Here is a 57,671-nt window from a genome sequence, read left to right on the forward strand (position 1 = left end):
TCAAGGTGGATGTTGAATCACCGGAGAAGCTCGTCGTCACATCACAATCGATTCATCGATCACGGGACGTGCTCTAGTGCGCGCGCCATCAGGCATCGCTGCTCGCACACCCGACGGCGCTTCCTGAACGCTGCCACGTTAGCTTATGGGAATTCCAGTTGGTTCATATCGCCCACAGGGCAGCATGGCGTAGCGCGTCTGTCGCGCGTCAGCCATTGCGGAAGGCGTAACCGTACCCGTTGATCGCAGGCGCGCCGCCGAGATGCGCGTAGAGGATATTAGACCCCTCTGGAAAGAAGCCTCTCTTCACGAGGTCGATCATTCCATGCATTGATTTGCCCTCATAGACGGGATCGGTAATCATGCCCTCGAGCCGCGCGCACAGCCGGATTGCCTCCTTCGTTTCCTCGGATGGAATGCCATAGCGCGGGTACGCGTAGTCCTCGATTAATATGACGTCAGCCTCGATGAGTTCCGTTCCGAGCTCGACGAGCAGCGCTGTACGTTGTGCTATGCCAAGCACCTGCGCCTTTGTCTTGGCGGGAGTCGCAGAGGCATCGACACCGATCACCTTGCGCTGTCGACCGTCCGCGGCGAACCCGACGATCATGCCGGCATGCGTTGAACCGGTGACCGTGCAAACGACAATGTAGTCGAAGGCAAACCCAAGCTGTTTCTCTTGCGCACGCACCTCCTCGGCGAACCCCACATAACCAAGGCCGCCGTATTTGTGGACAGAGGCACCGGCAGGTATCCCATAGGGCCTGCCGCCCCTTGCCTTGACCTCATCAAGGGCTTTTTCCCAACTTTGGCGGATGCCGATGTCAAAGCCCTCGTCGACCAGGTGCACCTCTGCGCCCAAGATGCGGCTCAAGAGAATATTGCCGACCCGGTCGTAGACGGCATCGTCATGTGGAACCCAGCTCCCCTGAACCAGGAGGCATTTCATGCCGACCTTGGCGGCGACCGCTGCCACCATCCGGGTGTGGTTGGACTGCACGCCGCCGACGGTGACGAGCGTGTCCGCATCTGACGCGATCGCATCGGGGATGATGTATTCAAGCTTGCGCAGCTTGTTTCCGCCGAATGCGAGACCAGAGTTGCAGTCCTCGCGCTTGGCGTAGATTTCCACCTTGCCGCCCAGATGCTTGCCGAGCCGGTCGAGCTTCTCGACGGGGGTGGGTCCGAAGGTGAGCGGGTAGCGTGCGAACCGTTTCAGCATATTTTCTCCAGTGGTACGTGATTGCCCGGAAACTAGCGGTGCACGAGCGCTTCTAAGAGATGCGTTTGACTGTGAGCCGGCACGTTCGGATGTTTTCAAAAGAGGCCGCTGTTAATGCTATCCGGCGCCTCGTTCGCGGTCGAGACGAAGCACCCGGGCGCTGTTGTGGTCCGAACGATAGCTATGGAGCGAAACCTGCTTCGATGCCGGTCATCACCAGAACGCGGCCGCATCCGATTGTCGCACGCGATGATCACCTCGATAATGGTTGCCCCGAAGTTATAGGAACCTGTGCTTTATCTTGTCACGGCGCCTCAAGGAAGGAGCATTGCCATGCCGAGCATTAGATTGCGCTGGCGCACATCTGAAGATTCATTCCTCACCTCATCACTGTCTGATGACCGGAATTGAACTTTCTGGGAGCTAACGAAAAGCTCAGCCCTTTGCTCGCCGCGAACGCCGCTGGACCGCCAGATTAGAAATAGAAGGTTTGCAAAATAGGCCACCTGGAGAACCAGCCAAAAGACTAGCGTCGTGAAGACGGCCAGACGGATGGAATCCGACGCTAAGTAAACCGTCACAGCGTTGCCGCATAGGACCATCCCCAGGAGCCGACAAAAGATGATTAAGCGCAATGCCGTTCTCCTGATTTCTCTCGTCAATCATGCAGCTCAGGCCGAGATCTGGTCGGCCGCGACATGAGTCTGGCAGTTCTTTGGGCAGACACGGCCGCAGGCTCCGCAGCCAATGCATCGGCCAGCATGGTCCACCACCATAATCATGCGATTGAGCTCACCATCGAAGTCGTCGTCACCGCCGTCGCAGGCGCCGAGGATTTCACCCGCGTCATCTACGGCGTAAAGGTGCATGACCTCCCGCGAGCAGACCTTGAAACAGCGCCCGCAGCCGATGCAGATCTTGCCATCTATAGTCATCAGATATTCCGGCACCCATCTGGAGCCGTCGCGGGTGATGAATTCGCCCTTCATCGTAAAGTCTTCATTTTCGCGAGCTCTCTCCTGGCACCATGCAACTCCGCATAAACGGCGTGCGCTTTCTCGGCCACTTCCTCTATCTCAGTCCATTTCACCGGAAGACCCTCGGCAAGGTCGCGCAAGTTCGTCTTAGCAATTGCTGCGCGCAGTTGAAGCTTTCGGACCTTTTTCACCATCTGATCCAAGTTTGACATGATCCTTCCTTGAAAATCGGTCTTTTCACGCTCGCACGACATGGCAATAGGCATAGCTGCAGTCGCGTCATCGACCAGTTTGGTTCCGGAATCCGCAGTTCCGGAAAGTCTCGAGGCCCAAGCGGCGGACGCCTCGACAGAATGAGCAACTGCCTGCCCGCGAAAAGCACGCGCCCGAAGCCCAGAAACTTTCACCTTGCGGGCACTTCATCAGGCCTGAGCAAACCCTGCTGCGGTGAAAACGTAGAGCCTCCATCACGTCCCGATCCGGATCGCACATGATTGGATCTCACGCCGCAGTTCCTTGGTGACGGTAAAGCCGCCAGCAGCTCGGTCCCCGATTTAGCATCGGATAAGCCGCAGGAGGCATTGGTCAAACAGGGGCAAGACGCTCGCCGTCCTTGTTTACGGCAGGCCAGGCGCTGCGTGAGAGATTTCGTTTCCTCAATTCCAATCCTCGTCCGCAACCGAGGATTTCTGCTTTCGGGTACGCCGGGTTCGGGCACACCTGCGCAACCGCGGGCTGGCGTGGGGGGCCCCATTCCACGCAATTGACGTCTTCGTGGCCGATCTCGAACACTTCCTGGACTGTGTTGCCTTCCAAGACATGCCAAATTCGGCTCGAACTTCTCCTCCGCGCCGTATCCGCTTGTTGGTCACTAATGTCGGAGCCTTTACTTGCAGCAAACTATCCCCCCCTCTGCTGCCTGGGCATACTTCCTGCGGGCGCGCCGCCGCAGAAAACTGGGATTGAGGGTTCAATTCCAGGTGTGGTTCCTTTGTGATCTTTGCTCATCAGGCGGCTGCGCTTTGACTTTCCGGAGCCTTATTTTGCGGAATCACGCAAAGATCCGCGGAACAGGCGTTCTCACCCGTGTAGTTGGCCAAGGCTTGGAGCAAGGGGGTAAGGTAGTACTGTTTGATGTGGTCCGGCATTGGCTCCGGAAAATCGAGCGATTTCAGCGCGACGTCGATCAGCTCGATCGCGCGAACCTTGTTGCCACACTCGTAGTGGTACTGAGCGACCGGAACGTACCAAACGAATTTAAGGGGGCCGTCGCTTTGTGGGGAACTCAGTGCCAAGATCTGTTCAGACAGCTCCTTGCCCATTGCGAAGCGCTCAGTATGGGGAAGATGGGAGTTGTTCGTCGAGGGATCGAAGAGTTGTTTCAGGGCCATTACCATCCAGGACACGGCCTCAAACTTCTTGTCGATAGCGTCCTCGACCAATTGACGCATAGCTGGCAAGCCGGTCTCGATGTCGCGCAGCTTGTGAAGCAGAAGATCCGCCTGAGTATGCCGGAACCCGTAATTGTCTGGCACCAAGGCGAGGCCTCCTTCGACGGTAGAGAGAGCCGCCTTCCAATTCCCCGCCTGCAGCGCCGGCTGGAGCTTGGCGTACGTCGGTTCGGTCAGCGCCAGCTCGCGCGCAGTGCGTTGGTTCCTATCGATCCGCCCCTTATCGGCGGCTTTCGCTTCATCGCTGCTGCGCCAGCTGCCGTCCATAACTTTGGGTAAAACGTCATCGAGTTCCGCCGGGTGTCCGATGAATGCGATGCGGCCGTCGCGATCCACCAGGAACGAGGCAGGAATTCCGAGAGAAGAACTCGCCTTCATCCAAAGCCTGTTCATTTCGCCTGTGTAATCGAACGCGATCCGATAATTTAGATTGGGGAACCTCTGAATCAGCCAAGCATCCAAGCTCGTCCGCGTCTCCTCCGCGGTCGGGCCCTCTTCGCTAGCTGCGACTCCGACGACCTCAAATCCGCTGGTTTGAAATTTTTCCTGTAGCTGCATCAGACGGGGCATCGCCGCCACACAAGGTCCGCATCCAATCCGCAACACCATGTTATTCTCCAAAGCTTTTCCCACACCCTTGTTGGCGTCTATGAGCAATCTGGCTCTACCCTCAGGAACGGAACACACCTGAGCCCATCACTCGTGTTGCTTATTCTCATGCGGGTCAGCTCACCCACCATCGCCGCACCTCAACTAGCAAAGGCCGTGCCAGCACGCCTGGCGCGCGGCAAATGCTTTATTGGCTTCAAAAGTCCAACAGGACCAACACGGCGATTGTTTCGAACCCGACATGTTTTCAGCCGGCTGTAAGCTTTTGGACACGCATCACTCATGCGTCAGTCGCTTTAGGACAGCGAAGACGTTCGCTGTATTGCCGACGGTAAGATTGGCCTCGCCTAGTGGAGCAGGAGCACTTCGGCGCCCGGCTCGAAGAGCTGGTAACCCCACGACTGGCTCGCGCGTGCGAATGCCTGCCGGCCGGCTCATGGCTGACCTCTTCTCCTAGAGCCGGGTCATGAGGGGCCAGGCCATCGAGTTCGAGCTGCCGCGGGTGCTGCGTAAGCTGTTTGCCTAGACGTCACGCCGCATGCACGTCCCATATTTTTCGTGAGCGAGCTTGGGAAGGTTTCTGGTAGGTGGTACGCAGTTCAGGCATTCGCCTCTGCTCCCGCAGGAACGGTCAGCGCCCCGAGCCGGGTTCCGGGTTTCCTTGAACTAGTCCCAATCACTTGCTTCACCCGATCCAAACACGACACGCATCGCGACGGGCGGGAGCCCTTCACTCCACCGACCCATCCATGGGCGTCAAGACCACTGCGCAATTCGGAGTGAGCAACGTAACACGGCCTTTACCGCCGTAGCGCAAATGCACCCTCGCAGAATTATGCAGTGCGCCGGTTCAGTCACGAGACTTGGGAGAAGGCTTGGCCTTCGCTGCAGCGAAGCCAGAATCATTCCTTGGATGCCACCGCCAATGATCCGCCGTCGGCCGGTCATATCCCGCTGCCCATTTCTTCTGCTCCGGTGTCGGACCAGTTCTTTACAGAGGTAGGGCTGATGAAACTGGGATGCTCGGGGTTGGCGCACGGCGCGCGCCCCAGAAGGCTGTCGAGGATGCGACGCGCTCGCCAGGCCAGCAGGCTTAGATTCGGATCAGCCAGCCCACGCTGTCCTAGGCTCGCGTTTTGTACGAAGATGCGTTTGTCACGCGGTCCTTCCCAGCACACCGAAAAATCTTCGCGAATAGCCAATTCGTTGTCGATCTTTTCCAGCCGGTTCGCCATCGGTTCCAAGAAGCCTGGCACCGCGTTCTCGTAACCGGTGGCCAGGATGACGATGTCGGCCGTGACTTCTTCGACCTCCTCCATGCCGTGCTGCAGGGTGAGTCTGTGGCCCGCGCCGGCGTTGATGCAGTGCGAGACAGTGCAGCCCGGCCGCAGTGTGATATCGCATCGGTTTGGCTCTAGAAACGCGTGGCGGTATAGCGCCTGATAGATCGCGCGCAACATGCTTTCCGAAATGCCGTCCGAAGCAAGCACGAAGCGCCGCAGGAACAGCTTGCGCTGCGGCTCGCTCATTGCCGCGAAACGATCCGAAAAGCAGGGCATGAACAACTCGTTTGTGAACGGGCTGTTGTCGATGGGCAGGTAGTTTTCGCGCTGCGAGACCCAGGTTATCGAGACAGGCCGCCGTTCTTTTGGCAGACCAACAAGGTGCAACAGCACCTCGGCTCCGGACTGTCCCCCGCCGACCACGCAGACATGCTTTTTGTGCACCTCAGGATGAATGTGCAGCAATTCAGATGAGTGGAACAGATTGCGTCCAGTCCAGCCCTGAAACTGCGGCGGAATATGCGCCTGCTTGCCAATGCCGACCACGACGTTTCTGGCGGCGAGAACCGCCTTATCGGTGCGCACCCGAAACTCGCCGTCAAAGCGGATTTCGCGCACCGTCTCGCCGCCGCGGACAAGCGGGTTCCTGTAGAAGGCCCAGTTCAGGTATTGCTCGAACTCAGCTCTGAGCACGGCTTCGAACTGTGCATTCAGGAAGTGGTACAGACGCCCGTTCTCATGCAGGTAGTTCACGAAAGTGTAGGCTGATCGCGGGTTGACCAGCGTGACCAAATCCTTGAAGTGGCTGACCTGAAGCTCCGAGGAATCGAATGCGCTGCCTGGGTGCCAGCGGAAGTCGACTTGCCGATCCAAGAACAGTGCCCCTTGCCCAATTTGCTCGTGCATCTGGCACGCAAGGCTCAAATTAGACGGCCCAGCTCCCACTCCAATGCAAGAGAGCTCCACTTGTCTTGCTCCTCTAAGGTGCTTCCCAATTAGGCGATGTTGAAGGAATATCGGCTCTGGCCATCGGCTTCAGTCTCCATGCGGGCATTCTCGACTTCGGTGCCGCTGGATTTGCTAGATTTTGTCCCCGCTTTCGTATGGTCGGGTGTGAAGCCCATGGATCCCGTCCAAGTGATGAGATCGACACTCATGTCCACGACTTGTGAGCGTGGACGGGACCGACGTATCTGCGGTCGCGCAGATGATCGCGTATCAGTCAGCGAGATGCTTTCCAATCTTATTCCGTGTTTTAATCGGGCGAAGTCGCCCGCCTCCACCATGATGCGCCGACCTTTGACCGACTTGGCTGTCAGCGAGGGCGCGATCTCGCATGCGGCGACAGCATTTTTCCCTGAGCCTGCTCATATGAGGGCATCCGCTGATGTGTTCGGAAGATCCTCTGCATCAAACGTGCCAGAAGGAAAATTTCATGAAACAAGGGTTAGCGGGTTTGTGATCCTGTCGGGTATCCGACAATGAGGGGAAACCTTGCGCCGGTGGCCGATTTGCCGCGTCGCCGTCCTCTTGCCAGGAGCCGGTAGCTAATAGGGCAGCTCCGCATCGGAATTTTCTCTTAGGACGGCCAGCAACGCAGGTTCATGTACTGTGGCGCGGAAAAAGGCTCTCGCCACTTCTCGCGGCGGGAATCTGAAAAGGCGCCTTCGGAAGCCGGGGGTCCCAGGAGGTCTCTCGCTCTTGCGGAAGATGGAGGCGAGATCCGGATTTTTGAGACGCAGAATCCAGCTAAAGACGGTCACACAGCTATGTCGAGGCCGTGTGCCCCATCCTGCAGCACCACGAGCCTGACGGTGCTCGCGACCAGTGAGACGCATTCGTCCGCAGCTTTGTCGAGGCTGCCTCCAGGCGGGTCGGGAAGGAGATATTCTGGGAAGGCGAAGGTGTTGACGAGTTGGGCCGCGAACGCAGGAATAACCAAGCGCTGATCTAAATAGACAAACGTTGTTTCGGGCCAATCGAGGTTGACTGCTGATCGGTGATGCCTCCAAGGCGGCCATCAAGCTCGATTGGAGGCCGACGACTACTTTCGATGAGCTCGCCTCGTAAATGATCGAGGCCGACTCCCGCGCGTACGGGATCACGCTCGCGTGACGCGAAAAACGCAATGATTTCGCCGGGCATTTGCAGTCCAAAGCAGCATTCGCCGGCCCGCCTCTCTCAGGCGGTCGGCCGGCACCCAGTCAGCACCCGGTCGTTTGGATCGGCAAATTCACACATCCTACAGAGCAGAAAACCATCCGCCCCGTTCATGCGATCGACGATTTCGCAAAAAACTGGGCTTTTAAAGAGATCGCCGTATTCGTCGCATAGAAGGTTGCCCAGTACGTGACGCCGCTCAAAATCCATGGAGCAGAGAGTAACCTCGCCGTTTGGAAGGAGAACATTCCGATACTGTCGTTCGTCCACGCATATCAGCGGTCCGACGACTGGCTGCCGTGGTTCTACAATCTTGGGATTTACGCTTCCACCCCTGCTGCTCACCGGTCGCGCGCGAACTAGGGCTTCGGCAGGGATAATGTCGGCGATATCGGGATGGGGCTCGCCCAAAACTACGAATCGAATTGATGGGATGTCGGCGTCGACGAGTTGACCAACCAAATCGCGATACTTGTCTCCGACAAGGCGGCTATTCATGTGGGCGCCATCATCAAAAACATGAACCACGAATACCCCCAACCGCAGCGCCTGCAAGCGTTGTAGATCCCGCCCCTTCATTCCCACAAGCGTCGTAAAAATCCTGATGCCGTGGCCTTTGGCGGAAGCGTGCTCGACCCTTTCGGTGCAATCCGGATTGAGCCATGGCTCAGAATACCCGGCAAAACTAATGTCGACGGAGGTTGGTACGCGCGCCAGACAGCGCTTGAAATCTCCAAGACTAAGATGCTTCGTATCAGATACTTTTCTTTGCCGGTCAGCGAACTTGTCCTGCGGACAATATGAACATCCCACGATGCATCCTGTGGTCGTCGTTATCTCCAAAACTCTGCCGGCTGGGATAGCAGAGCGCAGTTCCGGTAAAATCATTTGTTATGACTCCCACTCGTCTGGCCATTCATAACGTCCAGCATGGTGTCTTTGGCTCATGATACCGACGGTCAAGACGTTCCGAATGAACCCAGCCATCTCCGCCTGGGCAGCAGTCAACGGCCGGCTTCCTCAATCTGCCGAGCGAACTATGAACGAACTTTGGGCACATCGGCGCGGCAGGGCGGCGCAACCGCAATGTCGCGCGTCAGCCATTGCCAAAGGTGTAGCCGTGACCGTTGAGCGGGCGCGCCGCCGAGATGGCGTAGCAGACCATCAATCGTCTCGCGCATTCTCATGCGGTCAGCCCCCACTCAATATTGCCGCATCTCCAGCAAAGGCCGTGCCAGCGCGCTTAACCGCAGCAACTGCATGAGTAGGCTTCGAGAACCTCTCGCCCAAGGCGGCCGGTGTTTGGACCAGACATGTTTTTTTGTCGCTGTCAGCTGATGGACTGGATCACTCATCGTCAGACGCTTTAGGACAGACTTGGCTGTCTCCCCTGCGGTAATGTTGGCGTCGGCTCATCATCTAGCATCATTTCGGCGCCGGCTGTGTGCGCGGAAGATCTACACGACCTGACCGCCGCGTGCAGCGATTGCCTGCCGGCTCATAGCTGATCTTTTCTCCTGAAGCCGGCGTGAGGCCCGGCCGTCGAGTGCGTGCTGCCGGATGCTGCGTATGCTGTTTCGCTAGACGGCGGATACCGCGTCACCTCCATATTTTCGCGACAAAGGTTTGGTGGCGTCGCAGGCCTTCCTGCTACATCACCGCAGTGCTCGGGAATTCGTATCTGATCCGCGTGAGGCGAAGACCTTCTCTCTCTACTGGCTCGCCGAGGCCGTCTGTCCTGCGGGGCCTCGAACGATTTCTCATTTGGCATGGCGCATGCGCATCGATCCGCAAACCCCGTCATAAGGAGAAATCGGAGCTGGCCGCCACTCCACCTCCTCCTATCACGAGGGCAGACGGAAAGCAGCGCCTTCAAATGAGGAACAAAATCACTTTACCTCGAATCTTGCGTCTCGACCACAACCGTAGCCATGGAACCGCGTCCGACCATCGCCAATGATCGCGCCCCAATGCAATTGCCCGGCGCAAAATGGCTACGCGCGATTACGCCATGCATCCCTTACGAGGCTACGACAGCACCTCGGAGAGCCTCGCCGCCATCATGCAGACCGATCTAAGCCCACTTGATCCAGCACAAGGAATTTCAAACCATGCACCAAGATACCGTCCGTGGGAGAGCTTTCGCTATGCCCCTGACCAGCCCGGCCTACCCGGCCGGCCCATATCGCTTCCGAAATCGGGAGTATCTGATCATCACCTATCGCACCGATCCGCAGAAACTGCGCGACCTCGTGCCGGAGCCGCTTCAGGTGCGCGAAGCTCTCGTGAAATTCGAGTTCATTCGCATGCCGGACTCGACCGGCTTCGGCGACTACACGGAAAGCGGGCAAGTCATCCCGGTCACGTTCCGCGGACGCAAGGGCAGCTACACCCATTGCATGTTTCTCAACGACCATCCGCCGATTGCCGGCGGGCGCGAGCTGTGGGGCTTTCCCAAGAAGCTCGCAAGTCCGACTCTTCGGACCGAAACCGACACTCTGGTGGGCACGCTCGACTACGGCCCGGTCCGCGTCGCGACTGGTACCATGGGCTACAAGCACCGAGCCGCCGACCTCGCGAGCGTAAAGGCCTCGCTCGCCGAACCGAACTTCCTCGTCAAAATCATTCCGCATGTCGACGGCACGCCGCGCATCTGTGAGCTCGTGGAATATCACTTGGAGGACGTCGAGCTCAGAGGGGCGTGGACTGGTCCGGCAGCCCTGAACCTTTGGTCCCACGCCCTGGCCCCAGTCGCCGAGCTGCCGGTGCTGGAAGTCGTTTCGGCGGTTCACATCGTCGCCGATCTCACGCTCGCGCTCGGGAAGGTCGTCCACGACTACCTCGCGGAAGCCGAGCCTCACTATCGGAAAGGAAGAATCCATGAACTTGCAGAATGAGATCTTATCGAAGCACGCCGACGGAGCCGCGGGCCGGCTCCTCAACAAGGTCGCAGTGATCACCGGAGCCGCGAGCGGCATCGGCAAGGAGATTGCGCTCATGTTCGCTCGCGAGGGCGCAAGAGTGGTCATTGCGGATCTTGATCACAGCGCGGCGCAAAAGGCCGCGTCCGAGATCGATCCGATGGGCAAACGTGCGCTCGGGGTTGGCATGGATGACAGCAACGAGGAGCAGGTGGAAAGCGGCTGACGCAGGACGGCCAACGCCCCAGGTGGCGCTGGCCGTTACCGGGGAGGTGAGCCACGGACACCTGGAGCGGCGGACGGCACGTGTCGTGCGTGCGCCAGGACTTGGCCGCAAGCACGGCTTTGCCGGCCTCGCGGCCATCGGCGAAGTCAAGCGCACGCGTGTGATCGACCGCAAACGGCAGGAAGAGCGCTGCCTCTATGTGCTCTCGCCGATGTCCGCCAACGACCTGCTCGCCGTCGTGCGCCGTCATTGGGGCTGTCGAGAATGGCCTGCGCTGGCAGCTCGACATGATCTTCCGCGAGGACGACTACCGGACCAGAAAGGATCACGGCCCCGAAAACCTCGCTCTGCTTCGGCGCTTCTGCCTCAATACCTTTCGAGCCGACAGCAAAAAGGACACCATGCGCGGCAAAATGATGCGTGCAGGCTGGAACGATGCTTATCTCTACTCATGACTCAAGTGCGATAGCCCTGGCCGCAAGGGGGGAGATTGGCCGTCATCGCTGCTTTCGCCAATCTCCAAGGCTAGAAGTTTGGAGCCGCCAGTGAAGCTGCCATCTCCCCCCGGGGGAGATGGCCGGCAGGACAGAGGGGGCTGTCCCGCCAGCGTTAGATCACATTCAATTCCCTGAACGCCCGCCCTTCGGCGACACGGCTGTACCCGAACGCCGAGCAGTCCACCGTGTGATAACCGCCATGCACGATCAGCTCGGCCAGCGCCTTGCCGACCGCCGGCGCCTGCTGCAGGCCGTGGCCGGAAAAACCGTTGGCTAAAAGGAAATTCCTGACCTGCGGATGCGGGCCGATCACCGCGTTCTGGTCGAGCGTGTTGTAGTCGTAGTGGCCGGCCCAGGCGCGCGTCGGCTTGATCGCCTCGAAGGCGGGAATGCGGGTCGCCAGCACCGGCCAGATCACCTCTTCGAACAGCGGCCAGTCGGGCTCGAAATCGTTGGGGTCGGCGGGGCCGTCGCCGTCTTCCGGCTCGGCCCCGCCGGTGATGTAGACCGAGCCTTCCGGCCGGACATAGATGCCCGAGGGATCGACCAGCAGCGGCATATCGTCATATTTCTCGCGCGCCTCGAAGATGAAGACATTGCGCTTGCGCGGTTCCACCGGCAGCACCAGTCCGGCCATTGCCGAGACTTTTCCGGCATTCGGCCCGGCGGCGTTGACGACGATACCGGCGTCGAGCCTTTCGCCATTGTCGAGGCCGACGCCGGTGACACGGTCGCCCTGCCGCTCGATGCCGATCACATCGGCGGAGATGAAATCGATCTTTTTCTCGCGCAGCGCCTTGCGGAACAGCATCAGCATGGCATGCGCGTCGAACCAGCCCTCGCCGCTGCGGCCATAGGCGCCGGCGGTGATGCCCTCGGCCGACAGCCATGCAAACCGGCGGACGAGCGCCTCCGCATCCTCAAGCACGATGTCGGCGCCCTCGGCCAACTGCGTCTGGTGGTTGGCCTCAAGGATCGGCAACCCGTTCTCGCCGGCAAGGATGAGGTAGCCGCCTTCGCGAAAACCGATATCGGCGTCGGCCCCGAATTCTTCCGTAAGCCGCCGGAACAGTTTCAGCGTGAACTGCGACAGGCGGATGTTTTCGGGAATCGAAAACTGCAGGCGGATCGAAGCGCAGGACAGCGTCGTCGCCGCATGGGCGAACTGCGGGTCGCGCTCGACCAGCGCGATCGAGCCCGAAAACCCTTCCTCGCGCAGATAATAGGCGATCGAGGAGCCGACGATGGCTCCGCCGATGATGACGATGTCGTAGCGCACTTTCTTTTCGCCTTTCCGGTTAGAACCGCCCGTGTCGATCATGCAGCCGGCAGGATGATCTCGAAGCGCGTGCCGCGCTCGGAGTCAACCAGGCGAATCGTGCCATCATGCGCTTTCAGCAGGGCCAGAACGATGCCGAGGCCCATTCCGGTGCCGCCTGAATCGCGGCGCGTGGTGAAGAATGGCTCGAAGATGCGCGCCCGGTTGCTGGGCGAAATGCCGGCTGCCATCGTCGCTCACCAGGACAATGGCCTTGCCGTCCGCGGTCGCGACTGCGAGGAAGGCAAAAGCCTGTCCTCGTTGGGCTCAAGGTCGGCGACATCGACAGCGGGCGCCAAACCCACGCCAAGGGCGAGAAGGACGCGTGTGATGCTGTCGCGCAGCTTTTCCGGATGTTACGGCGGCTTCTAGCGGCCGCCTCCACCACAGGATTTGGCTTTTTCAAACGGGCGCGGCTCGTTCTTCGAGGGGCTAGCATGGGATGACATCTCACAAATGCGTTCGAAAACTCCCATGCATGAAGCGTGCCGGAAAAGAAGTCTGCCCAAGCAATGAGTTCTCGAATTCCAGCTCGTCCGGAACCGGACATTGTCGGATAACCGACGATGCGGGCAGATGGATGCTCGCGGCAGTAACCCTTCCACACCGCAGGCCGGGCAGGGTCAGGTCTGGCATCCACGGGCTGGCCCTTCGCGGCAGCATGGTAGGCCAGATAGTTTCACTGCGTCGAAATACAGTCGGCCACGTGTTTGGCATCATGTCAGACGCCCCAGAAGAAGCTGGACCCTCTTTGCGACTGCCAAGGTGAACCCAGGAAATTGAGCCGGGCTCGCTCGAGACGCCACGGTGGTGCCTTGGCCGGCCCTTCTCGTCGAAGGCGTCGACCTTCAGCCAGCTGTAATCGACAGCAAACCTGTCGCCCAGACGATCGCCGCTATCCCGGCCTCGGCCAGGTCGAGCTCGCGGATCGGATTGGTCACGCATTCCGGATCCTAGTCGATGCGACGGTCCGCGGGCTCTTCCGAGAGGTCGAGACGGTTGCGAGCGACATAGGCGTCGGCTTCATCCAGCAGCGACATCAAGCTTGCGTCGCCGCGGGCAATGCCGGGTCTCGGGGTCTCGGCGTCCCACTTGCTGAGGGCGCTCAGCCACCATTAGAAGTCGCGCCCGCAATAGGCCCGCGGCGGGCGATCGTGACGGGGATCTGGAAAGGTCCGGTCGCGGCGATGATGCTGTTGGCTTCGATCACGCCGTCCGGCGTCTCGACGCGGAATCCGGGCCGCCCGACATTTCTTTGCCCGAGCTTGACCTCCACGCCGCAGCGGATCGCGCATTGATTTGCTTTGCATAAGCGACAAAATAGTCGGCGACCTCCTCCTTTGGAGGCAAAGTCATCGGGACCGGTCCCCGGAAACTCCATGTCCGGGAACCGGTCATGCCAGGCCCGGCCATTGGCAACGAGGGAGGTCCCACCGCTCCAAGCGCCCAGCGTTCGGCAATCCGGCCGCGTTCAAGAATTAGATGAGGCACCCCCGCACTTGCTCAGGTGCTCGCTCATAGCCACTCCCCCTTGGCCGCCGCCAACGACAAGCGTGTCCACCTTAGAGACGTCGACACGGCCGCACAGCAGCTGGCGCACACACGACCGCGAATTGATCCTATCCCGATCCCGCCTCTCTCACCCCCGCCTCCTCTTCGGGCTAAAGCTTGAGTTTGATGACCGGCTCCATCACTGCGAAGACCGCGTCGTCAGGTAGGTGGCACTTGATATTATGGCTACCGGGCAGCTTTCGGATCGGCGGAACCTCGCGCTCACAAATTGCTCTGGGAACGAGATGCTTGCGCGGACAGCGCGTCTGGAAGGGGCAGCCGCCTCGGCGGATCCATCGCCGAGGAAATGTCGCTTTCGAGCACAATGTGTTTCTAGACGACACAGGTGTCGGCGATCGGGATGGCCGATAAAAGTGCATCGGTATGGGGGTGGTAGAGCGGCGACAATATCTGGTCTGTGGTGCCCTGCTCGACGATGTGGCCGAGATACGTGACCACCCCACGGTCGGCGGTTTGGCATCTCGAATGTTCAGATGATTGGCCACCCAGTGGGGCCGCCGCAGTGCCATGCGCACTGCTCGGCGGAAAGGCGAAATGCACGTGGGAACATTCATCGTGCAAATGAGAGCATAATGGCAATCGATTAGAGCGATGACTCGACGAGCGATATATGGAGGCGCTTCGTCGCGTGGTGGGCTGCATCTGTGAGAATTGAAATCAAAAAACTCATCGTACAGCTGAAACGGTTTCTTAGCGGTCAACCAGCTTCCGAAGCCTTCGGCAACGAGCGTCACGATGTTAGCTTAGGTTCTAGTGGCATCGACCGGATCGCCGATTGCGGAGGCGACGACCAATCTTTGACCCGGGAAAGCGATCACGGATCCTGCGGCGAGAAGGCATGGGACGAACTCTACGGTGACAATGGCCGCGACGAACCGCGCATTTTCGGGAGGGACAATGACAAGCTCTGCGGATCCGGCGCAGATGTTCTCTACGCTGGAAGCAGCAAGGATTATCTGACCGCGAGCGTTGACTCACGGCTCCAGGATCGGATGAGCGGCTTCGACCCAAGGTTCGGGTGGAAGGCGCACATCATCGTTCTCGTCGATATCGAACTAGATACCTTCATCTTTCATACGGTGGGGTTCTACAGAGACGGTTTTGGCCCGAACTCCGTCGACAACGCCGGCGTAGTGTCCGGCTATCCGGCGAGTTGGTGTTACAACGGCAAGCCACGTAGGGCCTTTGCCTCGGGCGCGCCGGATAGCGGCGCACCACTGCGCACCCCAACCATCCCGGCCGTGTCCGGAGACCAGACGCGTTTGCCCTCCGGCGAGATCATTATCTTTCCCTTTAAACGACCGTGATTCCGAAGCGTGACAATCGGTCTCGACCATTAGACGAGCTCATCAAAAGTCGTCTTTGGCTTCCAACCGTGCTTGGTGGCCGCCTTAGCAGGCCTCGCCAATCGGCAGGTCCACCTCGGCCGGGACTGAAATAGCCGCTTCTATCCGGATCAGCGCCTGGTTACGCCTGTGTTCGCGGCCTACCTCGTCAATGCCTTCCCCTTCCAGACGATCTCCCTCCCGACACGCCTGAAGGCAGCCTCGACAAAGGACGGAAAGCGTCTCGCGTTCGCGAGCACAATCGTCAGGCTCGTGTCCGCAGGATTGCGCCAGGAAAGCGAGCGATTAAATTGCGTGGTGTACCCTGGGCATCAGAATTGGGAGGACTCCGTTCCACCTTCCGCCTTGCGCATGACCGGAGAGATTTCCGGTGGGCGTCGCCTCCTGAGCAAAGCTTTTTCATGTTCGTTACTTTCCGTAAACTCGATTGTTTCGATGGAGCGCATCTACGGTATGAATCCACGCATCACCGTAGAGCTTCGAACAGCATCGGTGCGGCACCGGAACCGTCATCGAGCCAAAAACAGCGGCAATGTCGGCTTTTCAAAAATCCATTTGGTCACACCGCCAAACAGCCGCTCACGCAGCCGACGGCTGCCATAAGCGCCCATGACTATCATGTCGGCGGACGTGTCGATTGCGTGCTGCGCAAGCACCGTGGCCGCCGGTTTGCCGGCACTTGGCAACAGGTCAACCGACACCCGAGCACCGTGCCGAGTGAGATAGGCAGCGATGTCGGCTCCAGGCTCCGCGCCGTTCCCGTTATAGTTCACCTTCGGATCGACCAGGGCAACACGAACTTCCTCAGCAGCGCATAAGACACCCAGCGCTTCCCGAACCGCACGGGACGCCTCGACTCGCGAATCCCAACCGACCAGGACGCGCCGTGGCCACAAGGTCGCCTCAGTGCCCTTCGGCACAACGAGCACCGGCCTTCCCGTATCGAACAAGCAGCCGTTGACAACAGGAGGTCCGAGATTCTCGTCATTGAGGAGACACGGTCCGATGATCGTGAGGTCGGCGCAGAGCGCCCGCTGTCGTGCCACTTCGCCCAAGCTTGCCGGATCGCAATAGTCGGTGTCAACGTCATAGGCGAGCGACATAGCTCTCAGCAGTCTCTGGATATCTTTTGGAGCGTCTTTCCATTCTGGCCACGTCCTGTGTAAATCGATCGATTTGTCGAAACCGGTCATTCAATCTGGCAATTGCCTGTCCACGTCCTCCAGGCCACTCGGGGACACCATCTCCGATCGACGGATACGACATAAGGAGCATCGGAGGCGGTATAACCAGTACGGAAAGGTGCGCGCCGACTTCGGCACATAAGCCGGCGGCAGTTCTGACGTCCTGATCGGAATTGTCAGCGCCGGTCGCACAGAGTACGCTTTTAAAAGCCATTTGCCTGCTTCTCCTGAGTATTCGTTTAGGGCGTTTCAGGCCGCAGGACCGGCTCACCGCGCGCGGGAGGGGAGTGGCACCACACCCAGCACTTAATTCAGTCGTCCGGCTTCTCGAGCGAATAGCCAGCCGACCTGACGGTGCGAATGACGCTGCCGGGCGAAGCCGTTTTCAGGGCTTTTCTGATGCGACTGATATGCACATCGACGGTGCGTGCACCGACATGGATGTTGGGCGGCCAGGCCGCGCCGATAAGTTCGTCCCGGCTGAAGACCTTCCCGGGAGCTTCAATCATAAGCCGCAGCACGTTGAACTCGATGGGTCCGAGGTGGATATCGTGGCCGTTACCGCGAACCCGGTGGGCGTCGAGCTTTATCTCGAGGCCGCCACAGGAGAGCCAACCGCCACTTTCAAGACCATTTGCAGCCCGCTTGGTCAGCGCCAGCCTCGCGCGTAGACAGTCGAGCAGCTTGGCCGGGGCGATCGGCCGCACAAAGCTCTCGTCAATGCCAGCCTTCAGGAGATCGAGGTGCTGGTTCGCCGCGCCCGGCGCGATCAGGGCAATGATGGGCAGGTCGGCGGTCCGCGGCTCCCCCTTGAGCCGGGCGCAGATTGCAGACCCGGTTATGCTCGCTGGCCCGCAGTCCAGCACCACAGCTTTGAAGTCCCGCTGGTCGGCCAATGCAAATGCATCCTTCACGCAGCCTGCCGGCTCACTGGCGAAGCCGTCCGCCTCCAGAACGTGGCTATACATCAGATAGAACTCCGCATCGTCCGAACAGATCAGCACCAGCGGCTTCATCGGCACTACCCCAAGAGCCCCATCGGCCCGGACCGGGTCGGCGGCGTAAGGTGGCCATCGACGCCTGCTTCCATCACGCGCGTGCTACCTCGGGATAGGTTTCGATGGCTGCGATTGCGTCGCCGACCAGTTTCGTGCCGGCCTCGGCGAGCTTGCGGAGGGTCTCGAAGCCGAACCGATGCACGTCGCGCAGGGTCTTGGACAGAACGACCAGACGCCCGGCGGTGAAAAGCACGCGCCCGAAGCCCTCATGGCTCATTTCGATCATCGGCGATGCCATCAGGCCGGAGCGCTCTTCGATCGCAAGGGCGACGGCAGTGTAAAACTTGTCGAGCCTCCACAGCACGTCCGGATCGGGATCGCCGATTATTGGAATCGTACGGCGCTGTTCCTTGCTGACGATGAAGTCGGCCAGCAACTCGGCGTCCGCTTTGCCGTCCCATGACCCGTGGGAATCTTGAGCACGGATCAACCGCACGAGGCATTTGACGAACGGGCTGGCAAGGGCCGCCTCGTCCTCGTTGACAGCAGGGCTAACCGCGACTTCAAACATTTCGCTCTTCCTCGTTTCAGTCCTCGTCCTCGAAGGACGGTTTCTCTCCGGCGACACCAGCTTCGGCCAGCACCTTGCGCAGCCAGGGCGGAGGACATGTCCTCAGCATCGTCTGCGTGCGCAACAGCACCTCTTGGATGGGTTGTGGCTGCGGCACCTTGATTGGATGGATTTTTGCCGAGACAAGCTTGGCTGCCGAAGGTCCGCCGATCGCCAGACAAAACAGGAGGTGGCAGCCCTTCAGCGCTTCCACCTTCGGTGCGATGCGGTCATCCCCCTCGGTCCGATGTTTCCCCCTTTCGTCGGAGACGTCGTCGAAGGCAAGAGCTTCCAGGAGGTTCCATTCCTCGCGCGTCACATCGTAGATGACAAAGCGCTTGGCGGACCCGAAATGTGCATTGAGCTCCTTCAAGTCCTGGGTTGCGATTGCCACGCGCAAAGCGCCTGCTTGTCGTTCACGCATCGGACCTTGAACCTCGTCAGTGACGACTGAGAGGCGACGAACGGGGCCCACCTGGCGTTTCCCGCTTGCGGAATGGATCAAGTTCCTCAGGCGTCGGCGCATGCCGGTCGGCTTGGAACATGTTGGCAACCTCGAAAACCAGATCACGGGTCCCTTGATAGAGGATTGAGAGCTTGTGCTGGCTGCCGAGCCGGTCGAACACGGGGAAGCCGACGCGCATGAGCGGAATGCCAAGGCGCTGCGACGCCTGGCGTCCATGTGAATGGGTGACCAGAAGATCAGCGCCGCCGGCAAGCGTTTCCAAATCGCCGAGATCGCCGATCTGAATCGACTCCGCCGGTACCTTTTCCAGAATTTCCGACATATCGGTCGTCGTGACCGCCGCCGCGATTTTGGAGCCCATGCCCGTGAAGAAGGTTGCGAATTGATAGAGTTGGTCTGGTTCAGCAGCGATAGCAATTTTCTTGCCTCCGAAATGGAAATGTCCGTCGAGCAGCGCATCCTGCAATTGCGCCCGCCGGCGGCGCACACTGGCCGGCACAGACTCTCCAGAAATCGTGGACAGCAGGGAAACAAACTGATCGGCGTCCTTCAATCCGGTCAGTGACTCGAACAGCACGTAAGGGACGCCGGTCACCTTGTGCAGCACCTCGGCCGGCCGGCGCATATGCTCGCCGATGGCGATGCAGTGCTCGGCCGCGCCGAGCTCGCGGATGTCCTCGACGCTCGTACCGCCATAGGTGGTCGGGACCCAGTGGTCTGGTACAGTACCGTCAAGCGAGCCTGAGAGGTCCGGCAAAATCACCGGGTGCAGCCCAAAGCTTTCAACCATCTCGCGCAAATGCTCGATGTCAGCCACAGTGAGGTTCCAGCCGGGCAGGATTGCGATCTTCTTTGACTGGCGCGCCCGCTCGCCAGGCCGCGTAATGCCTTCGATCATCGCGGTGACAGCCTTGGCCCAGCCCTCTTCGAGGGCGCCGCTGAAATCCGGCGTGTTGGCCAGCACGATCTCAGTACCCGCGAGTTCTTCCGCCCGTTTCAGCCTGATGTCGGCGATGTCGCCTGCGGAATCTTCGCCACGGGTTTCCACCAGCGCCGTCGTGCAGACCCCGATCAGCTTTGGCTTCGTGCGAGTCTTAAGATTGAGGATCGCCTCTTCCAGATTGTCCGACCCGCCGAGGATGGTTGTCACTTCATCCATGGCGGTGGTCTGTAGGGGGATCGTTTCCTTGAAATGCCGCACGAAGAGCACGAGCGCGAAGCTGGTGCAGCCCTGGCTGCCGTGGAACAGCGGCACTGCGCCGTCGATCCCTAGAAAGGCCAAGGCGGCACCCAGCGGCTGAGATGATTCCAGTGGGTTAACCGAGGCTGACTTGGTCTGGGAAAGGATGCGGGTCATCGGATTTCCTCAACACCAGCCGAAATAGTCCGCGTCGTGCCGGCGAATTCCTGGACAGCGCGCATGGTCGCCGTGTCATTCTTGGTGCTCGGCAATTCGTCCTTCCCATGGGGCTGGCACTCCCACGGGGCCCGCTCGCGCACCTGGCACCAGATCGGGTTGTGAATGGCGAGGTCGATCTGGCGTACGAGTTCCACCATGCCGTCGTAACCGGCGTAAGGGTGTTGGCGCTCCTGGTTGATGTCGAGCCAGGGCGTCTTGGCCTTGAGCGCGACGAATTGCGTGCGCCCACCCGACAGCATGATATCGGCCTTGCCTTCTGAGAGCATGGCGTAAAGGTCGCGCGCTGCCATCTGCTCGAACATGTGGTTGTCGTCCTTTAGGATCTGTTTGATGCGCTCCTTGTCTTCGACCGTGGATTTCTTGACCGAGGTGCCCACGATCTCCATGCCGATCTCCATCAGCGCATGGACGACCGACCAGGACTTCACACCACCCGTGTTGAGCAGCACGCGCTTGCCTTGCAGCCCCCGCCGGTAGGCCTCGAGCTTCTCCCATGCAATCGCCTCCTGCTCAGCGATCAGCGTCTCTGTGCGGTCGAGGATCTCCCGATCTGCACCCTTCCGCACCAGCAGCTCAGCAATTTTGCGGAGGGCTTCCGAGGTGTCCGAGATCCCGTAGAAGGAGCCCTCGAAGAAAGGGATGTCCCAGCGCTCGTCCATCTTGCGGGCTAGATTGATGAGGGCCGTCGAGCAGACCACCATAGCCGCCCGGGCGCGATGCGCGGAAGCAATGTCGAGATAGCGCGCGTCGCCCGGAATGCAGGCGCGTACCCTGATCCCGAGCCGATCAAGGAGCGGCTTTATCAGCCAGAATTCGCCGGAAAGGTTGAATTCACCAAGGATGTTGATGTCGTACGGCCCGGCGTCGTCGGGTTCCACCGTGCCGATGACATGGTCGAGCAACGCCTCGGCGGCGAGCTTGTTGCCGAGGTTCTTGGAGCCGGCCAGTCCGGGCGCATTGATCGGGACTACGGCCAAGCCGAATTTTTCGGCGGCGCGTTTGCAGACGGCCCCGATATCGTCGCCGATGAGTGCCGTCACGCAGGTCGAATAGACAAAGACTGCGGGCGGCGCATACGCTTCCTTGATTTCGCGGATCGCCTTGAAGAGCTTCCGCTCGCCCTGCCCCATCACCACCTCGAGTTCGGTAAGGTCGGTGGTGAAGCTTGTGCGCCATAAGCTGGGCCCAGAGGAAGCTGCACCGCGGTTGTCCCAGGAATTGCCCTCGCAGGCGAGCGGCGCATGGACCAAATGCGCAACGTCAGTGATCGGCTGCAGGACGATCTTGGCCCCGTCAAAGGCGCAACCGCCCGCTGCCGCTCCTGGCGTCAGCGGGCTTGTGCAGCCCTGCTTGCGTGCCTTGGCATCCTTGCCGCGGTTCTTGTCGCAGGCGGGCTCGTCGAAAACGTCCTTGATTTTGGCACTGAGCGAGGTCATCGCGTCAGTCCCCAAAGCCAATTCGGCAACGAACCGCCTGTGCGAAAAGCCGGCCGTGTGTTCTAGCGGGTGAGGTCATATGAATAGTCCGTCACGCCCGTCTGGCTCGTCTCGCGATCGAGCTTGTCGAAGATCTTGTCGAGGATCGTCGTCAGCACGCGTAACCCGCCCTGGTAGCCCATGAGCGCAAAGCGATGGTGGTGGTGCCGGTCGAAGATCGGAAACGTCAGCCTGATCAGCGGCGTGCCGGTGTCGCGCTCCAGATACTTGCCATAGGAATTGCCGATCAGCAGGTCCACTGGCTCGGTGAAGAGCAGCGACCGCATAGCCCAAAGGTCTTTGCCCGCCCAGACCTGAGCGTCCTTGCCGAAGGGCGAGGATGCAAGCAGTTCCTTCAACTCGGCTTCCCACGCCGAGGTGCCGTTGGTGGCGAGGCAATGTGTCGGCTCGCCGCCCGTTTCCATGACGAAGCGGGCCATGGCGTACACGAAGTCCGGGTCGCCGTAGATCGCGTATTTCTTGCCGTGCAGCCAGGACTGGCTGTCCGCCATGGCATCAATCAGTCGGCCGCGCTCCAGCCGGATTGCCTCGGGGATTTCCTTCCCGGAAAGCGCCGAGATCTTCATCAGGAATTCGTCAGTCGCCTGGACGCCGAGCGGATAATGGAACGAAGCCGTGGCCTGCCCAACTTGCCCGCAGTAGTCGAGGGTTTTTCGGGTGTTGTAGTGCTGCAGTGAAACCGTCGCCTCGGCGTCGAGTGCCCCCTTCACCTCTTCGATCTTCGTGCCGCCGTCATACATCCGGTATTCCCCGTCCGATGGGGTGTCGAACTGGTCAGACGCGTCCTGGATGAAGGTGTAGGACACACCCATCACATCGAGCAGACGTTTGATTTCCCGGTTGTTGCCAACGCAGAAGCCGTCGAAGCCCGGAATGACGTTGATGGTTCCCTTGGCTTCCGTGCGCTCCTGGCCTTTCCAGAAGTGCTCCAGAATGCCCTTCAGCATGCCATCATAGCCGTCGACATGGCTACCGACGAAGGCGGGCGTGTGGGCAAAGGGCACGTCAAAGTCGCGCGGGACCGAATTTTCGTCTTTGGCGTTCTCGATGAAACTGTGCAGGTCGTCGCCAATGACCTCCGCCATACAGGTCGTCGAAACTGCGATCATCTTCGGGTCGTAAAGCTGGTAGGTGTTGGCGAGCCCGTCGACCAGGTTCTTCAGGCCGCCGAATACTGCCGCGTCCTCGGTCATCGAGGAGGAAACCGCCGAAGCAGGCTCCTTGAAATGGCGTGACAGGTGCGAGCGGTAATAGGCCACGCAGCCCTGGCTGCCGTGGACGAAGGACATGGTCCGCTCGAAGCCCGCGGCCGCGAACACCGCACCGAGCGGCTGGCAGGCCTTGGCGGGATTTATCACAAGCGCTTCCCGGGCGAGGTTCTTTTCGCGGTATTCCCAGGTCTTGGTAAATTCGCCTTGATCGGTAACGATCTGATCCGGGTGCGGACATTCGAAATTCAGCTTCTTCTCGGCGAGCATTTGCCTGTATTCCGGCTCGCGGAACAGGGGAGCGTGGTCGAGAATCTTTTCGGCCGACTGCGGCATTGGTATTCCTCTGTTTAATCTGGCCGCGCCATTCGGCAGCTCAGTACGTCAAGACGTTTCCGGTTTCCCGGGGCTCACAAGCCCGCGGGGTTCGTGTCTCTCTGGGGAGACTAGGCCAGGACAGGGCGTCTATTCGGCAGCTATCGCCCGCCCACTGGGCGGGCTTTCTTTCCAAGGGGCCTGGTAGAGATCCCAGACCGGATTGTTGATGGCAAGATCCACGTCGCGCGCGAAAATGGCAAAGCCGTCATAGCCGTGATAGGGGCCCGAATAGTCCCAGGAGTGCATCTGACGGAACGGGATGCCCATCTTCTGCACCGGGTATTTTTCCTTGATGCCAGAGCCGACGAGGTTGGGGCGAACTCCCTCGATGAACTTCTCCAACTCGTAACCGGTAACGTCGTCATAGATCAGCGTGCCGTTCTTTACGTAGTGGCCCGTGCGCTGATAGTCATCGTTGTGGGCGAACTCGTAGCCGGTGCCGACGATGACCATGCCGAGGTCCTCGTAAGCTGTGATGACGTGGCGGGGGCGCAGGCCACCGACGTAGAGCATGACGGTATTGCCTTCGAGACGCGGCCGGTACTTGGAGATGACGGCGTCAACAAGCGGTCTGTACTTGGCGATCACCCTCTCGGTTTTCTCCTCGATCTCCGGCCCGAAATGCTTGGCTATGTTGCGCAGAGAGGTCTCGATCTGGGACGGTCCGAAGAAATTGTACTCCATCCAGGCGACGCCATACTTTTCTTCCATATGCCGGCAGATGTAGTTCATCGAGCGGTAGCAGTGGATGAGATTGAGCTTGGCCTTTGGCGCGCGCTCAATCTCGGCCAGTGTTGCGTCGCCCGACCAGTTGCCGACCACGCGCAATCCTATCTCCTCAAGCAAGATGCGCGAGGCCCAGGCGTCCCCGCCAATATTATAGTCGCCGATCACGTTGACGTCGTAAGCTCCGGCCTCGAACTCGATGTCCTTCTTGTCGAAGACCCAGTCGCGGATCGAGTCATTGGCGATGTGGTGGCCGAGTGATTGCGAGACGCCGCGGAAACCCTCGCAGCGCACCGGCACGATGGTCTTTTCGTATTCCTTGGCCTTCTTACGAGAAACTGCCTCGGTGTCATCGCCAATGAGACCGATCGGGCATTCGGACTGCACCGTGATGCCGTTGTTCAGCGGAAACAGTCGCTCGATCTCGTCGATGATCTGTTCCAGTTTCTTGTCACCCCCGAAGACAATGTCTTTCTCTTGGAAATCGGAGGTGAACTGCATTGTCCCGAACGTGTCGATGCCCGTTGTGCCGACGTAGTAGTTGCGGCGCTGTGACCAGGAATATTGGCCGCAACCGACGGGGCCGTGCGAGATATGGACCATATCCTTGACTGGGCCCCAGACCACGCCCTTTGAGCCGGCATAGGCGCAGCCGCGGATTGTCATCACCCCGGGGATGGACTTGATGTTCGATTTGACGTCGCACTCGGAAAGGATGTCACTTTCCCCGCCAGCCTCATCCCCGCTCTTTGCGATGCTCAGGTGTTTTTTGCGGCGCTTCGCCGCCTTGTCGGGATATTGCGATAGCACCTCCTCGATAAGCTTCGCATGGAGAGCACCATCATTCTCGTATTCCAGGCTCATGGGACCCCTTTCAAGGTGTCTGATGACGCCTCACCGATGAGGCGCCGTTCTTTGCAAGGCGCCCCAACTCGAGAGGCGACCAATGTCGGTCGTTACTGGGCGGCCGCCTTGGCCGCTTCCTTGGCCTGAAGCTCGGCAAGCATCTGCTCGTCGGTCTTCATGATGCCGAAGTCGAGCAGCATGTCCTCGAGCTCCTCCATGGTGATCGGCGTCGGGATGGTACCCTGGCCAGAATTGGCATGGATCTTCTCGGCCAGCGCGCGGTACTCTCCGGCCTGCTTGGAATCCGGCGCATACTGGATAACTGACATCTTCCTGAGCTCGGCGTGCTGGACGATGTTGTCGCGCGGCACGAAATGGATGAGCTTGGAATTGAGCCTGGAAGCCAGGGCTTCAGCGAGGTCGAGCTCACGGTCGGTTTGACGTTCGTTGCAGATCAGGCCTCCGAGCCGCACGCCGCCCGAATGGGCATATTTCAGGATGCCCTTGGCGATGTTGTTGGCGGCATAGAGCGCCATCATCTCCCCAGACATAACGATGTAGATTTCCTGCGCCTTGCCCTCGCGGATTGGCATCGCGAAGCCGCCGCAAACCACGTCGCCGAGCACGTCATAGGAGACATAGTCGACATCGTCATAGGCGCCGTTCTCTTCGAGGAAGTTGATTGATGTGATGACGCCTCGGCCGGCGCAGCCAACACCCGGCTCCGGGCCGCCGGACTCCACGCATTTGATGCCTCTGTAGCCAATCTTGAGCACGTCCTGCAGCTCGAGATCTTCCACCGAACCTTCCTGTGCCGCCAGATGCAGGACAGTATCCTGAGCCTTCGAGTTCAGGATCAGGCGGGTGGAGTCGGCTTTGGGATCGCAGCCTACGATGAGGATTCTTTGCCCGAGGTCGACCAGGGCGGCGAGCGTGTTTTGAGAGGTGGTGGACTTGCCGATGCCGCCCTTTCCGTAAAAGGCGATCTGACGCAGACCTGACATTATAGATTTCCTTCCTTCGTTCCATCCGTCGCGGCTGGCCGCAATATGAATGCCAATGGGCAGCTTTTGCCGCCTCACACCGAAAGGGTCTCAAGACTCGTGCCAAGTAGACTGGCTTATAACCAACAGGGATTTTTTCGTTTATATCCCGCGAGTTAGCCTGAGCTCCCACAAGTGTTTGCTGCCAAACAAGTGATTGTCGGGACAAGCCCTGTAGCGGACCCGACAAAGCCCGACAAAAGGCGTCAGCTTCGAGACCGGTAGGGAGGAAGCTGGGCCTTCGAGCTAGAGCCGCCTTTTGGCTGCATACAGGCGCGGCAAAGCGACCGGCTGCGTGCCCCGCTGCGGGACATCAGCCGTCCGTGCTCGGTAGCTGGTTGCGCATGGCTGGTTCGAGACTGGCCCGCGAAGTCGGCATGGAACATGACTGATGCGACGCCTGCCGACGATCACATCCTCGTCCGGCTGGGACAAACCGGCACTGATATTGCACGCGGCGCTGTCAAAACATGTCGGGCAGCGATGAACATTCCCTTCGTGCGACGCCGCCGGCAACGGCGTGCTTCTGGCATGAATGCGGGTCAATGCAGCCAACCCATGTTGTAGTTGCACCCAAGCTGGCGAGCTTATTCATGACCGAATCCGCGACAGGCTTCATGGAGACTTTTCTGCACGGCCCAGAAAAGCCGGATCAACGGTCTCGTCCCGCATGGGGCGCGGTCATATCGCTTGCCCTAGGCACCTTCGGGCTGGTAGCGGCAGAGCTTTTGCCTGCCAGCGTGCTGACGCCGCTCGCGCATGATCTGCATGTCACAGAGGGTGCGGCTGGACAGACGATGACAGCGACGGCGATTGCCGCGGCGATCTCTGCGCCGACGGTCGCCTTCATAACAAAGCGCCTGGACCGCAGGATCGTCCTGTGGGCGATGATGCTGCTTCAGATCCTGTCCAACCTTCTGGCTGAGCTCGCGTGGTCGCTACCGGTTTTCCTGGCGGCACGCGTCGTGCTCGGCATTGCGCTTGGAGGCTTCTGGTCGATTTCGGCATCGCTGGCGATGCGGCTCGTTCCAAATCACCTCCTGCCGCGCGCCATGTCAATAATCTTCACTGGCGTTTCGGTCGCCATCGTTTGCACGCCTCCGATCGGCGCCTATGTCGGCGACATCTGGGGATGGCGAGCCACCTTCGCGATCGCCGCAGCCGTCAATGCCGTTACACTGCTGGTGCAACTCGTAACCATTCCGACGTTGCCGCCCGTTGAAATGGCTGGATTCCGCGGTCTGCTGAATGTAATCAAGAAGCCAACCATCAAGGTCGCGTTTTTGGTCGTATTGCTGGTCGCTTCTGGGCACTTCGCCAGCTTCACCTATGTCCGGGCTTACCTCGAGAAGATTCCCGCGCTCCATATCGAGACGATCTCGCTGCTGTTGCTCGTTTCTGGCGTATGCGGCTTCTTCGGCAATTTAGCCGGCGCCTTCCTGGCAAAACACAGCCTCAAGGCAGTCGCGGCGCTGCCGCCCCTGCTCATGGCGATAGCCGCTGTCTCGTTGCTGATGCCTGGAGCATCGGCGTCCGCCTCGGCAATTGCGGTTGCTGTATGGAGCTTTGGCTTCGGTGCGGTGCCGGTGGGGGTACAGACTTGGATGGTGCTGCGCGCCGTTCCCGAGCAGGCTGAAAGCGCCGGTGTGCTGATGACGTCAACCTTCCAAATTGCCATCGCAGCCGGTGCGATTTTCGGCGGATTGCTAGTGAACAATGCCGGCGTCGCCAGTGTGTTTGCCTACAGCGCAGTAGCCACGTTCCTCGCCGCTCTCACAGCGTTCCTATTCGGCCCGAAAGGCGCAACCTACACCTCCTGACGGGAGAGACCTTCAGCTCAGCCCTCGATGCAATCGCACCAGCCGTGCGGCGCGATCCTGCCCGCGACTATCTTGTCGGTTCAGGGCTTCGTCTCGCCTATTGGATAGGCCGCGTGGAGTTCGCTGCTACTGCCTCCGCTTGGGGCCCGACCAGTGCCGGGCGCCTCGCCTCGCCGGCTTCACCGTTCGCGGCTACAGGAAGTGCATCAGCGTTCGCCCGGGCGGAGTTGGTTACGCAGCCGGGGCGAGCGCGGGTTGCGCTTGGATGGCTGAGCAGGTGCCGTTCTTGAGGCGTCGCCTCGCTCTGGTCTCGATGCAAAACCCCGCCATGAAAAACGCCGGGCCGGCCCGTAGTTCGACCGTTGCGCCCGCCACCTTTATCGCGCGCAACAGTCGCTGAGAGACGGTTCCCGACAGCACGCCTGCACGATCCGAAACTCAAGTCGAACCCGCGATGAGCTGCGCGAGTGCCGAAGGTCCAGAAATTCGAGCAGGCTGTGACAGAAAAGCGCGCGCAGAATGCGCGTTGCCCCGCCGGATCCAACTTGCGGAGCGTCAATTCGCTCTCAGCTCGCGCGACTATCTCTCTTCGAGAGCGACTAACCAGTTTCATATCGAAAGACTTCCGCGAAAAGAAGGCAAGCGAATGCCATACGGCACATCGGTGGCCCATCCGCAGGCTCTACCAAGCCAACGACACGGCACGGTCAACCGACAGCGACGGCTTTGCCAAGCACTTGCGCGCATGGCGCCGCCTGATCGCAATGCGAGTTCGCTTTCAGCGCCGGAACGGGCCTATTCGCTGGAGCAACCTCCGTGGAAATCGACAGGGCTCCTTCGGTCCGAAATTAAGGACTTTGCGGAGATGCATCAAACACATCGCGCACAAGCGCCAAGCATACTCGAATTTCGTTTCGTCAAAGCCGCGCGCGGGGCAATGGTTGCAAGGCTTGGCGTTGCGCCACGATGGTACCGAGCAGGCGCGATATTTTAGTTATCAGCTATGTCGGCCCATCGGGCAGGTTCGCTTTCTTTGGCGAGCGTCACTGTCGATCCGAAAGTCGGGGCGACGTGGTGCTCAGCGGACGTCGCGTCGCTCGATCTGCGATCCAACCCATCAGCGCTTCCATCGGTCCTCGCTGGAATAAGCGCAGCCAAAGCACCGCGAAAGCGCTTACAACCACGATGAAGCCAAACAGCGCGGACAGCGAGTGAGGCCTTCCAAGCATATATATTCCCAGAATATGCAGAAGATAGGCCGTCAAAGGCATCGAGCCGACCGCGATTATTGGCGAGACCAGCTTTCGCACGAACGGGAGCGCATCGATGGCAAGCGAGCAAGCCGCCACGACGATCATTGCGCAACCGGCGCTGCCAAAAATCCAGAACGTCGTCTCGCTATGAGGCGAGGCAATCCATAGCCAACTCGTTGTGAGATCGTCCAAGTCCAGCCACCACCAGGGCTGAGGAGTCAGCTCAAGTTCTTGCAAATTGGCCAGCTCTGCGCTTACCCCAGGCATCAAATGCAGCGCGAGCCAGGATCCTCCAAAGCCCAACACGGCCAGCGCGACGCCGGCTACACCAAGGCGCAAATGCATTGCGCGCGTGCGAAGGTCAAAGCGCGCAATGGCCATGCCTGCGATCAGCAAAGGAACCCAGGTCAAGGCGGGATAGGTGCCGCTGACCAGGAGGGTGAACACCTCAGGGTCCGAGCTCCCGGAGCCAAACATTTTGAGAAGGAGGAAACGCACCTGCGGGAGAGCCAATGCTGTCACCGCCGCGAGCAACCCGAGCCGCTGTGCGCTGAGCCGACATAGCGGCAGGACCAACAGGAAGCAGACGCCGTAGTATGCCAGAATGACCGAGACGGGCGCGTGGACATAGGTGAGGATTTCGCCAAGGGCGAGCAGGATAAGGGCGCGAATTGCAACCTTGGCAATGGCCTGTCTACCGGCTAGCGCCGATTTCGGCGGGTTGCGGCCGGCAATCAGGATGAGCGAAAAACCCGTTAATACGGCAAACAGGACGGACGACCGCCCAAAGGGGAAGGCCATCATATGACCGACCAGTCCTTCGCCCCTGCCGGGACCCACATGGACGGCATACATGCCGAAGACAGCCAAGCCGCGAGCAAGGTCGATGCCGACCAACCGAGCTGCAGCCCACCCATCTCGTGACCCGCTCTCGAAGATGCGGTGCGGCAGTGCCATGGTGGATTCCTTCGTTGGTTGTATTCATCGCGGGACCCGCGATAGGAGGGCCCGTCGGCTGCTGCCGTGGTCTCGCCCCGAGGGAGCAAAGCTCGTGCCAATCTGGCGGATCGAGCTACAGCCTGCGGCAAACACAGACTTGGGTCGCCGAGCCTGTTGGCGCGGACCTGACAAATCCGACACACAAGGTGTCGCGCAGCCGACGTTTTCAAGGATGGGCGGCGGCCCGAGAGACCACAGAAGACAGTGGATTATCCGACCAGCACGCCGCGCGGGCCTCAGTAATCGCGGCCAGCTTCAGCCCTCTGGTGAAACCTGTATGCCTAGCCACCGTGACAGATCACCTTCAAGATTCGCCGGAACAGAAAAGAGTCCAAACGATCGAGGTCCAGCGCTTCCTGGACCTGCAGTGCCGGCGCCGGAAGCCGCTTGCCTCGGTGCCACCGGTGCAAGCACACCCGGCCGGATTTGAGGTCATCGGCTCACCGGGGCGGTCCACCTGAGTCGGAATGGGCTAGCCGAGATGCAAGCGCGTCGTGCTCGACAAGAGGGGAATCGCTAATGATCTGACGGGAGGACGCCTGAAAGGGGTCGCACGTTGTCCTGATGTTGCAAGGTGTCAGCGCAACGGCTTCACCGTCGCGATTAGCATGTCCGCCAGCTTCATGGGATCGAACTCGTCCCACTGGCGGAGCCGACGAGCTTGGGAGATAGGGCGTAATCTGCTCTTCATGGCCGTTTGAAGGTCAGGCAGCGTATGATCAGCAAACTTCGGCGCGAGTTGGCGAGATCCGTCAAATCATCGGCAAATGCCGACGTTAGGGCGCAGCCGAGGCTCTCGCTCGAATTGCGGACGTGCCACCGACAAGATGATCGACCGCAATTTGCGTGCCCGGTTGGCGCTCCGTTGGCGTTGCGCCCCTTCCCGCTAACCAGCGGCGGCTTGGCGACCTTTCGGTCGGCCTTGCGACAAATCTCGTTCCGTTTCCGACACAGAGGTTTCGATGGGCGCGCACGGTGAAGCCAATTGGAACGCCAAGCATGTCATGATCGTGGCCGAGCCAAATTCGATCGACATCGACGCGGGATCATGGCGATCGCCGAAGAGCGGCCGCCATGAATTGTTGCCACAGGGGCGTGCGTTCGCGTCAGTCATGCCTCTGCGAACATAGCTAAGCGCACACTGTGCCCCCGCTGCGGTGGTGCCCGCGGCTGCGCCGGGGCATGGGCCTGCGCTGTGTGGTGTTTGCCAGCCGGCGGAAGCGCAAATATCCGCGCTACACACCTGACGGCTACGGCGCGCATCCGGCTTGGCGAAAGACGTCCGAACAGGAAAACTTTGGTGCAGAAGCAGCTTCATTGCAAATGGCACGTCTCTTGCTGCTCGTGCTCAGAGCCCATTGAACACGATGAAAGCCGATACCGAACCATGCTGGCACACGAAGCTCTAAACGATCGAAAGGCGGCGGTGGTTGTCCTCGCTGAGCACTGGCATCGCCCGGTTTGGAGATCCGAACATCTGGAGCCGGGCCGTTTCCCATACACCCGAACGGGGAAAGGATCGGGAGCCGCGTAGGCATTGTCTCGCGCCCGGCAGCACCACAGCGCGGTATGCGCCAGCCTCAGTAAGATTTCAGTGCGCCAGTTTTTTCAAAGGAGCAAGTTGATGACCGGTCAAAAGAAGGTCCCATTCGTCACATTTCTCACGCGTGTTCACGATGATTCAGTCCAGGGGCCAAATCCATACCGCTGGGAAGAAAAAACATCCGACGACTACTTTGCCGGCAAGCGCGTCATCCTGTTCTCCCTGCCTGGCGCTTTCACCCCGACCTGCTCGACCTACCAACTGCCCAATTTCGAAAATCTCTACGAGGATTTCAAGAAAGAAGGAGTTGACGCGATCTACTGCCTCTCGGTCAACGATGCCTTTGTCATGAACGCATGGGGAAAGTCCTTGGGGCTGCAGAAGGTCGAGCTGATCCCGGACGGGTCTGGCGAGTTCACGCGCAAAATGGGCATGCTGGTTGCCAAGGACAATCTGGGGTTCGGTATGCGCTCCTGGCGCTACGCGGCTCTGCTTAATAATGGCGTGGTGGAGCAGTGGTTTGAGGAGGAAGGTTTCTCCGACAACTGCGAGACCGACCCCTATGGCGTCTCATCCCCGCAGAACGTCCTTCAATCATTGAGGGACGCTGCGTGACCTGGTGCACATCGACCATGCGCAACTGCGTTTTGGACGACACTGTGCGCAAAGCGCAAAGCTCTGGAGCGCGCGTCCCGTGAGGTCGTTCAAACGTGACGCGGCTTAGAAGCGTCGACCTGTGAGAGATTTAATTAGCCACGGCCAAGAGCTTCTTTGACAGGAATACCGAACTGACCATGAAATCGTCCTTCAGCCTACTTCAGAAACAGTCTCTTGCGGCATCGCCTCAACTCATCGAGTCGATTCGCCTGTTGCAGCTGACGCATGCCGAACTGCATCAGTTCGTGGACCAGGAGCTCGAGAAAAATCCGCTTCTGGAGCACGCGCCAAACGACGAAGGCCGGTCTGGCGAGGTTGAAGGACCGACCTGGGCAGGGTCCCCGGACCTGCCCAGACAAGGGAAATCCCAGCCCAACACGACGAACACCACGCCGGGCGAGCGTCCTGCCTATGAGGAGTTTGTCGCCTTAGCCGAAACGTTGCACGACCATGTCGCTCGTCAGATCTCCCTCACTGCCTTCACACCGCACGAGCGGCTGATTGCTCATCAGCTTGCCGGGCATCTGGATGACACTGGCTATCTTCGGGTAAGGCCTTCGGACTTGGCTGACACCCTAAACGTCGGGCTGGCCCATGTGGAACGGGTGCTGGGCGTCTTGCAGCACCTCGATCCACCGGGAATTTTCGCACGATCGCTCAGCGAATGTCTCGAGATACAGTTGCGCGAGCGAAACCGGTTCGACCCGGCGATGGCGGTTCTGGTTGCCAACCTTGAGATGCTTGCGCGACGCGATTTTCAGACATTGAAGCAGCGTTGCGGCGTCGATGAAGAAGATCTTCTCGACATGCTGCAGGAAATCCGTGCGCTTGACCCCAAGCCTGGAAACACATTCCAGTCGGGAACGCCGGAATGCGTGATACCGGACGTATGGGTCCTGCGCTCGCCAGGAGGTGGATGGCAGATCGAACTTGATCCGAACACGCTGCCCAAGGTGCTGATCAACCAAAGCTATGTCGCGGAGGTTTCCTGCCGAGCCGCCAAAAAATCGAAAGACATGACATTTCTCAATGAATGCTTGCAAAACGCGAACTGGCTGATCCGCAGCCTCGATCAGCGCGCCAAGACGATCCTTAAGGTTGCCACCGAAATCGTGCGCCAGCAGGATGCCTTTCTGGAATATGGCGTCGCCCACCTACGGCCCCTCAATCTCAGGACGGTCGCTGACGCGATCAACATGCATGAGTCGACTGTAAGCCGGGTGACCTCGAACAAGTACATGGTTACCCCACGCGGGGTGTTCGAACTCAAGTATTTCTTCACTGTCGCGATCGCCTCCTGTGAGGGCGGTGATGCGCACTCCGCTGAAGCTGTCCGCCATCGGATCAAAGCGATGGTCGCCGAAGAATCGCTTGATAACATGCTTTCTGACGATGACATCGCCGACCGGCTCAAGGAATGCGGCATAGATCTCGCTCGCCGCACGGTCACCAAATATCGCGAGGCGATGAACATCCCCTCCTCCATACAGCGGCGCCGGGAAAAGCGCTTGTGGCGGGACGGCGATCAAGGCCTCAAGGCCTCGTGACCAAAAGCGGCCCCTAAATCAAATGTGACGCGTTCTTCACATTCGCCCTCCTCCGGGCCGAAGCAACCGTCGAAATCGCTACATTCCCGGCAATTGGGCGCAGTGCATAGCGAAAACCCTTCGGCCTCACAGAGTTTGCGGTAAAAGTACTTCTTCCATTTCATGTTTCGGGTATTGCCGGCCGCAAGCATCGGAAAATGCGTGGCGAGCAGGCGGTTGAGCTCGGCCCGATTGAGAAGACCAAGATCCTGCCAAAGATGGTCATCGCGCATGGCACGCCGGGCGACGATCTTAGCGAAGCGCACGCTAGCCGGGTCGCTCGGCCGGGCATGCGCCAGCAGAAGGCCGCGCAGAAGTTCTTCCTCCATGCCCGGCTCAGGATCGCTGACGTCTTCCAAGGCTAAGGCTGCCATAGCGGTTGCGGACAAACCCCGGGGCAGGACTTGGCGCAGTTCGGCGAGGGAAAGCCCTGTTGACTCCGTCGCTGTCGCTTCGCCAGCCTCGACCTCCTTGAGCGCACACGAGAGAACGCAGGTAAGGACATGCTCGTCGAACCCCCTCTCCGGCTCGACGGTGGGGCATTGGCCGGCGCCGACACATGCGTCTTTATGGGCGGACATGGTCCCGTTCTCCTGGTTTGTTCTCGTCATGCAGCGGCCCTGCCGCGAGCACATGTGTCTAACTAGGGGACGCGCCGGCGCAGGCTCGACCCCATACAGCCCAATACAGCGGGCCGCGGGTCGACCGCCATGACTACGCCTTGAGCTCGCCTTCGAAGTCACCGCGCTACCGTCGCAAGCGCGAGGACTTCACCCTAGACTCGGTGAAGGGACCGCGCTCGAGCAGACCCCTTCAGCAGCGGCATTACCCCGTGCAAGCAAAGCCTCGGCAGGTGAGATATTCGGGGCAGCCCGTCAGGAGCCGTCCAGGGTGACGAAAGCGCTAGTCATCAGAGGCATCTAGAGCGTCCGGTCATGAGCGGCCGGTGGACGTTCGTTTATGCCATCTGAACGGCCAAGAAGCCGCAAGAAGTACAACCCGTTGCGAACTCAACCCGCGCATGACCCAGCGCGTTGTTGATGGCGGGAATGGTCTGGTCGAACCACAATTCGGTCTGTTAGCATTGTCCCTGGTCGAAATCTTCCAACTGGCTCTGTAACACGATCTGACCCGGTTCAGGATCGATGAGCGGCTCTGCCAAGCTTCAGCAAATCGATGCACACCGGCGTCCCTGGTGCGCTCGTGGTGGCAGAGCAGAGCGCTGTCACAGTCACGCCGTCGCGGGGTCCCTGCCGGCCGCATCTTTACTTTGCAGGGTGTCGCTGTGGCGTTGCAAAGTATTCATAGTCCGTCGTCCCACTGATGCGGTTCCGAAGCTGTGAAGGCATTGTCGTGAGAAGCAGTGCGAGGCTTCCCGAGCGCATAGACCGGATCGTCCGGATACGGTGTTCCGATCGGCTGTCGCGTGCCGAAGCGTTCTGCCTCCAGCACCAAGGATGGGATCTGCTCCTCCAGCCAGTCATAGACAACGGTCCGTTCGGCAATCCGCCACTCCCCTTCCCGCTTTTGAAACAGATCGCAGTAGCGCCCGCATAGAAACGTCTGACGCACTTCTCCGTCTTTGTCCGGTCCTCGTTGCAGCGCGGTGAAATAGCTCTCGACCGTGGCCTCAGCCGGGTTGATGAATTCGATCAGGATGTTCGTGATCTGATGGATGTTGCGCGGTCCGGTCTTGAAGACATCAAGCGCAAACCGAATGAAGCCCTCGGCCGGGCCGCGATAGGGCCCGTGGCTGTCATGTGCGTCGGGCCAGTACGCACTGCGCAGCGCCGCCTCGTCGGCGCGGTCTATCCCGCGGCAAAACCGATAAAGGCAGTCGCGGATCGCCTCACGGTTGAGCAGTTCGGCAATTTTTGCTTGGTCCATCGGCTCTGGCGCAAATTCCGTGGTTCTGACGTGTTCCGGAACCCCTGTCTTCGGTTTGGGGGTGGTCTCCGAAGCAATTCGCGCAGCAGGCGGATCGTCGATTTCCAGCGCTAGTTCGGGGCAGGATCGCACCCCATTTGCCGCAAGCAGTTGCTCCCCATCCGCAACCTCAATGTCACCAGGCAGGATGTAGCCCGCCTCATCCAGCTTGAAGACTGCCGGCGCTCGCGCCGAGCATCGCGCATGCCCCTGGCATCTGGCTTTGTGGACGATAATGCGCAAGGCGACCTCCCAACGTCTGTGCCCGGCTCAGGCGGGGCTAGGTTTAGGCCCAGTCCAGGATCAGATTTTCGATCCCGAACACATGGCCGCCATGGGTGATGGGTGCTGTTCCCTCCTTGATACGAAAGGGCGGCAGGCGCGCCAGCCATTCCTCCAGGCCAATGACAATTTCCCGCCGGGCGAGATGTGAGCCAAGGCAACGGTGGGGACCATAGCCAAAGGCGGCGTGGCGGTTGCCCTCTCGCGTCAGATCGACCGTGTTGGGGGCCTCGAATTCCGCGGGGTCACGATTTGCAATCATCGTGGCGCAGGAAACATAGTCGCCCTTGCGGATCGGCGCGCCTTCGAAGTCGATATCTTTCCGTGCCACGCGGATCAGATGGACGCTCGGATAGGCGCGCAGCAGTTCTTCGGCTGCGCGCACGATCCGGTCCGGTTCTTTTCGGAGCAATTCCTGATCTTCCAGGTTTCGCGCGAGATAGGCCAAGTCAAAGCCGATTGCTGTAGCGACCGTGTCGAGCCCCGCCACCAAAATGAGCACGCCAATGCCACGGACCTCCTCGTCTGTCAGCCCGCGGCCCTCGACCTGTGCCTGCACAATGAAGCTCATGAAATCGTCGACGGGCTTTTTACGGCGCATCGCCGCTAGTTCGTCAATGAACGCCACAATTGTCCGAGCCGCCGCCGTCCGTCTCACATCATCGCCGTGGAGCAGATCTTTCGCCCAGGCGACAAATGTATCGAGACGGTGATCCGGCAGTCCGAGAAAGCGAAGGAAGATGCTGACCGCGAAAGGATAGGCGAAATCCTTCATGGCATCGCAGCTTGTGCCCGACGAGGCGATCCTGTTGATAAGCGTTATCGCTCGCTCGCGGATGGTCGGTTCCAATTCCGTTACACGCTTCGGCGAAAACAGCGGATTGAGCAGAGAGCGAAAGACCTTATGGGAAGGTGGATCGAGTTCGAGCGGGATCGTCGGCCAGTCTTCGCCCAGTGCCGATGCGAAGATGTTGCGATGACTGGAAAAGTTTTCGGTCTCCTGCAGCACCCGGCGCTGATCTGCGGCGCGAGTGATGACCCAAGCACCCTGCCCGGTATGCGTGTTCCAGGGCGAATAAAAGATTGGCGGTCCGGCATGCACGCAAGCGACTGCTGCGTGCGGGTCGCCGTTGGGCGTCGGTGACATACCTGGCGAAGTAAAAAGGCTGAAGTCGCCCACCATTTCCGGCGGGACATGATCTGGAACCGGGTTGGTCGCCATTTGGTTCTCCAGCGTTCAGGCGTTTACGCGCTCGACTGAGATCGCAAGGCTATTCGTCACCGCTGAGCTCCGCGCGCACTGCCGACATCGCCTCCGATGACAACGTCGAGCAAATTGCGTGCCGAATAAGCGCACCATTGGCGCTGCTCATATCTGTGTTGTAGCGGCCCTACTGAGGCTAACCTTGGTACGAATTTCGACATTCATGACTGTTCCAGACACGACAAGGTTTGCGGAAAGAATGCTAACGAGGAGCCGACTGAAGAGGCTAAGTATCGAACGAGGTCACCTGCGAGAGAGGGTGTAGCTCGGCGGTAGCGATGCCGCTCGCGAGCGCGCCCTCCACAAGCGCTGTAGATGCTATGGGCGGCGGCGAGCGTGTGGCACCCTCGACGCTGTTGAGCAGCTACCTAAGGAGCGCCCCATGTCACCATCCTTTGATGCAAGCAAATCCCTTACCGCCCTTGATCAGGACAGCACGTTGGTCGCAGTGATTGAGATGAGCCAGACAAAGTGGCTCATTGCTGCGACGGTCCCTGGCTTTGAACGTAACCCTCTCAAGAAGCTCGATGCCGACCCGGATTCGGTGTTCAGGCTGTTGCGCCGCTGGCGCAGCGAAGCCATCCAAGCCGGGCGTGAAGTCCGGCGCATCGTTGTCGCCTATGAGGCTGGACGCGACGGCTTTTGGTTGGCGCGCTGGCTCCAGGCGCGCGCTGTCGAAGCTTATGTCATACATCCATCGAGCGTCGCGGTTTCCCGTGAACATCGGCGTGCCAAGACCGATCGCCTCGATACCGAACTGCTGATGCGCGCCTTTCTTGGCTGGCTGCGGGGCGAGAAGCGCCACTGCAGCATGGCAGCCATCCCAACCATCAATGAGGAGGAGGCTCGCCGTCCGAACCGTGAACGAGACAATCTCGTCCGCGAACGTACACGGATCGTCAACCGCATAAAGGCAATCCTCGCTCGCTTCGGCATTCGCGCCTTCAAACCCAATCTGCGCAAAGCTGCCGAGAAACTGGAGGCTCTGCATACGGCGGAAGGTATGCCCCTACCGGAACGAAGCCGAGCCGAGTTGCGCCGTAATCTCGGACGGCTTCACCTGTTGCGTGAACAAATCCACGAGATCGAACAGGAGCGGTTGCGGCAGCTCTCGGTGGTTCCGGACACGGAGAAGGGTCCGCTCGCGATGGTTCGCCTTCTTGCGCGGATCATCGGTGTCGGTATCGAGACTGCGGACATGCTGGTGAATGAGATTCTCTCACGCGGCCTGCGTGATCGGAGAGCCGTCGCCCGCTATGCCGGACTTACCGGGGCGCCGGATGAGAGCGGCCAACGCAGGCGCGAGAAAGGTCTTGCGCGGGCCGGCAACGCTCGCGTCCGCTACGGCATGATCCTACTGGCTTGGCGGTTCCTCCAATTCCAAAAGGACAGCGCGCTGGCGCACTGGTTTTGCGCGAGAACGGCCGATGGCCGTGGCGGTACGCGCAAGACAATGATCGTGGCTTTGGCGCGCAAGCTACTGATTGCCTTCTGGCGACTTGTCACGACCGGCGAGATCCCGACGGGAGTAGCCCTGCGTCCGGTATAAAGCATGGAGGAGGGGGTTCGACAGGACGAGCATTGAAGTTTGGCAGCTGCAATAGCGTCTGCCGATAACGATCCGAGGTGGTGGTGATCCCGGCCGCTCACATGGCTTACGACGCCGCGCTGTAGAATGGGCCCACCGCCCGGAGCTTCGCCGCCGATGCGTATGGCTGCATCATGGTTTTTGATCCGCGAGGATCTACCGCATACAAGCTTGCGGCGCGTTTACGGCGCCTGATGGCGAGCTCCCCTCGGTTTGCAAGTTATAGACCTCTACGAACAGTTACCTGCCGGCTCAATGTAACGCTGCCGCCGTGCTCGTGACCATCAAGGGCAAGTCGCTTCGCGATGGCCAAAGGCCCACCCTTGACCGTCACTGCGCGCGGCGCCCCCAATGAACCCCGGAGCCAAAGCAGGAACAAATGGGGCGCCACAGCTGAACAAGGAGACGGAACGACCGAAAGATCACCTTGACAAAGATTAGCCCATACAAGCGAGCGAGCGGCGTAGCGGCGGTCATTGATGTTCTTCGGTAGGGTTGGGTTGCTGACACAACTAATTCGAAGGACGATCGATGACCGACGGCATGGTGAACCTGCGCGCTCGTGGAGAAGGCTCCGGATCCCGATCTCTTGCGCGAGATGATTTGTATGCGGTCGAGCGCCTGAGCGAGTCGGAGACGGGGCCGCGATCGGCCGCGCCTATGGCAAGAAGAGGGCCCCACGTCCGCCGGCGCCGAGGCCATCAGGGCGCCTGCAAATAGCTCACTGCCGAGATCGGCGCCCCACATACTTCTGCGTCAGGATCACATCGGCCTGGCGATGGCGATCGCCTTGTCGGGCATCTGCTGGTAGCCGGAGAATCCTCGACCGCACTGGTCGCATCGGCAACCCGGCCGTTGCCTGCTGTGTTGGTGCTCTTGGCAAGAATCTTATCGCCGCGCTTCGCCGATAGCGCGAACAGGATGCGCTAAGGGTTCTTTGATGATGCGGGCTGCCGTGTTCAGCTTTGCATCCGTCTCGGACGCTACCTTTTCGAGCTTGGCATAAGACGCCGAGGGCTCTTGCCGACGAAGGATCATTCGAGATGCCTTTGTGGAGGCCGTCCTCTGGAAACTTGACGGAGGGACCAATCGACTTCACTTCGAGCAATTCCTCCCGCCCGCTGCCGTGCATCTGGGATGTTGGACAATTGACCGACAACACACCCGTCCGGGCAGCTGACGCATTTGCCTGCATTGAGTAGCTTTACCGCGGAGTTCAGGTTGTGGCTCATCGCAAAGGGAGCAATGATGGCGATCCTCGCCAAGCGCGGTGGCCCTCGGGAATGGCGCCTCCGATCGAGGTGATCCTCGGCGGGCCGCAAAAGGTAGCTGTGCCCTCGTTGGCCTCGGCAGGCAAAGCGGTGGTCAGCAAATCCAGAGTAGCGGCGCATGCCCAGCGAAACGGGAATCGATATGCATCGGCCTCACCTCAAGCGGCGGTTGAACGGGGAATGCGCGGCAGGTTCTCGGCCAGTAGCCGCCAGTCGTGGCGCTCGGGTTCGCCTTCCTTGCGCGTCCCGAAGAACTGGACGATCATCTTGCCATTGGCGCCATAGGCTTCGAGTGACGTGACGTGACCGTCCCTGGTCGGCTTGCGCACGGCCCAAACCTCACGGATGTGGTGGGCCCTGAGATGCAGGTGGAAAGTCTCGTCGAGCACATTGATGCAGGGCCCGATCTGCTTGACCGACTTGATAGGGCCGGAATGAATCTGGATGCAGCCACGATTGCCGACGAAGCACATGATCGGCATCTCGTCCTCGGCCGCACGATGGAACATGGCGCCAACGGCAGCATTGTCGAGCAGCCAGGCGTAATCCTGGCCGACCATGCGCACCGCCTGGCGGCGGCTGAGGTTCAGGGCCTTCAGCATGCCGAAGAACTGGTGCACGTCGCTCAGCCGGCTCCAGTGCTCCCTCAGGTCATCGACTGTAGCGGCTTGGTCCGCAATCTTTGCGACGTTTTCGGCTGACCTCCCCTTAACCGACACGATCGGCTCCTGGTTCGAGGATTGGAGCTCGTCTGTCAGTTTTTGATAGGCATAGAGGTTGGAGGACGACCTCAGATGCACCTTGTGCACTGCCTCGCCTGCGGCGTCGAAGAATTGCAGGCTGCGGTGGATCTCCCCGCCATCGCGTGTCTCGACCGCAAAGCCGTGCGCCCACACGTTCGCGAAGATGCGCAAATCAATGTCCTTGCCGAGCACTATGGCGTGACGCTTTCCGGTGAACACCTTTTCGTAGATGCCTATCTTCTCATGCACGGCACTGGCATTGCGGGTCAGCGCCATCACCTCGCCGACCGCCTCGAGACCGGTCAGCATATCGTTAACGCGGGGCTCGATGCGCACCGTGCCAAAACCGCAATGTGCCGCGTAGAGCTCCGCTTCCGAAATGCCCAATTGGCCGGCGAGATCGCGGCTGCGGATGCTGGGACAGTCTTCGCGTGCTCGCCGGATCCTCTCCGGCGAAGGTTTCTCGCGCTGGTGCATGTCTTCACCCCTGCTTGCGCATACTATCGGTCGGGCATCTTCGCCCTCGCCAAAAAAGAGCTCAAAAGTCGTGCCAATTGCTCGAAGCGCTCGGAAACCGACTTACATGCCAGTTCACAGGGAACTTGAGCTCATCCCCCTGTGGCGGTCTCGACAAATCCGACAATACCTGTCGATTGTCCGACGCCTTCGCGGTAACAGCCGAACCAGAATCGTGGCCGCGTTGGCGATGTCGCACTGTCCGGAAACGGGTTTTTCCCATTGGCACGGTCCATGCACGGTGATGCCCAAACCGTCACGCACCGAGGAGAAACGAGCGATGATTACGCTCACCGACAAGGCCGTTGCCGCCGTTAAAACCGCTCTTTCCAAGGCTAGTGAGCCGGCAGAAGGCTTTCGCATCATGGTCGAGGCCGGCGGCTGCTCCGGCTTCAAATACTCGATGGGCCTGGAGAGCGTCCCGCGCGAGGGCGACGCGATCATCGAGACGGATGGGATCAAGGTGTTCGTAGACGCCGGCACCCAGCCGCATGTAGCCGGCATGGCCGTCGACTTCGTCATGGGTCTCGAAACCTCCGGCTTTGTCTTCGACAATCCGAATGCGAGCGGGAAGTGCTGCGGCAAGTCCTGTAGTTGATTGCCGAAGAAGGAGAGAGGGCGCCTGAGGTGAGCTTGTCGGTGCGATGGCGGCCCAATCTGCGCCAATCTGGGGGGCACCTGCACCGCTTCTGGATCGTCCCCGCCAGCAACGGCATGCGCAAGGCTCGATGCGACCGGGTTGCGCCTCACGTCATTCGATCCATTGAGGACCATAGCCCATGAAAGTTGTCTATCTCGACAACAACGCAACGACAAGGGTCGATCCCGCGGTCGTTGAAGCGATGTTGCCGTTGCTTACGGATCAATTCGGCAACCCTTCGTCGGCGCACGGTTTTGGCGCCCTTGCCGGCGCCGCGTTGAGCAACGCGCGGCGTCAGTTGCAGGCGCTGATCGGCGCGGAGTTCGACGATGAGATCACCTTCACCTCGGGTGGAACGGAAAGCGACAATGCGGCCATCCTTTCGGCGCTCGAGGTGATGTTTGACCGAACAGAGATCGTGACTTCCGCTGTCGAACATCCGGCTGTGCTGACCCTCTGCGCTCATCTTGAGGAGACGCGCCGCGCTAAGGTGCACAGGATCCCGGTGGACCGCCATGGCCGGCTGAACGTCGACGCTTACCGGGCCGTCCTCAACCCGAACGTGGCAATCGTCTCGATCATGTGGGCCAATAACGAGACTGGTACGATCTTCCCCGTCGCCAAGCTCGCCGAATTGGCCAAGGAAGTCGGCGCCCTTTTCCACACTGATGCCGTGCAGGCAGTCGGCAAGCTCCCGATGGACCTGAAATCAACCGCCATCGACATGCTGTCGCTCTCCAGCCATAAATTTCATGGACCAAAAGGGGCCGGCGCCCTTTTCGTCAAGCGCGGCGTGCCGTTCCAGTCCCTGATCAAGGGGGGTCACCAAGAGAGCGACCGGCGCGCGGGCACCGAAAACACGTCCGGCATAGTCGGGCTCGGCATGGCCGCCGAACTCGCCTTGAAATTCATGGATGCCGAGACCACGCGGATAAAGTGGCTCCGCGACCGGCTGGAAAACGGGCTTGTCCAGCGTGTCCCAAACAGCTTCGTCAACGGCGATCCCCTGGAGCGTTTGCCGAACACCGCAAACATTGCCTTCGAAGGTATTGAAGGCCATGGAATCCTGCATCTCCTCAACCACGAGGGTATCGTCTGTTCCTCCGGGTCCGCCTGCACATCGGGCTGTGCGGAGCCAAGTCACGTCCTGAGGGCGATGAAAATGCCACATCGGGCGGTTCGCTTCTCTTTCGCGCGTGACAACGGACAAGAAGAGGTGGACCGCGTGCTAGAGGTCTTGCCTTCAATTGTGGAGAAGCTGCGCGACGCTCACAGTTCCGGGTCGAATATACGGAGCGCCGAAGGCCTTCAATGCGTACCAGGTCTCAGCGGCAGATGAACCGGCGTCCATTCATGAGCGGTCGGGTCTTTCTCAAGGATACTACCCTGCGCGCGGGCGAGCAGGCACCCGGCGTTGCCTTGACGGTGGCGGAAAGCTTGCGATCGAGATCGACGCAATTTGCGCCGTGGTCGCACGGAGTGTTCCGGTGCGGTTCACGGCAGGGCGCCGGATGACCTCACGGGATTTCCATGCATCAGTCGAGAGCGGCGTCCGTGCCCTCAATCTGTCGTTGCCTGCATCGGATTTCCAGCTTGCCACGAAGCTGGGGCTAGTCCGGGAAGGAGCGCTAAACATCGAGCATATGGTCGGGCGCGCGGCCGCCAGCGGGTTTTTCCTCGCCCTGCGCTCTGAGGATGCTTCGCATACCAACCAGGACTATCTCGCCCGCCTTATTAAGACGGCGGCGCGCGCCGGCGAAAGCCGCGTCAGCCTGGCCGATAGTGTCAGCGCCCTCGATCCCTTCTCGACCTTCGAGCTTGTCACCCCGCTCGCAGCGAAGTCTCCCGTCGACCTCGAATTCCATGCCATAACGTTTTCGGCCTCGCTACCGCCAACACGGTGGCGGCGATCCACGCCGGCGCGCGCCATGCCTCGGTCGTCCTTGGAGTCGGCGAGCGCGCGGGCAATGCGCACGCGAAGAGGTGGCCGCCGCGATGGCTGTCCTTCAGGAGGCAGATATCGAAGTCGGCTTCACCGCATTGCCCCCCTTGGCGGCCGAGGAGACGTCGGTCGGGGGCCGAGCGCCAGGTCGAGGGCCAATCCGGAGACAGTCGAGCCCATCCCGCTCGGGCCCTGCGGGCCGTTGCGTCAGCCCACCTCGCTCGCTTCCAAAGCGGGGCCGGCTGCCTCCATTGAGATCGACCAGTTGTACCGCGCCACGTCCGGCCTCGGCACCGGAGGCAGTTGTGTCGACGAGGCGATTGCCGCGCTGGCTTAGCGCATTCGTTCATCAAACCGCGGCTTTCGAGGCTGCATGTCGAATGTGCGACTAACGCACCAGAACCACCGTTTCCGACAAAGGGAGAACGCAATGAGTTGTTCCGCTGACAGCAGTCCCATCGACGTCACCAACATCCTCACGCGACTGAAAGGCCTGTCGTGCGCGGAGGAGTTCTTCGCTGTCCTTGGCGTCTCGTATGATCCGAAGGTGCTCAATGTCTCACGGCTGCATATCCTCAAGCGTGTGGGCCAATGCCTTGCCGAGGAAGATTTCTCCGGTCTGCCCGACCAGGTGATTGCCGCGCGCATGCGCGCCATGCTGGAACGCGCCTACGAGGAGTTCGCACTTTCCTCGCCGCTCACGCACCGGGTTTTCAAGGTGCTCAAAGATCACAATCCGAACAAACCTCACACGCCAGGCCGCACATTCGTTCCGTTCGACTCCGTCCTGAAGCGGTTCGGCGATTAAGCGCTACATAGTTGCGACGCGACAATGTCGACAAGCCAACAATTCGGGCACCGAAACCGGGGGGGCCTCTGAAATGATCAATGGAATTTAATTGGAAAGACGCTCGCAAAACACTTGGCACGAACATTGCGAACAAGAACTCGCACCGCCAGCTCGCATCGGGATAACAGCGTAGAGAACGCCAATGCACATTGTCGTCAGCATTAAGCAGGTGCCGGACTCGGCACAGATACGGGTCCATCCGGTGACGAACACCATCATGCGTCAGGGTGTGCCGACCATCATCAACCCTTACGACCTATTTGCCCTGGAAGAAGCACTCAGGCTACGCGACGCTTATGGTGGGGAGGTCACAGCGCTCACTATGGGTCCACCCATGGCAGAGGACTCCCTGCGCAAGGCGCTCGGCTACGGCGCCGATCGCGCAGTGCTTTTGACCGACCGCTATTTTGCCGGTTCCGACACACTGGCGACCTCCTTTGCTCTTTCCCAGGCAATCGCGAAGATCGGCGAGACGTTCGGCACGCCGGACGTGGTCTTCACAGGCAAACAGACGATCGACGGCGACACCGCCCAAGTCGGGCCCGGCATCGCCAAGCGTCTCGATCTCCTTCAACTCACCTATGTCGCGAAAATTGCCTCCATTGATCTTGCTGCAGGCGAGATCACGGTCGAGCGCCGGTGCGAGGGCGGCACCCAGAAGCTGAAGAGCAGGCTGCCTTGCCTCATCACCATGCTGGAGGGCACGAACGAGATGCGCCGGGGCTCGATCGAAGACGCCCTTTTTGCCGCGCGCAGCCAGATTGTGAAATGGAGTGCGGCCGAGGCCGGCATTGAAGATCTCACCAAATGCGGCTTGCGTGGCTCGCCGACGGTCGTCAAACGCGTTTTTGCCCCTAGCGCCCGTTCGGAAAAGGCGGAGCAAATTGAGACCGCCGAAAAGACGCTGCGCGATACCGCAGACGAACTGATTGGTGCAATCTTCACCCGCCAGCCGGCGCTGGAACCGGAACTCGCCTTCGAGGGCGCGTGACGGCAGGAGCAGACCATATGTCGAGCACGAACTCCGACACCCCTCGCCAACCCCCCGGCCGTGCCGGGATGAAGAAGGAGCTTCCTGAGCGTTTCAGGGACTATCGGCACGTCTGGGTTTTCATTGAACTCGAACGCGGCCAGGTCCATCCGGTATCCTTCGAACTGCTTGGAGAGGGCCGCAAGCTGGCGGACAAACTTGGCGTCCAGCTCGCGGGCGCTGTGCTCGGGCCCCCTGGAGAAGCCACCCAGAACGCAGTCGCCGAGGCCTTCGCCTATGGCGCCGACCTTGTCTACTTCGTTGAGGCGCCGCTGCTCGCCGACTATCGCAATGAGCCTTTCACCAAGGCAATGACGGATCTGGTTGATACTTACAAACCCGAGATCCTGCTTCTCGGTGCGACCACGCTCGGCAGGGATCTCGCCGGTTCCGTCGCGACGTCCTTGCTGACGGGGCTAACGGCCGACTGCACCGAACTCGACGTGGATGCCGACGGTTCACTCGCCGCGACCCGTCCGACTTTTGGGGGCTCCTTGCTATGCACGATCTACACGCTCAATTACAGGCCGCAGATGGCGACGGTGCGACCGAGGGTCATGCCCATGCCGCAGCGGGCAGACAGAGCGATGGGGCGTGTCATCGCGCACAAGTTGTCGCTCGCCGAGGATGAAATCGTAACCAAGGTGCTAGGATTCCTTCCGGACAGCCAGTCGGGCAACGCCAATCTCGCCTATGCGGATGTGGTGGTTGCGGGAGGGCTCGGTCTCGGCGGAGCGGAGAACCTGCAGCTTGTGAAGAGTCTCGCGCGAGTGATAGGCGCCGAATTCGGCTGTTCGCGGCCGCTGGTCCAAAAGGGCTGGATGTCGGCCGATCGGCAGATCGGCCAAACAGGCAAGACAATCCGGCCGAAGCTTTACATAGCGGCCGGTATTTCCGGCGCCATCCAGCACCGCGTTGGAGTTGAGGGAGCCGATCTCATCGTGGCCATCAACACCGACCCGAACGCGCCGATTTTCGATTTCGCTCACCTCGGGATCGTCACCGATGCGGTCCGTTTCCTGCCCGCGCTGACCGAGGCCTTCACCCGGCGGCTGTCACCGCACAGTCGCGACAAGCTTGCGAGCTAAGGGAGATGGAAATGATCAACGAAGAGTTCGACGCCATTGTCATCGGGGCCGGCATGTCCGGGAACGCAGCTGCTCACACGATGGCAAGCGACGGCTTGAAGGTACTCCAGTTGGAGCGAGGTGAATACCCGGGCTCCAAGAACGTCCAGGGCGCCATCATGTACGCGAACATGCTGGAGAAGGTCGTCCCGGATTTCCGGGATGATGCACCGCTCGAGCGGCATCTGGTTGAACAGCGGCTCTGGGTGATGGACGACACCTCCCACACCGGGATTCACTATCGGTCGGACGACTTCAACGAGGTGAAGCCCAACCGCTATACGATCATTCGTGCCCAGTTCGATAAATGGTTTTCGCGCAGGGTGCGCGAGGCCGGCGCGACGGTTCTGTGCGAGACGACGGTGACGGAACTCGTCCGTGACGCCAAGGGCAAGGTGATCGGCGTCCGCACGGATCGGGCCGGCGGAGCTATCTACGCGGACGTAGTTGTTCTTGCAGAAGGTGTCTGCGGGCTGCTTGGCACGCGGGCCGGTCTTCGCAAGATGCTGAAGCCGGAAGCGGTGGCGCTCGCAGTAAAGGAGATGCATTTCCTGCCCGAAGAGGTCATTGAGCAGCGGTTCGGGGTCAAAGGGAGTGAAGGCTGCGTGATCGAGGCAGTCGGCACGATATCCCACGGCATGGCCGGGCTCGGGTTCCTCTACACCAACAAGGAATCGATCTCACTGGGCATCGGCTGCCTCGTCTCGGATTTCGCCGCGAAGATGGAAAGCCCTTACGCCCTTCTCGACGCGCTAAAAAATCATCCTTCGATCCGGCCGCTGATCGCCGGTTCGGAGGTGAAAGAATACGCGGCGCATCTCATTCCCGAAGGTGGCTACAAGGCTATTCCGCAGCTCTTTGGCGACGGTTGGGTCGTTGTCGGCGATGCCGCGCAATTAAACAACGCCGTTCACCGCGAGGGTTCTAACCTCGCCATGACCTCGGGCCGCATTGCGGCAGAGGCTATCATCCAGGTCAAGAGACGCAACGATCCTATGACCAAACGGAACCTCGCCCTTTACAAGACGATGCTGGATGAATCCTTCGTGGTAAAGGACCTGCGGAAATACAAAGACATGCCATCCTTACTCCACACCAGCGCCGGTAATTTCTTCACGACCTATCCGCGGTTAATGTCGCAAGCCGCGCAGAACTTCATGCGTGTCGACGGCACGCCAAAGATCGAGAAGGAAAAGGCGACCACGGCAGCCTTCATCAAGGCGCGATCGCGGTTGGGGCTGGTCAGCGACGCGATCCGCCTGGCATTGGCGTGGCGGTGAGGCACTGATGACATGACGAACCCAGGGACAGAATTACGTGTCGAAGACAAGCTTTACCAGAACCGCTATCTGGTGGACTCCGGCCGTCCGCATATAAAGGTGCGACCGCACAAGCAACCAAGCGCGAATCTGCTCGCGCTGACCCGCGTCTGTCCGGCGAAATGCTATGAGTTGAACGACAAAGGTCAAGTTGAAATCACCGCCGATGGCTGCATGGAGTGCGGCACCTGCCGCGTTTTGTGCGAGGCCAGCGGCGAGATCGAATGGAATTATCCGCGTGGCGGCTTCGGCGTCCTCTTCAAGTTCGGATGATCGGCTTTGGCACCGTTTCGGCGGGTGTGCACCTGTGTACTCCCGAACTCGCGACAAAGCGCAATCTTGCCGGCACCATCTCGCCAAATTGCGGAGCGAGTGAACTTCCTGAACTGATGAAAAGGCGCTTGGGAGGAGCACCCTGACCACAACCCCTGAGGCCTTTCCATGGCTCATATATCCCCGGATCGGGTCAACGAAGCAGGACGTCGAGACACCTTCCGCAAACCCGCCGGTGAAGGGATGTTCGAAGCAGATGACTGGCTCAGGGGAATCTACGAGGTGTCGAAGGCGCTGACGGCTCCCGCCCGGCTAGAGGTTACGCTGGCCAATGTCGCGAACACTCTCCCGTCGTTTGTGCAAATGCGTCATGGAGCAATCTTTGTCCTGGACTCTGAAGGTGAGCCGGAGATCGCCGCGAGTGCCGGCAGCGGCCCATCAGGCACTCACCCCATCATACCAAAGGCCGCAATAAATCAAATCGTCGCTACGGGCACGCGGCTCGTCATCGCGGACCTCAGCACGTCCGAGTTGTTTCAGGCCGACCTTCAAACACGTCCTGGTGTCAGTTCCCTCCCGATGGCCTTTATCGGCATCCCGGTTAAGGCTGAGGATAGGATTCTTGGGACGTTGTCGATCGTAAGAGACAGCGCAAACGGGTCCCGCTACGATGAGGACATCTGCTTCCTGACGATGGTGGCCAACCTCGTCGGCCGCACTATTCGCCTGCATCGCGGCTTGACTAGGGATCGTGAGCGGCGCGTCGATGAGCGCTGGACAGCGGAGAATTCGTCCGATGAGGACCGGACCGACCCCGTCCCGCATGCGCCCGTCAAGATGGATGGGATCATCGGGGAGAGCCCCGCACTCAAGCAGGTGCTCGAAACCGTCTCCATTGTAGCAAGGACGAATTCCACCGTGCTCCTGAGGGGCGAGAGCGGCACCGGCAAGGAGTTTTTCGCGCAAGCCATACATAGGCTCTCGCGCCGGCGGAGGAAGTCTTTCGTCAAGTTGAACTGCGCCGCACTGTCGGAAAGCGTTCTGGAGTCGGAGCTGTTCGGACATGAAAAAGGCGCCTTCACCGGGGCAATTTCCCAGCGCGCCGGCCGTTTTGAATTGGCAAACGGGGGAACGCTGCTACTCGATGAGATCGGCGAGATTTCACCTGCCTTCCAAGCCAAGCTATTACGCGTCTTGCAGGAAGGCGAACTGGAGCGTGTTGGCGGTACCAAGACGCTGCAGGTCGACGTGCGACTTATATGCGCCACCAACAGGGATCTCGAGTCGGCTGTCGTAAACGGGGATTTCAGGGCCGACCTTTATTATCGCATCAATGTGGTGCCAATCATCCTCCCTCCGCTCCGAGAGCGACCGGGGGATATCCCTCGTCTTGCGAGCGCCTTCCTCGAACGATTCAACAAGGAGAACCATCTCGAACTCGCCTTCGCGCCGTCGGCGCTCGAGTTTATCTCGCAATGCTACTTCCCCGGTAACGTGCGAGAATTGGAGAACTGCGTGCAAAGGACGGCCACGCTAGCGCGCTCAAGGACAATCGCTCCATCGGATTTTGCCTGCAACAATAACCAATGCCTATCTTGGCTCCTCTGGAAAAAAGCTGATTCGCTCAGCGGCAATACCGGCAACCACCGATTTCGAAGCAATATAATGCCCGCCGGATTGCCGATGCCGGCCGGGCGCTTCGGCGCCCCGCAGGATAACGTGCGACCCCACACTGCCGACCCTACAAACGATCCCGCTCTCCCTGCAATAGGCCCGCGCCTGACGGAACGCGATCGGCTGATCGGCGCGATGGAGAAGGTCGGCTGGGTTCAGGCCAAGGCCGCCCGTGTCCTCGGCGTCACGCCACGACAGGTCGGATACGCTTTGCGCCGACACGGTATTGAGGTGAAGAAATTCTAGCGTTCTCATGACGTGGAGAACGAGAACACCGCGCCAGCTACGCCCATGTATCGGAGCCCGGGCCAAAGCTGCGCGACTGTGTGATGCTGTCACACCCCTTCATCACCCGCCCTTTGCCGACGTCTTGCCGATCGCAGAAAGGAGTCACCCCACTCTCCTGAATCGGAACCATGCAGACCAAGTGAGCAGTGGCAACTTCACCGCGGACGAGCTCGCCGTCGCCGAGAGCGACATCCTCGTCGGAAGACCGGTCGGGAGTTGTGCCGAGGGCGATCACGGCCGAGCGGTCGACGCGGGATTTCTATATTGAACTGATGTCCGGCCGGGTCGTCTTCCTCACCTTCTAACATAGTCCTGTTAGAAGTCCGACAAAGCTATGTCGGAGCAACTCCATGATATCCGACGCGCAAAGCCAATTCGTGAACTAGCGCCACCTTTTCAGTTGGCATTGCTCTTGCGCTTCGAACCGCGACGTTAACCCGTAACGGAGCCCTTCAATGGCCGCACCGGTGATTTCAGTTGAGAGCCTGACCGGCGCGAGGTTCTCCGACCAGTTGCTGGTGAGCGCGAAGTCGGGTGGCTGCGCATCTTCCTCCTGCGGGTCGTCGACAAGGCTGGACGATGTGGATTCGGCCATCTGGGACAAGATCAAGGATCACCCGTGCTTTTCAGAAGAGGCGCACCACTATTTCGCGCGCATGCACGTCGCCGTCGCGCCGGCCTGCAATGTCCAGTGCAACTACTGCAATCGCAAATATGATTGCGCCAACGAAAGCCGGCCCGGGGTTGTCTCGGAAAAGCTGACGCCCGATCAGGCAGTACGCAAGGTGATCGCGGTCGCCAATGAAGTGCCGCAGCTTTCCGTGCTTGGGATCGCCGGACCGGGCGATGCCTGCTACGACTGGGAGAAGACGAAGGCGACGTTCGAACGCGTCGTCAGGGAAATCCCCGACGTCAAGCTCTGCGTCTCTACGAACGGGCTCGCGCTGCCGGACCACGTCGACGAGCTTGCCGACATGAATGTCGATCACGTGACGATCACGATCAACATGGTCGATCCGGAAGTCGGCGCAAAGATCTATCCCTGGATCTTTTACGACCATCGCCGCTACGTCGGCACCGAAGCCGCCAGGATTCTGCACGAGAGGCAAATGCTTGGCTTGGAGATGCTGAGCGCGCGCGGCATCCTCACTAAAATCAATTCGGTGATGATCCCTGGCGTGAACGACCAGCACTTGGTTGAGGTGAATGAGTGGGTCAAGCAGCGCGGCGCGTTCCTGCACAACGTCATGCCCCTGATTTCGGACCCCGCGCACGGAACGCACTACGGACTGACCGGGCAGCGCGGCCCAAATGCAATGGAAATGAAGGCTCTTCAGGATCGTCTTGAAGGCGGCGCCAAGTTGATGCGCCATTGCCGGCAGTGCCGGGCAGATGCCGTCGGCCTGCTGGGCGAGGATCGTGGCCAGGAATTCACACTTGACCAGATTCCCGGCGAGCTCACCTACGATGCCGGCAAGCGCGAAGCCTATCGGGAGCTGGTCACGGACGAGCGCCGTGATCGCCTGGCAGCCAGGAGCGAAGCGATCGGAATGGTCAAGACAACGAGCTCCGGCAAGTCCCTCCTCGTTGCGGTGGCGACTAAGGGCGGCGGCCGCGTCAACGAACACTTCGGCCATGCTAAGGAATTCCAGGTGTATGAAGCGTCGCCGATAGGGATCAACTTTATCGGGCACCGCAAGGTTGAGCAGTATTGCCTCGGGGGTTGGGGCGAGAAGGCCACTCTCGACGGGGTCATCGCTGCGCTTGAAGGCGTAGACGTAGTGCTTTGCGTAAAAATTGGAGATTGCCCCAAGGATCAGCTCGCGGCCGCCGGTATCCGAGCAACCGACGCTTACGGCCATGACTACATCGAAACGGCAATCAGCTCGATTTACGCCGCCGAGTCCGGCGTCCAGGCACTCGCCGCGACGGCCTGAACCTATCTCATTTACTCGAATCAGGAATCAAAATGGCTTTCAAGATCATCGCATCCCAATGCACACAATGCGGCGCCTGCGAATTCGAATGCCCGTCGGGTGCGATCAAGTTCAAAGGCGAGAGCTACGTGGTCGAGCTGCAGAAGTGCACCGAATGCGAGGGAGCTTTCGACACGCAGCAATGTGCTTCGGTGTGTCCTGTGCCGAAGACCTGCGTTCCTGCCTGAGTCCACTGGGTACCCACACAACTGGCTGCCCCGGGGAATGCCTGCGCGCCTCATCAATGACACTAGCCTCAGAGAACCAAGGAACCGCCATGCGGCTCGCACGCGAACAGGAGGTGGAAATCCGCAGACCTCCCCAATTTCAGCCGGGAGAGCGGGTCCGTGCCACTCGCCACATTAAGAATGACGGCACCTATCCTGGCAGGGAGATCGGCGAAAATCTCGTGCGCAAGGGCGAAGAGGGTTATGTGCGCGACATTGGCACGTTTCTACAGCAGTTCTTCATCTACGCGGTCGAATGGATCGACCGTGGGACGGTCGTCGGCATGCGAGCGCGTGAATTGACGAGCCTCGACAACGCCGACGCTCCCTGCAGTGCCGAAGAAAACGCCAATGAAGGAACGGCCGCATGAAAGTAATGATCCGCAGGACCGAGGCCGGGTTGTCGGCGTATGTCCCCAAAAAGGATATCGAGGAGCCGATTATCAAGTTCGAGAACCAGGATCTGTGGGGCGGGGTCGTAACGCTCAGGAACGGCTGGCGGCTCCTCCTTCCCGATCTTCCGCCGCATACGCGTCTGCCGATCACCGTCGAGGCAAGGAAGCTTTCCGACGGGGACTGATGCCGCCCGTCAATGAGAGGCATCAAGAGGAAACGAGCATGAACACGATACCGACCTCGGGCCACCTAGTCGTCGTCCGGGACAGTTTTGCCCGAAAGCTGCTTGAGCTGGCCAGACGAGCGTTAGTCTCCGATCAGGTGATCCCGTATCTCGGTCCGGGTCTGCTCCGGCTCAGCTCTGCTGAGCCGCCTGTACCGTGTACCCCCGAAGCCGTTGCCGAGGCACTCAACACGCGGGCGCCAGCCCCCTCGAAGATCCGCACCAATATGTGGTCGGTCGCGCAGTTCATCGAACAGCGCCGGCATCGCCGCACACTTCAAGCTTGGATGACTGATATATTTGCCGGGCCGGCGGCGCCGAGCATCCTCCACGCCTGGCTCGCAAACCTCCCGCTCTCCCTCATCATCGACAGCTGGTACGAAGGCGTCATGCGCGCGGCCCTGGCAGAGGCCGGCCGAACCGACGTCGTCGAGATACAAGGCGTTACGCGGGCAAACGAAGTTGGCGACATTTGGACCAGAACTTACGACTTGTCGGGAAGAGAACTCGAGGCTGGAGCAGCGACAAAGACGGTTCTCTATGCGCCACATGGCAGTATTAGGCCGGCCGCAAATTTCCTCATCGCCGATTCCGACTATGTCGAAGCCCTGACTGAAATCGATATCCAGACGCCTATCCCTGACGTGGTCAAGGAACGACGCGTCGACCGGGGTTTTTTCTTCGTCGGCTGCCGCTTCAATGATCAGATGCTGCGCACTTACGCCAGGCAGATCATGAAGCGCTCAGAAGGCCCTCGTTACGCGATAATGGACGGGCAAACGCTGACCAGAAACGAAGCCCGTTTCCTTGCGGCGAGCGGAATCACGGTGATCGACATGCCAGCGAGCGAAGCCGTGGCGCAACTCGCCGGATCAGCATGTTGAGCCGATGGTGGCCAGGATCAACTTGGAGGGACGTCTTTGATGTGAGTCGACCGGCTCGCTTCCGAAGGCGGAAAATTCAGTCGGGGGCACTCGGTGGGCAGTGATGCTGTTGGCACGACCTCTCTCAAATCGTCCGCGCATGTAAAAGCGGCCGGGTGGGGCCGGGGCTTGAGCACGCTACTGCGCATTACGCGCATGAATTTGAGGCACCCGTGGCAGGTCGGGTTAGCTATCGGTTCGACGATGGTAGCCGTAATCCTGCAGTTGCTCATTCCCCAGCTTCTCGGCCGGGCTGTCGACCAGACCCAAGTAGCCATCGGGGGCGGTGTCACGGTGACGGCTGCAGAACAAGCCCTCTGGACTCCTGCTCTCCTGCTGCTCGGCGCGAGTACGCTACGCGGCCTCTTTACGATGGCGCAAAACTACTTTGCCGAAGCCGTCGGGCACCACGTCGCGTACGAACTGCGGCTTGCTTGTTACGATAAGGTCCAGCGCCTGAGCTTTTCCTTTCACGACCGGGTGCATTCAGGCGACCTGATCACCCTCGGCATCCTCGATCTCGACGGCGTGCGGATGTATTTTTCCACCGCCCTGGTTAGGTTCCTTCTGCTCACCATGCTGATCGGGATAGGCGCCTGCATGATGATCTCAACCGACCCGGTGCTCGGTTTGTTCGCGCTGAGCTTCGTGCCTTTCGTAGCCTGGCGATCGTCGGTCACCCAGCTTAAGCTACGCGCCATCTGGCTCGACCTGCAGGAGCGGCTTTCCGTCCTGGGCCGCGTGATGGAAGAAAATCTCGCGGGCATCCGCGTTGTCCGGGCGTTTTCAGCACAGGCTCATGAGATGGCGAAGTTCGACATCGCCTCGACAAACGCGCTCGAACTCGCGCACGAGCAGGTTGACGTGTACGTGCCCAACACGTCGGCAATGACCCTCGCCTTCTTTGTCGCCATGGGGTTGGTCCTCTGGGTCGGTTGCGACAAACTCATCGCCGGCCAGATCAGCGTTGGAACGCTCACGACGTTCCTGACGTTCATGACGATCCTGCAAATGCCCGTCCGCCAGATCGGACTGATGGTCAACGGCTTTGCCCGCGCTTACACTTGCGGTTCGCGCGTCTTCAGTCTGCTCGACCAGGACATCACGATCGGGGATGCTTCCGGTGCAAGACCGCTCGAGATCGGTGAAGGAACTCTGCGCTTCGACAATGTCTCGTTTGCATATCCCGGCACCGGAAACCGCGTCATTCTAAAGAATATTACCTTCTGCGCCCGTAGGGGCGAGACGATCGCGATCGTGGGTCCGCCGGGTTCTGGCAAGTCGACAATTGCTCACCTGATCCCCCGCTTTTACGACGTGACTGGTGGCACCATCATGCTTGACGGGCAGGACATCCGCGGGGTCACCCTCGCATCGCTTCGCAAGGCGGTCGCGGTCGTACAGCAGGATGCATTCCTGTTCACAACCACGATCGAGAACAACATCGCTTATGGCGACCCCTGGGCGAAGGAACAGCCGATCGAGCGCGCTAGCGAATCCGCCCAGTTGCACAATTACATCCTCGGCCTCCCCGCTGGCTACAAGACGGTCGTCGGCGAACGTGGCGCCTCTCTCTCGGGCGGCCAGCGTCAGCGTCTCACCATAGCTCGCACGATGATGTTGCGCCCATCAATCGTCGTTTTCGACGACTCAACGGCCGCGATCGACGCCGCCACAGAGCAGCGCATCCGCGCGGCGATACGGCGTTTCGCCAAGGATAGGGTGACGATCATCATCGCCCACCGGCTGAGTTCACTCAAGCACGCCGACCGGATTCTGTTTGTCGACGACGGCGAGATCGTGGAACGCGGCACCCATCAAGAGCTTTTGGCCAAGCGAGGACGCTATAAGGCCCTTTATGACCTTCAGTTGCGCCCGGGAGATGACATTGCGACCACGTTTGGAGGCGCGCTCTGATGGCCAAGCGGCACGCCAACGAACTCGAAATCGAACCGAATGATAGCGGTAGACGCCCTCCGCGCGCGGTCGTCGGGTCCCATCGCATCGAGGAGGAGATCTTTGGCCGGGCTTTCGACAAGAACATCATTCGCCGCATATGGGCCTTCGTTCGTCCCTACCGAGCCATGGCGGTCGTCTCGCTTGCCGCATTGCTGATTTTCACTGGCACGCAGCTTCTCATCCCGCTGATCATCCGCTACGCGATCGACCACGCCATAACTCCGGTAGGCGCTGATGCCTTCGCCCTGCTTGAGGCCGCCATCGCGTTTGCGCTTGCCATTCTGGTTAATTTCGGCGCCGCCTACGCGCAAGAAACCGTGGTAGGGAAAATGGCCGAGAACGTCCTCTTCGACATCCGCCGCGCCATGTTTGCCCATCTGCAGAAGGTATCGCTCTCCTTCATGGACAAAACCGAGGTAGGACGCCTGATGTCTCGCCTTCAGGGCGACGTCAACTCTATCCACGAATTTGTCGAAAACTCGATCTACTCCTTAGGCGACATTGCGCTTCTCTTCGGCATCATCTTCGTAATGCTGTCGGTCAACTTCAACCTCGGCTTTCTGACGCTCTCGGTCTTGCCGGCCCTGTTGATTATTCGCATCGTGTGGCTGCCGCGTGCCCGCGAGGCCTTCATGGCTGCACAAGAGACCAATTCAGTCGTCAACGGCGCATTGGCCGAAGCGATTCAAGGCGTCCGAACCGTCCAGTCCATGGACCGCCAGTACGTCAACTTCGTATTGTATGACGACAAGGCAAATGCCGACCTCACGACCCACCTGACCGCTGCCAAATATGCACAGGTCATGGTCCCGATCGTCGATGGCCTCACCGGCCTCGCCATGGCTGTCGTCATTGTGGTCGGCGGCTCCATGATCATGACTGGCCGCGTCGATGTAGGCGTATTGGTCGCCTACATATTTTATATCCAACGCTTCTTTGACCCAATTCGCTCACTTACTCTGCAATATTCCGTCATGCAGCGCGCAATGGCCTCCGGCAAGCGCCTGACCGATGTGCTCGACGTCAGGATCGAGGTCCAGGACAAACCGGATGCCAGGATCCTTGCGCCCGAAATGGACGGCTCGGTCGAGTTCAGGAGCGTCACGTTCGGGTACGATCCCAAACAGCCGGTGCTGAAAAACGTCTCTTTCCGGGTCAATCCTGGCGAGACGGTCGCCTTGGTCGGGCCGACCGGCTCTGGTAAATCGAGCGCGATGGCCCTCGTCCATCGCTTCTATGATGTTCAGCAAGGCCAAGTGCTGGTCGGCGGACATGATGTGCGCGATCTCACACAGGAATCGCTCGGCAACCAGATCGCCATGGTGCTGCAGGAGCCGTTTCTGTTCACCGGGACGGTTTTCGAGAACATCCGCTACCGCAAGACGGAAGTCACGCGCGAGAAGGTGATCGAGGCCGCCA

Annotated in this window: 46 protein-coding genes and 5 pseudogenes (1 of these 51 running past the window's edge); 24 read left to right on the forward strand and 27 right to left on the reverse strand. The window is 59.9% G+C overall.

Going from position 1 to position 57,671, the window contains the following annotated elements; translation table 11 throughout:
* Nucleotides 1-208: 208 nt before the first annotated feature.
* From AC0L25_RS21205 to AC0L25_RS21235, 7 genes are all read right to left on the reverse strand, one after another.
* Nucleotides 209-1,222 carry a 1-aminocyclopropane-1-carboxylate deaminase gene (locus AC0L25_RS21205; RefSeq protein WP_473597349.1) on the reverse strand — a complete coding sequence of 338 codons (1,014 nt, stop codon included), beginning with the start codon at nt 1,220-1,222 and terminating at the stop codon, nt 209-211.
* 671 nt (nt 1,223-1,893) lie between these two features.
* Nucleotides 1,894-2,211: a ferredoxin III, nif-specific gene (fdxB, locus tag AC0L25_RS21210; RefSeq protein ID WP_473480560.1), complete on the reverse strand. Its 318-nt coding sequence runs from the start codon at nt 2,209-2,211 to the stop codon at nt 1,894-1,896.
* Entirely contained in the window at nt 2,208-2,606 is a 399-nt protein-coding gene (locus AC0L25_RS21215) for a CCE_0567 family metalloprotein (protein WP_473480562.1), read from the reverse strand. The genes fdxB and AC0L25_RS21215 overlap by 4 nt, the downstream gene beginning before the upstream one ends.
* Before the next feature lie 600 nt (nt 2,607-3,206).
* Complete coding sequence (locus AC0L25_RS21220) at nt 3,207-4,259, reverse strand: TlpA disulfide reductase family protein (RefSeq protein WP_473597310.1); 1,053 nt, start codon at nt 4,257-4,259, stop codon at nt 3,207-3,209.
* A 944-nt stretch (nt 4,260-5,203) separates the two neighbouring features.
* On the reverse strand, nt 5,204-6,448 hold the full coding sequence (locus AC0L25_RS21225; RefSeq protein WP_473597311.1) for a lysine N(6)-hydroxylase/L-ornithine N(5)-oxygenase family protein: 1,245 nt from the start codon (nt 6,446-6,448) through the stop codon (nt 5,204-5,206).
* Between the two features lie 89 nt (nt 6,449-6,537).
* Nucleotides 6,538-6,699 carry a hypothetical protein gene (locus tag AC0L25_RS21230; RefSeq protein WP_473597312.1) on the reverse strand — a complete coding sequence of 54 codons (162 nt, stop codon included), beginning with the start codon at nt 6,697-6,699 and terminating at the stop codon, nt 6,538-6,540.
* 1,024 nt (nt 6,700-7,723) lie between these two features.
* Nucleotides 7,724-8,590: a radical SAM/SPASM domain-containing protein gene (locus AC0L25_RS21235; protein ID WP_473597313.1), complete on the reverse strand. Its 867-nt coding sequence runs from the start codon at nt 8,588-8,590 to the stop codon at nt 7,724-7,726.
* Nucleotides 8,591-9,813: 1,223 nt separating this feature from the next.
* Between AC0L25_RS21235 and AC0L25_RS21240 the strand changes: the two genes are divergently transcribed.
* The 3 genes from AC0L25_RS21240 to AC0L25_RS21250 all read left to right on the forward strand — a co-directional run bounded on the left by AC0L25_RS21240 (nt 9,814) and on the right by AC0L25_RS21250 (nt 11,304).
* On the forward strand, nt 9,814-10,599 hold the full coding sequence (locus AC0L25_RS21240) for an acetoacetate decarboxylase (RefSeq protein ID WP_473597314.1): 786 nt from the start codon (nt 9,814-9,816) through the stop codon (nt 10,597-10,599).
* Nucleotides 10,583-10,849 (forward strand): SDR family NAD(P)-dependent oxidoreductase, encoded by a 267-nt coding sequence (locus AC0L25_RS21245; RefSeq protein ID WP_473597315.1) that lies wholly within the window; start codon nt 10,583-10,585, stop codon nt 10,847-10,849. The genes AC0L25_RS21240 and AC0L25_RS21245 overlap by 17 nt, the downstream gene beginning before the upstream one ends.
* A 287-nt stretch (nt 10,850-11,136) precedes the next feature.
* Nucleotides 11,137-11,304 (forward strand): transposase, encoded by a 168-nt coding sequence (locus tag AC0L25_RS21250; protein ID WP_473597316.1) that lies wholly within the window; start codon nt 11,137-11,139, stop codon nt 11,302-11,304.
* A gap of 154 nt (nt 11,305-11,458) precedes the next feature.
* Here AC0L25_RS21250 and AC0L25_RS21255 read toward each other — a convergent pair whose 3' ends face one another.
* The 4 genes and pseudogenes from AC0L25_RS21255 to AC0L25_RS21270 all read right to left on the reverse strand — a co-directional run.
* Complete coding sequence (locus AC0L25_RS21255) at nt 11,459-12,625, reverse strand: NAD(P)/FAD-dependent oxidoreductase (protein WP_473597317.1); 1,167 nt, start codon at nt 12,623-12,625, stop codon at nt 11,459-11,461.
* 38 nt (nt 12,626-12,663) lie between these two features.
* Nucleotides 12,664-12,895, reverse strand: a pseudogene (locus AC0L25_RS21260) (ATP-binding protein); the annotation flags it as partial.
* Nucleotides 12,896-13,388: 493 nt separating this feature from the next.
* Nucleotides 13,389-14,183, reverse strand: a pseudogene (locus tag AC0L25_RS21265) (NAD(P)/FAD-dependent oxidoreductase); the annotation flags it as partial.
* 142 nt (nt 14,184-14,325) lie between these two features.
* Nucleotides 14,326-14,686 (reverse strand): annotated as a pseudogene (locus tag AC0L25_RS21270) (oligopeptide/dipeptide ABC transporter ATP-binding protein); the annotation flags it as partial.
* A 194-nt stretch (nt 14,687-14,880) separates the two neighbouring features.
* On the opposite strand from AC0L25_RS21270, the gene AC0L25_RS21275 reads away from it, so the two are divergent.
* Complete coding sequence (locus tag AC0L25_RS21275) at nt 14,881-15,543, forward strand: hypothetical protein (RefSeq protein WP_473597318.1); 663 nt, start codon at nt 14,881-14,883, stop codon at nt 15,541-15,543.
* A gap of 548 nt (nt 15,544-16,091) precedes the next feature.
* On the opposite strand, the gene AC0L25_RS21280 is transcribed toward AC0L25_RS21275, so the two are convergent.
* The 9 genes from AC0L25_RS21280 to nifH form a co-directional block, all read right to left on the reverse strand.
* On the reverse strand, nt 16,092-16,775 hold the full coding sequence (locus AC0L25_RS21280) for a universal stress protein (protein ID WP_473597319.1): 684 nt from the start codon (nt 16,773-16,775) through the stop codon (nt 16,092-16,094).
* A 302-nt stretch (nt 16,776-17,077) separates the two neighbouring features.
* On the reverse strand, nt 17,078-17,782 hold the full coding sequence (locus tag AC0L25_RS21285; protein WP_473597320.1) for a response regulator transcription factor: 705 nt from the start codon (nt 17,780-17,782) through the stop codon (nt 17,078-17,080).
* Nucleotides 17,783-17,855: 73 nt separating this feature from the next.
* Entirely contained in the window at nt 17,856-18,335 is a 480-nt protein-coding gene (locus tag AC0L25_RS21290; RefSeq protein WP_473511887.1) for a NifX-associated nitrogen fixation protein, read from the reverse strand.
* 16 nt (nt 18,336-18,351) lie between these two features.
* On the reverse strand, nt 18,352-18,849 hold the full coding sequence (nifX, locus tag AC0L25_RS21295) for a nitrogen fixation protein NifX (RefSeq protein ID WP_473597321.1): 498 nt from the start codon (nt 18,847-18,849) through the stop codon (nt 18,352-18,354).
* Nucleotides 18,815-20,197 carry a nitrogenase iron-molybdenum cofactor biosynthesis protein NifN gene (gene nifN, locus AC0L25_RS21300; protein WP_473597322.1) on the reverse strand — a complete coding sequence of 461 codons (1,383 nt, stop codon included), beginning with the start codon at nt 20,195-20,197 and terminating at the stop codon, nt 18,815-18,817. The genes nifX and nifN overlap by 35 nt, the downstream gene beginning before the upstream one ends.
* Entirely contained in the window at nt 20,194-21,696 is a 1,503-nt protein-coding gene (gene nifE / locus AC0L25_RS21305; RefSeq protein WP_473597323.1) for a nitrogenase iron-molybdenum cofactor biosynthesis protein NifE, read from the reverse strand. Before nifE ends, nifN begins: the two co-directional genes overlap by 4 nt.
* A 62-nt stretch (nt 21,697-21,758) precedes the next feature.
* Nucleotides 21,759-23,300, reverse strand: coding sequence for a nitrogenase molybdenum-iron protein subunit beta (nifK, locus tag AC0L25_RS21310; protein WP_473597324.1), 1,542 nt, complete (start codon nt 23,298-23,300; stop codon nt 21,759-21,761).
* A 129-nt stretch (nt 23,301-23,429) separates the two neighbouring features.
* Nucleotides 23,430-24,932: a nitrogenase molybdenum-iron protein alpha chain gene (gene nifD / locus AC0L25_RS21315; RefSeq protein ID WP_473597325.1), complete on the reverse strand. Its 1,503-nt coding sequence runs from the start codon at nt 24,930-24,932 to the stop codon at nt 23,430-23,432.
* Between the two features lie 92 nt (nt 24,933-25,024).
* Nucleotides 25,025-25,918, reverse strand: coding sequence for a nitrogenase iron protein (gene nifH / locus AC0L25_RS21320; protein ID WP_065010720.1), 894 nt, complete (start codon nt 25,916-25,918; stop codon nt 25,025-25,027).
* Nucleotides 25,919-26,550: 632 nt separating this feature from the next.
* On the opposite strand from nifH, the gene AC0L25_RS21325 reads away from it, so the two are divergent.
* Complete coding sequence (locus AC0L25_RS21325; protein WP_473597326.1) at nt 26,551-27,777, forward strand: MFS transporter; 1,227 nt, start codon at nt 26,551-26,553, stop codon at nt 27,775-27,777.
* Nucleotides 27,778-28,820: 1,043 nt separating this feature from the next.
* On the opposite strand, the gene AC0L25_RS21330 is transcribed toward AC0L25_RS21325, so the two are convergent.
* A complete protein-coding gene (locus tag AC0L25_RS21330; RefSeq protein ID WP_473597327.1) occupies nt 28,821-29,987 on the reverse strand; it encodes a DUF418 domain-containing protein in 1,167 nt (388 codons plus the stop codon).
* Between the two features lie 1,666 nt (nt 29,988-31,653).
* Here AC0L25_RS21330 and AC0L25_RS21335 point away from each other — a divergent pair.
* Nucleotides 31,654-32,187 carry a redoxin family protein gene (locus AC0L25_RS21335; RefSeq protein WP_473597328.1) on the forward strand — a complete coding sequence of 178 codons (534 nt, stop codon included), beginning with the start codon at nt 31,654-31,656 and terminating at the stop codon, nt 32,185-32,187.
* Nucleotides 32,188-32,366: 179 nt separating this feature from the next.
* The gene (rpoN, locus tag AC0L25_RS21340; protein ID WP_473597329.1) at nt 32,367-33,776 is read left to right on the forward strand and encodes an RNA polymerase factor sigma-54; all 1,410 of its coding nucleotides are present in this window, start codon (nt 32,367-32,369) and stop codon (nt 33,774-33,776) included.
* Here rpoN and AC0L25_RS21345 read toward each other — a convergent pair.
* From AC0L25_RS21345 to AC0L25_RS21360, 4 genes and pseudogenes are all read right to left on the reverse strand, one after another.
* Nucleotides 33,755-34,396 carry a nitrogen fixation protein NifQ gene (locus AC0L25_RS21345; protein ID WP_473597330.1) on the reverse strand — a complete coding sequence of 214 codons (642 nt, stop codon included), beginning with the start codon at nt 34,394-34,396 and terminating at the stop codon, nt 33,755-33,757. The genes rpoN and AC0L25_RS21345 overlap by 22 nt on opposite strands.
* A gap of 721 nt (nt 34,397-35,117) precedes the next feature.
* A complete protein-coding gene (locus AC0L25_RS21350; protein WP_473597350.1) occupies nt 35,118-35,702 on the reverse strand; it encodes a nuclear transport factor 2 family protein in 585 nt (194 codons plus the stop codon).
* A 159-nt stretch (nt 35,703-35,861) separates the two neighbouring features.
* Nucleotides 35,862-35,984, reverse strand: a pseudogene (locus tag AC0L25_RS21355) (ferredoxin); the annotation flags it as partial.
* Nucleotides 35,985-36,027: 43 nt separating this feature from the next.
* On the reverse strand, nt 36,028-37,245 hold the full coding sequence (locus tag AC0L25_RS21360) for a cytochrome P450 (RefSeq protein WP_473597331.1): 1,218 nt from the start codon (nt 37,243-37,245) through the stop codon (nt 36,028-36,030).
* Between the two features lie 424 nt (nt 37,246-37,669).
* Here AC0L25_RS21360 and AC0L25_RS21365 point away from each other — a divergent pair, with 424 nt between their 5' ends.
* Complete coding sequence (locus AC0L25_RS21365; RefSeq protein ID WP_127257056.1) at nt 37,670-38,836, forward strand: IS110 family RNA-guided transposase; 1,167 nt, start codon at nt 37,670-37,672, stop codon at nt 38,834-38,836.
* Nucleotides 38,837-40,304: 1,468 nt separating this feature from the next.
* Here the strand turns inward: AC0L25_RS21365 and AC0L25_RS21370 are convergent.
* Nucleotides 40,305-41,366 carry a hemin-degrading factor gene (locus AC0L25_RS21370; protein WP_473597332.1) on the reverse strand — a complete coding sequence of 354 codons (1,062 nt, stop codon included), beginning with the start codon at nt 41,364-41,366 and terminating at the stop codon, nt 40,305-40,307.
* Between the two features lie 319 nt (nt 41,367-41,685).
* Between AC0L25_RS21370 and AC0L25_RS21375 the strand changes: the two genes are divergently transcribed.
* The 9 genes and pseudogenes from AC0L25_RS21375 (at nt 41,686) to nifA (ending at nt 50,506) form a co-directional block, all read left to right on the forward strand.
* Complete coding sequence (locus tag AC0L25_RS21375) at nt 41,686-42,003, forward strand: HesB/IscA family protein (RefSeq protein WP_473597333.1); 318 nt, start codon at nt 41,686-41,688, stop codon at nt 42,001-42,003.
* A 181-nt stretch (nt 42,004-42,184) separates the two neighbouring features.
* On the forward strand, nt 42,185-43,384 hold the full coding sequence (gene nifS, locus AC0L25_RS21380) for a cysteine desulfurase NifS (protein WP_473597334.1): 1,200 nt from the start codon (nt 42,185-42,187) through the stop codon (nt 43,382-43,384).
* Nucleotides 43,385-43,556: 172 nt separating this feature from the next.
* Nucleotides 43,557-44,242, forward strand: a pseudogene (locus AC0L25_RS21385) (beta/alpha barrel domain-containing protein).
* 175 nt (nt 44,243-44,417) lie between these two features.
* On the forward strand, nt 44,418-44,795 hold the full coding sequence (nifW, locus tag AC0L25_RS21390; protein ID WP_473597335.1) for a nitrogenase stabilizing/protective protein NifW: 378 nt from the start codon (nt 44,418-44,420) through the stop codon (nt 44,793-44,795).
* Nucleotides 44,796-44,979: 184 nt separating this feature from the next.
* On the forward strand, nt 44,980-45,828 hold the full coding sequence (locus AC0L25_RS21395; RefSeq protein ID WP_473597336.1) for an electron transfer flavoprotein subunit beta/FixA family protein: 849 nt from the start codon (nt 44,980-44,982) through the stop codon (nt 45,826-45,828).
* A 17-nt stretch (nt 45,829-45,845) separates the two neighbouring features.
* Nucleotides 45,846-46,955 carry an electron transfer flavoprotein subunit alpha/FixB family protein gene (locus AC0L25_RS21400; protein WP_473597337.1) on the forward strand — a complete coding sequence of 370 codons (1,110 nt, stop codon included), beginning with the start codon at nt 45,846-45,848 and terminating at the stop codon, nt 46,953-46,955.
* 11 nt (nt 46,956-46,966) lie between these two features.
* Nucleotides 46,967-48,274: an FAD-binding protein gene (locus tag AC0L25_RS21405; RefSeq protein WP_473597338.1), complete on the forward strand. Its 1,308-nt coding sequence runs from the start codon at nt 46,967-46,969 to the stop codon at nt 48,272-48,274.
* A 12-nt stretch (nt 48,275-48,286) separates the two neighbouring features.
* Nucleotides 48,287-48,586, forward strand: coding sequence for a ferredoxin family protein (locus AC0L25_RS21410; RefSeq protein WP_473457739.1), 300 nt, complete (start codon nt 48,287-48,289; stop codon nt 48,584-48,586).
* A 168-nt stretch (nt 48,587-48,754) separates the two neighbouring features.
* The gene (gene nifA / locus AC0L25_RS21415) at nt 48,755-50,506 is read left to right on the forward strand and encodes a nif-specific transcriptional activator NifA (protein WP_473597339.1); all 1,752 of its coding nucleotides are present in this window, start codon (nt 48,755-48,757) and stop codon (nt 50,504-50,506) included.
* Nucleotides 50,507-50,930: 424 nt separating this feature from the next.
* Here the strand turns inward: nifA and AC0L25_RS21420 are convergent, their stop codons facing one another.
* The gene (locus AC0L25_RS21420; RefSeq protein ID WP_473597353.1) at nt 50,931-51,143 is read right to left on the reverse strand and encodes a hypothetical protein; all 213 of its coding nucleotides are present in this window, start codon (nt 51,141-51,143) and stop codon (nt 50,931-50,933) included.
* On the opposite strand from AC0L25_RS21420, the gene nifB reads away from it, so the two are divergent.
* From nifB to AC0L25_RS21455, 7 genes are all read left to right on the forward strand, one after another.
* Complete coding sequence (gene nifB / locus AC0L25_RS21425) at nt 51,067-52,485, forward strand: nitrogenase cofactor biosynthesis protein NifB (protein WP_473597351.1); 1,419 nt, start codon at nt 51,067-51,069, stop codon at nt 52,483-52,485. The two genes, AC0L25_RS21420 and nifB, sit on opposite strands and share 77 nt — an antisense overlap.
* 32 nt (nt 52,486-52,517) lie before the next feature.
* A complete protein-coding gene (locus AC0L25_RS21430) occupies nt 52,518-52,712 on the forward strand; it encodes a 4Fe-4S dicluster domain-containing protein (protein ID WP_008878193.1) in 195 nt (64 codons plus the stop codon).
* Between the two features lie 89 nt (nt 52,713-52,801).
* Nucleotides 52,802-53,122: a nitrogen fixation protein NifZ gene (locus AC0L25_RS21435; RefSeq protein WP_473597340.1), complete on the forward strand. Its 321-nt coding sequence runs from the start codon at nt 52,802-52,804 to the stop codon at nt 53,120-53,122.
* Nucleotides 53,119-53,331, forward strand: a complete 213-nt coding sequence (gene nifT / locus AC0L25_RS21440) for a putative nitrogen fixation protein NifT (protein ID WP_473488614.1) — start codon at nt 53,119-53,121, stop codon at nt 53,329-53,331. Before AC0L25_RS21435 ends, nifT begins: the two co-directional genes overlap by 4 nt.
* A gap of 38 nt (nt 53,332-53,369) precedes the next feature.
* Nucleotides 53,370-54,254 (forward strand): SIR2 family NAD-dependent protein deacylase, encoded by an 885-nt coding sequence (locus AC0L25_RS21445; RefSeq protein ID WP_473597341.1) that lies wholly within the window; start codon nt 53,370-53,372, stop codon nt 54,252-54,254.
* A 93-nt stretch (nt 54,255-54,347) separates the two neighbouring features.
* On the forward strand, nt 54,348-56,210 hold the full coding sequence (locus tag AC0L25_RS21450; protein ID WP_473597342.1) for an ABC transporter ATP-binding protein: 1,863 nt from the start codon (nt 54,348-54,350) through the stop codon (nt 56,208-56,210).
* Nucleotides 56,210-57,671, forward strand: partial view of an ABC transporter ATP-binding protein gene (locus AC0L25_RS21455; RefSeq protein WP_473597343.1) — the 5' portion only. The gene runs 443 nt beyond the window's last position; 1,462 of the gene's 1,905 nt are visible here — the first part of the coding sequence; its start codon is at nt 56,210-56,212; its stop codon lies off the right edge, out of view. Before AC0L25_RS21450 ends, AC0L25_RS21455 begins: the two co-directional genes overlap by 1 nt.

The sequence above is a fragment of the Mesorhizobium sp. WSM4813 genome (assembly GCF_055811555.1).

What these genes read in the sequence shown, in the direction of transcription:
- AC0L25_RS21205 (WP_473597349.1), bottom strand. Translation starts at nt 1,222, where the DNA reads ATGCTGAAACGGTTCGCACGCTACCCGCTCACCTTCGGACCCACCCCC.
- fdxB (WP_473480560.1), bottom strand. Translation starts at nt 2,211, where the DNA reads ATGAAGGGCGAATTCATCACCCGCGACGGCTCCAGATGGGTGCCGGAA.
- AC0L25_RS21220 (WP_473597310.1), bottom strand. Translation starts at nt 4,259, where the DNA reads ATGGTGTTGCGGATTGGATGCGGACCTTGTGTGGCGGCGATGCCCCGT.
- AC0L25_RS21225 (WP_473597311.1), bottom strand. Translation starts at nt 6,448, where the DNA reads ATGCACGAGCAAATTGGGCAAGGGGCACTGTTCTTGGATCGGCAAGTC.
- AC0L25_RS21230 (WP_473597312.1), bottom strand. Translation starts at nt 6,699, where the DNA reads ATGAGTGTCGATCTCATCACTTGGACGGGATCCATGGGCTTCACACCC.
- AC0L25_RS21235 (WP_473597313.1), bottom strand. Translation starts at nt 8,590, where the DNA reads ATGATTTTACCGGAACTGCGCTCTGCTATCCCAGCCGGCAGAGTTTTG.
- AC0L25_RS21240 (WP_473597314.1), top strand. Translation starts at nt 9,814, where the DNA reads ATGCACCAAGATACCGTCCGTGGGAGAGCTTTCGCTATGCCCCTGACC.
- AC0L25_RS21245 (WP_473597315.1), top strand. Translation starts at nt 10,583, where the DNA reads ATGAACTTGCAGAATGAGATCTTATCGAAGCACGCCGACGGAGCCGCG.
- AC0L25_RS21250 (WP_473597316.1), top strand. Translation starts at nt 11,137, where the DNA reads ATGATCTTCCGCGAGGACGACTACCGGACCAGAAAGGATCACGGCCCC.
- AC0L25_RS21280 (WP_473597319.1), bottom strand. Translation starts at nt 16,775, where the DNA reads ATGACCGGTTTCGACAAATCGATCGATTTACACAGGACGTGGCCAGAA.
- AC0L25_RS21285 (WP_473597320.1), bottom strand. Translation starts at nt 17,782, where the DNA reads ATGAAGCCGCTGGTGCTGATCTGTTCGGACGATGCGGAGTTCTATCTG.
- AC0L25_RS21290 (WP_473511887.1), bottom strand. Translation starts at nt 18,335, where the DNA reads ATGTTTGAAGTCGCGGTTAGCCCTGCTGTCAACGAGGACGAGGCGGCC.
- nifN (WP_473597322.1), bottom strand. Translation starts at nt 20,197, where the DNA reads ATGACCCGCATCCTTTCCCAGACCAAGTCAGCCTCGGTTAACCCACTG.
- nifE (WP_473597323.1), bottom strand. Translation starts at nt 21,696, where the DNA reads ATGACCTCGCTCAGTGCCAAAATCAAGGACGTTTTCGACGAGCCCGCC.
- nifK (WP_473597324.1), bottom strand. Translation starts at nt 23,300, where the DNA reads ATGCCGCAGTCGGCCGAAAAGATTCTCGACCACGCTCCCCTGTTCCGC.
- nifD (WP_473597325.1), bottom strand. Translation starts at nt 24,932, where the DNA reads ATGAGCCTGGAATACGAGAATGATGGTGCTCTCCATGCGAAGCTTATC.
- nifH (WP_065010720.1), bottom strand. Translation starts at nt 25,918, where the DNA reads ATGTCAGGTCTGCGTCAGATCGCCTTTTACGGAAAGGGCGGCATCGGC.
- AC0L25_RS21325 (WP_473597326.1), top strand. Translation starts at nt 26,551, where the DNA reads ATGACCGAATCCGCGACAGGCTTCATGGAGACTTTTCTGCACGGCCCA.
- AC0L25_RS21330 (WP_473597327.1), bottom strand. Translation starts at nt 29,987, where the DNA reads ATGGCACTGCCGCACCGCATCTTCGAGAGCGGGTCACGAGATGGGTGG.
- AC0L25_RS21335 (WP_473597328.1), top strand. Translation starts at nt 31,654, where the DNA reads ATGACCGGTCAAAAGAAGGTCCCATTCGTCACATTTCTCACGCGTGTT.
- rpoN (WP_473597329.1), top strand. Translation starts at nt 32,367, where the DNA reads ATGAAATCGTCCTTCAGCCTACTTCAGAAACAGTCTCTTGCGGCATCG.
- AC0L25_RS21345 (WP_473597330.1), bottom strand. Translation starts at nt 34,396, where the DNA reads ATGTCCGCCCATAAAGACGCATGTGTCGGCGCCGGCCAATGCCCCACC.
- AC0L25_RS21350 (WP_473597350.1), bottom strand. Translation starts at nt 35,702, where the DNA reads ATGGACCAAGCAAAAATTGCCGAACTGCTCAACCGTGAGGCGATCCGC.
- AC0L25_RS21360 (WP_473597331.1), bottom strand. Translation starts at nt 37,245, where the DNA reads ATGGCGACCAACCCGGTTCCAGATCATGTCCCGCCGGAAATGGTGGGC.
- AC0L25_RS21365 (WP_127257056.1), top strand. Translation starts at nt 37,670, where the DNA reads ATGTCACCATCCTTTGATGCAAGCAAATCCCTTACCGCCCTTGATCAG.
- AC0L25_RS21370 (WP_473597332.1), bottom strand. Translation starts at nt 41,366, where the DNA reads ATGCACCAGCGCGAGAAACCTTCGCCGGAGAGGATCCGGCGAGCACGC.
- AC0L25_RS21375 (WP_473597333.1), top strand. Translation starts at nt 41,686, where the DNA reads ATGATTACGCTCACCGACAAGGCCGTTGCCGCCGTTAAAACCGCTCTT.
- nifS (WP_473597334.1), top strand. Translation starts at nt 42,185, where the DNA reads ATGAAAGTTGTCTATCTCGACAACAACGCAACGACAAGGGTCGATCCC.
- nifW (WP_473597335.1), top strand. Translation starts at nt 44,418, where the DNA reads ATGAGTTGTTCCGCTGACAGCAGTCCCATCGACGTCACCAACATCCTC.
- AC0L25_RS21395 (WP_473597336.1), top strand. Translation starts at nt 44,980, where the DNA reads ATGCACATTGTCGTCAGCATTAAGCAGGTGCCGGACTCGGCACAGATA.
- AC0L25_RS21400 (WP_473597337.1), top strand. Translation starts at nt 45,846, where the DNA reads ATGTCGAGCACGAACTCCGACACCCCTCGCCAACCCCCCGGCCGTGCC.
- AC0L25_RS21405 (WP_473597338.1), top strand. Translation starts at nt 46,967, where the DNA reads ATGATCAACGAAGAGTTCGACGCCATTGTCATCGGGGCCGGCATGTCC.
- AC0L25_RS21410 (WP_473457739.1), top strand. Translation starts at nt 48,287, where the DNA reads ATGACGAACCCAGGGACAGAATTACGTGTCGAAGACAAGCTTTACCAG.
- nifA (WP_473597339.1), top strand. Translation starts at nt 48,755, where the DNA reads ATGGCTCATATATCCCCGGATCGGGTCAACGAAGCAGGACGTCGAGAC.
- AC0L25_RS21420 (WP_473597353.1), bottom strand. Translation starts at nt 51,143, where the DNA reads ATGGCCGAATCCACATCGTCCAGCCTTGTCGACGACCCGCAGGAGGAA.
- AC0L25_RS21430 (WP_008878193.1), top strand. Translation starts at nt 52,518, where the DNA reads ATGGCTTTCAAGATCATCGCATCCCAATGCACACAATGCGGCGCCTGC.
- AC0L25_RS21435 (WP_473597340.1), top strand. Translation starts at nt 52,802, where the DNA reads ATGCGGCTCGCACGCGAACAGGAGGTGGAAATCCGCAGACCTCCCCAA.
- nifT (WP_473488614.1), top strand. Translation starts at nt 53,119, where the DNA reads ATGAAAGTAATGATCCGCAGGACCGAGGCCGGGTTGTCGGCGTATGTC.
- AC0L25_RS21445 (WP_473597341.1), top strand. Translation starts at nt 53,370, where the DNA reads ATGAACACGATACCGACCTCGGGCCACCTAGTCGTCGTCCGGGACAGT.